At 46.4% G+C, this 57671-nt stretch carries 52 protein-coding genes, 5 tRNA genes and 2 rRNA genes (1 of these 59 running past the window's edge); 29 read left to right on the top strand and 30 right to left on the bottom strand.

Features of this window, described 5'->3' with window-relative positions; all coding sequences use genetic code 11:
- From rpoB to OJ16_RS08635, 12 genes are all read right to left on the bottom strand, one after another.
- Nucleotides 1–3170, bottom strand: partial view of a DNA-directed RNA polymerase subunit beta gene (rpoB, locus tag OJ16_RS08690; protein WP_040989463.1) — the 5' portion only. Its footprint begins 859 nt before the window's first position; the window shows 3170 of its 4029 coding nt (coding positions 1–3170); its start codon is at nucleotides 3168–3170; the stop codon falls past the left edge of the window.
- A 228-nt stretch (nucleotides 3171–3398) separates the two neighbouring features.
- Nucleotides 3399–3764, bottom strand: coding sequence for a 50S ribosomal protein L7/L12 (rplL, locus tag OJ16_RS08685; protein WP_040989461.1), 366 nt, complete (start codon nucleotides 3762–3764; stop codon nucleotides 3399–3401).
- 59 nt (nucleotides 3765–3823) lie between these two features.
- Nucleotides 3824–4318 (bottom strand): 50S ribosomal protein L10, encoded by a 495-nt coding sequence (rplJ, locus tag OJ16_RS08680; RefSeq protein ID WP_040989459.1) that lies wholly within the window; start codon nucleotides 4316–4318, stop codon nucleotides 3824–3826.
- A 294-nt stretch (nucleotides 4319–4612) separates the two neighbouring features.
- A complete protein-coding gene (gene rplA, locus OJ16_RS08675; protein WP_040989457.1) occupies nucleotides 4613–5314 on the bottom strand; it encodes a 50S ribosomal protein L1 in 702 nt (233 codons plus the stop codon).
- A 4-nt stretch (nucleotides 5315–5318) separates the two neighbouring features.
- Complete coding sequence (gene rplK / locus OJ16_RS08670; protein WP_005596690.1) at nucleotides 5319–5747, bottom strand: 50S ribosomal protein L11; 429 nt, start codon at nucleotides 5745–5747, stop codon at nucleotides 5319–5321.
- Between the two features lie 143 nt (nucleotides 5748–5890).
- The gene (gene nusG / locus OJ16_RS08665; protein WP_040989451.1) at nucleotides 5891–6439 is read right to left on the bottom strand and encodes a transcription termination/antitermination protein NusG; all 549 of its coding nucleotides are present in this window, start codon (nucleotides 6437–6439) and stop codon (nucleotides 5891–5893) included.
- Nucleotides 6440–6452: 13 nt separating this feature from the next.
- A complete protein-coding gene (gene secE, locus OJ16_RS08660; RefSeq protein WP_040989449.1) occupies nucleotides 6453–6833 on the bottom strand; it encodes a preprotein translocase subunit SecE in 381 nt (126 codons plus the stop codon).
- A 274-nt stretch (nucleotides 6834–7107) separates the two neighbouring features.
- On the bottom strand, nucleotides 7108–8292 hold the full coding sequence (gene tuf, locus OJ16_RS08655) for an elongation factor Tu (protein ID WP_040989447.1): 1185 nt from the start codon (nucleotides 8290–8292) through the stop codon (nucleotides 7108–7110).
- Nucleotides 8293–8394: 102 nt separating this feature from the next.
- A tRNA-Thr gene (locus OJ16_RS08650) sits at nucleotides 8395–8470 on the bottom strand.
- Between the two features lie 12 nt (nucleotides 8471–8482).
- Nucleotides 8483–8557 (bottom strand) — tRNA-Gly (locus OJ16_RS08645).
- Between the two features lie 34 nt (nucleotides 8558–8591).
- Nucleotides 8592–8676, bottom strand: a tRNA-Tyr gene (locus OJ16_RS08640).
- A 51-nt stretch (nucleotides 8677–8727) separates the two neighbouring features.
- Nucleotides 8728–8803: transfer RNA gene (locus tag OJ16_RS08635), tRNA-Thr, on the bottom strand.
- A 205-nt stretch (nucleotides 8804–9008) separates the two neighbouring features.
- Here OJ16_RS08635 and coaA point away from each other — a divergent pair.
- Nucleotides 9009–9938, top strand: coding sequence for a type I pantothenate kinase (gene coaA, locus OJ16_RS08630; RefSeq protein WP_040989445.1), 930 nt, complete (start codon nucleotides 9009–9011; stop codon nucleotides 9936–9938).
- Between the two features lie 97 nt (nucleotides 9939–10035).
- On the opposite strand, the gene OJ16_RS08625 is transcribed toward coaA, so the two are convergent.
- Both OJ16_RS08625 and OJ16_RS08620 read right to left on the bottom strand, forming a co-directional pair.
- Nucleotides 10036–10461 (bottom strand): DUF805 domain-containing protein, encoded by a 426-nt coding sequence (locus tag OJ16_RS08625; protein WP_040989443.1) that lies wholly within the window; start codon nucleotides 10459–10461, stop codon nucleotides 10036–10038.
- Nucleotides 10462–10508: 47 nt separating this feature from the next.
- Complete coding sequence (locus tag OJ16_RS08620; protein WP_040989441.1) at nucleotides 10509–10856, bottom strand: 5-carboxymethyl-2-hydroxymuconate Delta-isomerase; 348 nt, start codon at nucleotides 10854–10856, stop codon at nucleotides 10509–10511.
- A 268-nt stretch (nucleotides 10857–11124) separates the two neighbouring features.
- Here OJ16_RS08620 and tpiA point away from each other — a divergent pair, with 268 nt between their 5' ends.
- A complete protein-coding gene (tpiA, locus tag OJ16_RS08615; protein WP_040989439.1) occupies nucleotides 11125–11895 on the top strand; it encodes a triose-phosphate isomerase in 771 nt (256 codons plus the stop codon).
- Nucleotides 11896–12094: 199 nt separating this feature from the next.
- Complete coding sequence (locus tag OJ16_RS08610) at nucleotides 12095–13447, top strand: MATE family efflux transporter (RefSeq protein ID WP_040989437.1); 1353 nt, start codon at nucleotides 12095–12097, stop codon at nucleotides 13445–13447.
- A 65-nt stretch (nucleotides 13448–13512) separates the two neighbouring features.
- On the opposite strand, the gene rraA is transcribed toward OJ16_RS08610, so the two are convergent.
- The 3 genes from rraA to efp all read right to left on the bottom strand — a co-directional run bounded on the left by rraA (nucleotide 13513) and on the right by efp (nucleotide 15686).
- Nucleotides 13513–14022: a ribonuclease E activity regulator RraA gene (rraA, locus tag OJ16_RS08605; protein ID WP_040989436.1), complete on the bottom strand. Its 510-nt coding sequence runs from the start codon at nucleotides 14020–14022 to the stop codon at nucleotides 13513–13515.
- 75 nt (nucleotides 14023–14097) lie between these two features.
- On the bottom strand, nucleotides 14098–15015 hold the full coding sequence (locus OJ16_RS08600) for a 1,4-dihydroxy-2-naphthoate polyprenyltransferase (protein ID WP_040989434.1): 918 nt from the start codon (nucleotides 15013–15015) through the stop codon (nucleotides 14098–14100).
- 104 nt (nucleotides 15016–15119) lie between these two features.
- Entirely contained in the window at nucleotides 15120–15686 is a 567-nt protein-coding gene (gene efp, locus OJ16_RS08595; protein ID WP_040989432.1) for an elongation factor P, read from the bottom strand.
- A 33-nt stretch (nucleotides 15687–15719) separates the two neighbouring features.
- Here efp and epmB point away from each other — a divergent pair, with 33 nt between their 5' ends.
- Both epmB and OJ16_RS08585 read left to right on the top strand, forming a co-directional pair.
- Nucleotides 15720–16742 carry an EF-P beta-lysylation protein EpmB gene (gene epmB / locus OJ16_RS08590; RefSeq protein WP_040989430.1) on the top strand — a complete coding sequence of 341 codons (1023 nt, stop codon included), beginning with the start codon at nucleotides 15720–15722 and terminating at the stop codon, nucleotides 16740–16742.
- A gap of 77 nt (nucleotides 16743–16819) precedes the next feature.
- Nucleotides 16820–17314 (top strand): prepilin-type N-terminal cleavage/methylation domain-containing protein, encoded by a 495-nt coding sequence (locus OJ16_RS08585; RefSeq protein ID WP_040989428.1) that lies wholly within the window; start codon nucleotides 16820–16822, stop codon nucleotides 17312–17314.
- A 91-nt stretch (nucleotides 17315–17405) separates the two neighbouring features.
- Here OJ16_RS08585 and pfkA read toward each other — a convergent pair whose 3' ends face one another.
- From pfkA to OJ16_RS08570, 3 genes are all read right to left on the bottom strand, one after another.
- A complete protein-coding gene (gene pfkA, locus OJ16_RS08580; protein ID WP_040989426.1) occupies nucleotides 17406–18368 on the bottom strand; it encodes a 6-phosphofructokinase in 963 nt (320 codons plus the stop codon).
- 273 nt (nucleotides 18369–18641) lie between these two features.
- The gene (gene fieF, locus OJ16_RS08575; protein WP_040989424.1) at nucleotides 18642–19550 is read right to left on the bottom strand and encodes a CDF family cation-efflux transporter FieF; all 909 of its coding nucleotides are present in this window, start codon (nucleotides 19548–19550) and stop codon (nucleotides 18642–18644) included.
- Nucleotides 19551–19733: 183 nt separating this feature from the next.
- Nucleotides 19734–20219, bottom strand: a complete 486-nt coding sequence (locus OJ16_RS08570; RefSeq protein ID WP_040989422.1) for a CpxP family protein — start codon at nucleotides 20217–20219, stop codon at nucleotides 19734–19736.
- A 181-nt stretch (nucleotides 20220–20400) separates the two neighbouring features.
- Here OJ16_RS08570 and OJ16_RS08565 point away from each other — a divergent pair, with 181 nt between their 5' ends.
- From OJ16_RS08565 to trmL, 3 genes are all read left to right on the top strand, one after another.
- A complete protein-coding gene (locus OJ16_RS08565; protein WP_040989420.1) occupies nucleotides 20401–21087 on the top strand; it encodes a response regulator in 687 nt (228 codons plus the stop codon).
- Complete coding sequence (gene cpxA, locus OJ16_RS08560) at nucleotides 21087–22469, top strand: envelope stress sensor histidine kinase CpxA (RefSeq protein ID WP_040989417.1); 1383 nt, start codon at nucleotides 21087–21089, stop codon at nucleotides 22467–22469. Before OJ16_RS08565 ends, cpxA begins: the two co-directional genes overlap by 1 nt.
- 146 nt (nucleotides 22470–22615) lie before the next feature.
- Nucleotides 22616–23095 (top strand): tRNA (uridine(34)/cytosine(34)/5-carboxymethylaminomethyluridine(34)-2'-O)-methyltransferase TrmL, encoded by a 480-nt coding sequence (gene trmL, locus OJ16_RS08555; protein ID WP_040989415.1) that lies wholly within the window; start codon nucleotides 22616–22618, stop codon nucleotides 23093–23095.
- A gap of 57 nt (nucleotides 23096–23152) precedes the next feature.
- Here the strand turns inward: trmL and OJ16_RS08550 are convergent, their stop codons facing one another.
- Nucleotides 23153–23683 carry an FxsA family protein gene (locus tag OJ16_RS08550; protein ID WP_040989413.1) on the bottom strand — a complete coding sequence of 177 codons (531 nt, stop codon included), beginning with the start codon at nucleotides 23681–23683 and terminating at the stop codon, nucleotides 23153–23155.
- A 423-nt stretch (nucleotides 23684–24106) separates the two neighbouring features.
- Between OJ16_RS08550 and aspA the strand changes: the two genes are divergently transcribed.
- From aspA to OJ16_RS08510, 8 genes are all read left to right on the top strand, one after another.
- Nucleotides 24107–25555, top strand: a complete 1449-nt coding sequence (gene aspA / locus OJ16_RS08545) for an aspartate ammonia-lyase (protein ID WP_040989411.1) — start codon at nucleotides 24107–24109, stop codon at nucleotides 25553–25555.
- 161 nt (nucleotides 25556–25716) lie between these two features.
- Nucleotides 25717–27024: an anaerobic C4-dicarboxylate transporter gene (locus OJ16_RS08540; protein ID WP_040989409.1), complete on the top strand. Its 1308-nt coding sequence runs from the start codon at nucleotides 25717–25719 to the stop codon at nucleotides 27022–27024.
- 274 nt (nucleotides 27025–27298) lie between these two features.
- A complete protein-coding gene (locus OJ16_RS08535) occupies nucleotides 27299–29116 on the top strand; it encodes a protein-disulfide reductase DsbD (protein WP_040989407.1) in 1818 nt (605 codons plus the stop codon).
- A gap of 159 nt (nucleotides 29117–29275) precedes the next feature.
- Complete coding sequence (locus OJ16_RS08530) at nucleotides 29276–29911, top strand: response regulator transcription factor (RefSeq protein WP_040989404.1); 636 nt, start codon at nucleotides 29276–29278, stop codon at nucleotides 29909–29911.
- Nucleotides 29912–30068: 157 nt separating this feature from the next.
- On the top strand, nucleotides 30069–30695 hold the full coding sequence (locus OJ16_RS08525) for a MarC family protein (RefSeq protein WP_040989402.1): 627 nt from the start codon (nucleotides 30069–30071) through the stop codon (nucleotides 30693–30695).
- A gap of 217 nt (nucleotides 30696–30912) precedes the next feature.
- Complete coding sequence (locus OJ16_RS08520; RefSeq protein WP_040989401.1) at nucleotides 30913–31176, top strand: DUF4212 domain-containing protein; 264 nt, start codon at nucleotides 30913–30915, stop codon at nucleotides 31174–31176.
- Between the two features lie 12 nt (nucleotides 31177–31188).
- Entirely contained in the window at nucleotides 31189–32916 is a 1728-nt protein-coding gene (locus OJ16_RS08515; protein WP_040989399.1) for a sodium:solute symporter family protein, read from the top strand.
- A 229-nt stretch (nucleotides 32917–33145) separates the two neighbouring features.
- Nucleotides 33146–33634, top strand: coding sequence for a hypothetical protein (locus tag OJ16_RS08510; protein ID WP_040989397.1), 489 nt, complete (start codon nucleotides 33146–33148; stop codon nucleotides 33632–33634).
- Between the two features lie 24 nt (nucleotides 33635–33658).
- On the opposite strand, the gene OJ16_RS08505 is transcribed toward OJ16_RS08510, so the two are convergent.
- Together OJ16_RS08505 and OJ16_RS08500 are read right to left on the bottom strand one after the other, a co-directional pair.
- Nucleotides 33659–37090, bottom strand: a complete 3432-nt coding sequence (locus OJ16_RS08505; protein ID WP_040989395.1) for a hybrid sensor histidine kinase/response regulator — start codon at nucleotides 37088–37090, stop codon at nucleotides 33659–33661.
- Nucleotides 37091–37186: 96 nt separating this feature from the next.
- Entirely contained in the window at nucleotides 37187–38377 is a 1191-nt protein-coding gene (locus OJ16_RS08500) for a 3-phenylpropionate MFS transporter (RefSeq protein ID WP_040989393.1), read from the bottom strand.
- A 195-nt stretch (nucleotides 38378–38572) separates the two neighbouring features.
- Here OJ16_RS08500 and OJ16_RS08495 point away from each other — a divergent pair, with 195 nt between their 5' ends.
- The 9 genes from OJ16_RS08495 to fis all read left to right on the top strand — a co-directional run bounded on the left by OJ16_RS08495 (nucleotide 38573) and on the right by fis (nucleotide 48265).
- Entirely contained in the window at nucleotides 38573–40399 is a 1827-nt protein-coding gene (locus tag OJ16_RS08495; RefSeq protein ID WP_040989391.1) for a DUF294 nucleotidyltransferase-like domain-containing protein, read from the top strand.
- Between the two features lie 10 nt (nucleotides 40400–40409).
- On the top strand, nucleotides 40410–41042 hold the full coding sequence (locus OJ16_RS08490; RefSeq protein ID WP_040989389.1) for a 3'-5' exonuclease: 633 nt from the start codon (nucleotides 40410–40412) through the stop codon (nucleotides 41040–41042).
- Between the two features lie 233 nt (nucleotides 41043–41275).
- Entirely contained in the window at nucleotides 41276–43228 is a 1953-nt protein-coding gene (gene acs / locus OJ16_RS08485) for an acetate--CoA ligase (RefSeq protein WP_040989387.1), read from the top strand.
- A 291-nt stretch (nucleotides 43229–43519) separates the two neighbouring features.
- Nucleotides 43520–43969 (top strand): type II 3-dehydroquinate dehydratase, encoded by a 450-nt coding sequence (aroQ, locus tag OJ16_RS08480; RefSeq protein ID WP_040989386.1) that lies wholly within the window; start codon nucleotides 43520–43522, stop codon nucleotides 43967–43969.
- Nucleotides 43970–44028: 59 nt separating this feature from the next.
- The gene (gene accB / locus OJ16_RS08475; protein ID WP_040989384.1) at nucleotides 44029–44484 is read left to right on the top strand and encodes an acetyl-CoA carboxylase biotin carboxyl carrier protein; all 456 of its coding nucleotides are present in this window, start codon (nucleotides 44029–44031) and stop codon (nucleotides 44482–44484) included.
- Nucleotides 44485–44498: 14 nt separating this feature from the next.
- Nucleotides 44499–45842: an acetyl-CoA carboxylase biotin carboxylase subunit gene (gene accC, locus OJ16_RS08470; protein ID WP_040989382.1), complete on the top strand. Its 1344-nt coding sequence runs from the start codon at nucleotides 44499–44501 to the stop codon at nucleotides 45840–45842.
- 107 nt (nucleotides 45843–45949) lie between these two features.
- The gene (prmA, locus tag OJ16_RS08465) at nucleotides 45950–46837 is read left to right on the top strand and encodes a 50S ribosomal protein L11 methyltransferase (protein WP_040989381.1); all 888 of its coding nucleotides are present in this window, start codon (nucleotides 45950–45952) and stop codon (nucleotides 46835–46837) included.
- A gap of 139 nt (nucleotides 46838–46976) precedes the next feature.
- A complete protein-coding gene (gene dusB / locus OJ16_RS08460) occupies nucleotides 46977–47945 on the top strand; it encodes a tRNA dihydrouridine synthase DusB (protein ID WP_040989492.1) in 969 nt (322 codons plus the stop codon).
- A 23-nt stretch (nucleotides 47946–47968) separates the two neighbouring features.
- Entirely contained in the window at nucleotides 47969–48265 is a 297-nt protein-coding gene (gene fis, locus OJ16_RS08455; RefSeq protein WP_000462885.1) for a DNA-binding transcriptional regulator Fis, read from the top strand.
- Between the two features lie 90 nt (nucleotides 48266–48355).
- On the opposite strand, the gene zntR is transcribed toward fis, so the two are convergent.
- Nucleotides 48356–48787, bottom strand: coding sequence for a Zn(2+)-responsive transcriptional regulator (gene zntR, locus OJ16_RS08450; protein ID WP_040989206.1), 432 nt, complete (start codon nucleotides 48785–48787; stop codon nucleotides 48356–48358).
- Nucleotides 48788–49043: 256 nt separating this feature from the next.
- Between zntR and purH the strand changes: the two genes are divergently transcribed.
- On the top strand, nucleotides 49044–50633 hold the full coding sequence (gene purH / locus OJ16_RS08445; RefSeq protein ID WP_040989204.1) for a bifunctional phosphoribosylaminoimidazolecarboxamide formyltransferase/IMP cyclohydrolase: 1590 nt from the start codon (nucleotides 49044–49046) through the stop codon (nucleotides 50631–50633).
- A gap of 294 nt (nucleotides 50634–50927) precedes the next feature.
- Nucleotides 50928–52217 (top strand): phosphoribosylamine--glycine ligase, encoded by a 1290-nt coding sequence (gene purD, locus OJ16_RS08440; RefSeq protein ID WP_040989202.1) that lies wholly within the window; start codon nucleotides 50928–50930, stop codon nucleotides 52215–52217.
- Between the two features lie 52 nt (nucleotides 52218–52269).
- Here purD and OJ16_RS08435 read toward each other — a convergent pair whose 3' ends face one another.
- Nucleotides 52270–52965, bottom strand: coding sequence for a DUF1481 domain-containing protein (locus tag OJ16_RS08435; protein ID WP_040989201.1), 696 nt, complete (start codon nucleotides 52963–52965; stop codon nucleotides 52270–52272).
- A gap of 45 nt (nucleotides 52966–53010) precedes the next feature.
- The gene (gene hupA, locus OJ16_RS08430) at nucleotides 53011–53283 is read right to left on the bottom strand and encodes a nucleoid-associated protein HU-alpha (protein WP_040989200.1); all 273 of its coding nucleotides are present in this window, start codon (nucleotides 53281–53283) and stop codon (nucleotides 53011–53013) included.
- Between the two features lie 351 nt (nucleotides 53284–53634).
- Here hupA and OJ16_RS08425 point away from each other — a divergent pair, with 351 nt between their 5' ends.
- Nucleotides 53635–54741: a CNNM domain-containing protein gene (locus OJ16_RS08425; protein WP_040989198.1), complete on the top strand. Its 1107-nt coding sequence runs from the start codon at nucleotides 53635–53637 to the stop codon at nucleotides 54739–54741.
- A gap of 60 nt (nucleotides 54742–54801) precedes the next feature.
- On the opposite strand, the gene OJ16_RS08420 is transcribed toward OJ16_RS08425, so the two are convergent.
- The gene (locus tag OJ16_RS08420; protein ID WP_040989197.1) at nucleotides 54802–55389 is read right to left on the bottom strand and encodes a YjaG family protein; all 588 of its coding nucleotides are present in this window, start codon (nucleotides 55387–55389) and stop codon (nucleotides 54802–54804) included.
- 397 nt (nucleotides 55390–55786) lie between these two features.
- Between OJ16_RS08420 and OJ16_RS08415 the strand changes: the two genes are divergently transcribed.
- Entirely contained in the window at nucleotides 55787–56362 is a 576-nt protein-coding gene (locus tag OJ16_RS08415; RefSeq protein WP_040989196.1) for a uracil-DNA glycosylase family protein, read from the top strand.
- 162 nt (nucleotides 56363–56524) lie between these two features.
- Here the strand turns inward: OJ16_RS08415 and OJ16_RS08410 are convergent.
- The 3 genes from OJ16_RS08410 to OJ16_RS08400 all read right to left on the bottom strand — a co-directional run.
- A tRNA-Asp gene (locus OJ16_RS08410) sits at nucleotides 56525–56601 on the bottom strand.
- A gap of 70 nt (nucleotides 56602–56671) precedes the next feature.
- A 5S ribosomal RNA gene (gene rrf / locus OJ16_RS08405) occupies nucleotides 56672–56787 on the bottom strand.
- 91 nt (nucleotides 56788–56878) lie between these two features.
- A 23S ribosomal RNA gene (locus tag OJ16_RS08400) occupies nucleotides 56879–57671 on the bottom strand; the annotation flags it as partial.

Below are 57671 nucleotides of genomic sequence, written 5' to 3'. Positions count from 1 at the left end.
TTAACCGCAAGGTAAACCTTAACGATCTTCAGTACGCCAGGTGCTAGATCATCACCTTGTGTGATCTTACGACGCTTAGTTTCAAACTTCTTATCGAAGTCTGCACGTAGCTCGTCATACTGCTCTGCTAGTTGCTCAAGCTGAGTCTGTAGAGCATCATCTTCAAGCGTTAGCTCTAGCCACTTCTTACGATCAGTCGTGCCTAGTTTCGCTTCAGAGTAACCACCATCTAGCAATACAGAGCGAACGCGGTTAAGAAGGCCACCCTCAAGAATCTGGAATTCTTCAGTTAGGTCTTTCTTCGCTTCTTTCAGCTGCATTTGTTCAATTTCAAGCGCACGCTTGTCTTTCTCTACGCCATCGCGAGTGAAAACTTGAACATCGATGATCGTACCTGAAACTGAGTTTGGTACGCGTAGAGACGTATCTTTAACGTCTGACGCTTTCTCACCGAAGATTGCACGTAGTAGCTTCTCTTCAGGTGTTAGCTGAGTTTCACCTTTAGGCGTGACTTTACCTACAAGGATGTCACCGCCTTTCACTTCCGCACCGATGTAAACGATACCTGACTCGTCTAGTTTAGACAGAGCAGATTCACCTACGTTTGGAATGTCAGCTGTGATTTCTTCAGCACCAAGCTTAGTATCACGCGCCACACAAGATAGTTCTTGAATGTGGATTGTCGTGAAACGGTCTTCTTGAACTACGCGCTCAGATACTAAGATCGAGTCTTCGAAGTTGTAACCATTCCAAGGCATGAATGCGATACGCATGTTCTGACCAAGCGCTAGCTCACCAAGGTCTGTTGAAGGACCATCAGCAAGAACGTCGCCACGAGCAACCGGTTCGCCAGGCATTACACATGGGCGTTGGTTGATACACGTGTTTTGGTTAGAACGAGTGTATTTTGTTAGGTTGTAGATATCGATACCAGCTTCGCCAGGTACCAATTCTTCTTCGTTCACTTTAATAACGATACGAGAAGCATCTACAGACTGAACAGAACCACCACGTTTCGAAACAACAGTAACACCAGAGTCAACTGCGATGTTACGTTCAATACCAGTACCAACTAGCGGCTTATCAGCACGTAGAGTTGGAACCGCCTGACGTTGCATGTTCGCGCCCATCAAGGCACGGTTCGCATCATCGTGTTCTAGGAACGGGATAAGCGATGCCGCGATAGATACTACCTGGTTCGTTGCAACGTCCATGTACTGGGCGTGTTCACGAGGGTGAAGACCAGATTCACCTTTCTGACGAGCAGTGATTAGCTCATCATCAAATGTACCTTCTTCAGTCAATTTCGTGTTCGCCTGAGCGATAACGTATTGACCTTCTTCGATTGCAGATAGGTAATCTACTTCGTCAGTTACAACGCCATCTACTACGCGACGGTACGGAGTTTCTAGGAAACCGTATTCGTTACAACGCGCAAACGCAGATAGTGAGTTGATCAAACCGATGTTTGGACCTTCTGGCGTTTCGATCGGACATAGACGACCGTAGTGAGTTACGTGTACGTCACGTACTTCAAAGCCAGCGCGTTCACGAGTAAGACCGCCAGGACCCAATGCAGAAATACGACGTTTGTGCGTCACTTCTGATAACGGGTTGTTTTGGTCCATAAACTGTGAAAGCTGTGAAGAGCCAAAGAATTCTTTAACCGCTGCTGAAATAGGCTTAGCGTTGATTAGATCTTGAGGCATGATTGCATCAAGGTCACCAAGGCTTAGGCGCTCTTTCACTGCACGTTCAACACGTACAAGACCAACACGGAATTGGTTCTCAGCCATTTCGCCAACTGAACGGATACGACGGTTGCCAAGGTGGTCGATATCGTCCACTTCGCCTTTACCGTTACGAATCGAGATCAGCTTCTTCATCACTTCGATGATATCTAGCTCGTCTAGCGTACCTTGCTCGTCTGCGTCAGCACGACCAATTGAGCTGTTGAACTTCATACGGCCAACAGTCGATAGATCGTAGCGCTCTTCAGAGAAGAATAGGCTTTCGAACAAAGATTCAGCCGCTTCTTTCGTTGGCGGCTCGCCAGGGCGCATCATGCGGTAGATTTCTACCAGTGCAGAAATACGATCAACAGTGCTGTCAACGCGTACCGTTTCTGACATGAATGGGCCGTGGTCTAGATCGTTCGTGAATAGAACTTCTAGCGCTTTGTGGCCAGCTTGAGATAGGTTCGCTAACGCTTCAAGACTGATCTCTTGGTTAGCAGAAACGATCACTTCGCCAGTCGCTTCGTTTACGTAATCTTGTGCCGCAACTTTACCAACGATGTACTCAACAGGTACTTCGATGTGGTCAACGCCTTCTTTTTCAAGTTGACGAATATGACGCGCAGTTACGCGGCGACCTTGCTCGATGTAAACTTTGCCGTTTGCTTCAATATCAAATGAAGCCGTCTCACCACGTAGACGCTCTGGGATCAACTCCATTAATAGAGTTTGATCTTTCACTTGGAAGTTAACTTTCTCGAAGAATAGATCAAGGATCTCTTCGGTAGTCTTACCAAGTGCACGTAGGATGATTGACGCAGGTAGTTTACGACGACGGTCGATACGTACGTATAAGTTATCCTTAGGATCGAACTCAAAGTCTAACCATGAGCCACGGTAAGGAATGATACGTGCGTTGTATAAAACTTTGCCTGATGAGTGGGTCTTACCCTTATCGCTGTCGAAGAAAACGCCTGGGCTTCTATGCAGCTGGGATACGATAACCCTCTCGGTACCATTAATTACGAAGGTACCATTGTCTGTCATAAGCGGAATTTCGCCCATGTAGACTTCTTGTTCTTTAATGTCTTTTACAGTACCTGCTGGTGCGTCTCGATCAAAGATCACAAGGCGTAGTTTTACGCGTAGTGGCTTCGAATAAGTAACACCGCGAATTTGACATTCTTTAACATCAAAAACTGGCTCACCAAGACGATAGCTAACGTATTGCAGCTCGGAATTGCCGTTGTAGCTCTGAATTGGAAAAACAGAACGGAAAGCAGCTTCAAGACCGTATTGTCCTTCAGGATCCTGTTCGATAAATTTTTCGAACGAATCGAGCTGGATCGATAGAAGGTATGGAATGTCCAAAACTTGCGGACGAGTACCAAAGTCCTTACGGATGCGCTTTTTCTCGGTATAAGAGTAAACCATGGGGTTCCTCAGCTCGCTGATAAGTGACCCAAACTGTCCGCCTGACGGGTGGGACAGTGACTAACAACTGTTTACTGTAGTCTCACGTCATTCGATGAATATCATGAGTTTTGCTCGGATAAAGGTGCTTAAACAGCGGGAAAATTCACCTAGACCCTACAGCGCAAAAAGGCCGGTGGTTAATAAACCACCAGCCATTAGCCTTACGGCTATGAAATTAAGTAATAATTACTTGATTTCAACAGAAGCGCCAGCTTCTTCTAGCTGTGCTTTAAGAGCTTCAGCTTCAGCTTTCTCTACGCCTTCTTTAAGAGCAGCAGGAGCTGAGTCTACAAGACCTTTAGCTTCTTTAAGGCCTAGACCAGTTGCGCCACGTACAGCTTTGATAACTTGTACTTTGTTAGCGCCAGCAGCAGTTAGGATTACGTCGAATTCAGTTTGCTCTTCAACAGCTGCTGCTGCTGCGCCGCCCGCTACTACAGCAGCTGCTGCAGATACGCCGAATTTCTCTTCCATTGCTTCAATTAGTTCAACAACTTGCATTACAGACATTTCTGCAACTGCGTCTAGGATTTGCTCGTTAGTAATAGACATAACAATTCTCTTTTAAGTCAACAATAAGTTTATTTTGCAACCAGTAAAAAAAGCAAGGCTTACGCCGCAGCTTCTTCTTTTTGATCGCGGATAGCAGCGATAGTACGTACCAATTTCGCAGCAGAAGCTTCTTTCATGCACATCATTAGGCGTGCAATCGCTTCGTCGTAAGTTGGTAGTGTCGCTAGTAGTTCAGCGTCAGTTAGAGCGCCTTCAAATGCAGCAGCTTTGATCTCGAATTCTTTGTTCTCTTTAGCGAAGTCTTTAAAAAGACGCGCTGCAGCACCTGGGTGCTCGTTAGAGAACGCGATTAGAGTAGGACCAGTGAAAGTGTCAGTTAGACACTCGTACTGAGTACCTTCAACCGCACGACGTGCTAGAGTGTTACGAACAACTCGTACATAAACACCAGCTTCACGAGCCTGTTTACGTAGAGAAGTCATTGCACCCACAGCTACACCGCGAGAATCAGCTACAACTGCAGAAAGTGCACCACTGGCAGCTTCGTTGACTTCAGCAACAATTGCTTTTTTGTCTAGAAGGTTTAAAGCCATCTTGGATTTACTCCTGGTTGTTATTACACCACTCACTATTATCACAACAGTGAGAGCTATTTAGGTGCTTCCCAGAAGAAAGTAACTATTTACATAGAGCTTTCTGTCAGTTCGGGCACCATCTACGTAGGATGATTAAGTCAAGCTTTGCAAGCAAAGAAAGACACCTACGGTCTTGGACGGAGACTGGGTCATAATTCAGCAAAACCCGAAAGTTTTACGAACCAAAGTTCAGCCCCAACCACAAATATTAGGCGCAGAATTATACATTAATTTTGCGCCTAAGCAAATATATTACGCTTGAGTGTTCAGGCTAGCCTGTTCAACTGCAACGCCAGCACCCATTGTAGTAGAGATGCTAACTTTCTTCAGGAAAGCGCCTTTCGCTGAAGACGGCTTAGCTTTCTTAAGCGCAACTAGTAGAGCTTCTAGGTTCTCTTGTAGTTGGTTCGCTTCGAAAGAAACTTTGCCGATTGTAGTGTGGATGATACCGTTCTTGTCATTACGGTAACGAACCTGACCAGCTTTAGCGTTCTTAACCGCTTCAGCAACGTTAGGAGTTACAGTACCAACTTTCGGGTTTGGCATCAGACCACGTGGGCCTAGGATTGTACCTAGTTGACCAACAACGCGCATTGCATCTGGAGAAGCAACAACTACGTCGAAGTTCATTTCGCCCTTTTTAACTAGCTCAGCTAGATCTTCCATACCCACTAGGTCAGCGCCAGCTTCTTTAGCAGCTTCAGCGTTTGCACCTTGAGCGAATACAGCAACGCGGATATCACGACCAGTACCGTGTGGTAGCACAGTTGCGCCACGAACGTTTTGGTCAGATTTACGAGCGTCGATACCTAGGTTAACAGCAACGTCAACAGATTCTACGAATTTAGCAGTTGCTAGTTCTTTAAGAAGAGCTACAGCTTCGTTGATGTCGTACTCTTTAGTTACGTCAACTTTTTCGCGAATTACGCGCATGCGCTTAGTAAGTTTTGCCATGATCTTAACCCTCTACCACTAGGCCCATTGAACGAGCAGTACCCGCAATAGAACGTTTCATCGCTTCAATATCAGAACCAGTCATATCAGCAGCTTTAGTTTCTGCGATTTCTTGGATTTGAGCTTCAGTAATCGTGCCCACTTTTTCAGTGTTTGGACGACCAGAACCAGACTTAAGACCAGCTGCCTTCAGAAGAAGAGTTGCAGCAGGAGGAGTCTTAGTGATGAACGTGAAAGAACGGTCACTGTAAACTGTGATAACTACTGGAGTCGGCATGCCTTTCTCAAGAGATTCTGTTTTTGCGTTGAACGCTTTACAGAATTCCATGATGTTAACACCGTGTTGACCTAGAGCAGGACCAACTGGTGGACTTGGGTTTGCAGCGCCAGCAGCAACTTGTAGCTTGATATAAGCTTCAACTTTCTTAGCCATGATATTTCCTAAGTATGGGTTCAAACGCTAATCAACGGATCAGCTCCCCGTTATGTAAAAATCTTTTTGCTTCAACAGAAACAAAAAGGCGCGAAATTATAGTCATAATTCACGCCTTAAACAACCCTCTAAGAGTTGTTTTTTTAATCAAGCTTTTCTACTTGACCGAACTCAAGCTCAACTGGTGTTGCACGACCAAAGATCGATACAGACACCTTCACGCGGCTCTTGTCGTAATCTACTTCTTCAACCGTACCGTTGAAGTCAGCAAATGGACCATCGGTCACGCGAACCACTTCACCCGCTTCGTACATAGTACGTGGACGAGGTGCTTCACTCGCTTTTTCAAGACGATTAAGAATCGCGTCAGCTTCTTTATCAGTGATAGGAGCCGGACGATCAGAGGTACCACCAATGAAGCCCATGACACGCGGAACACTACGCACTAAGTGCCATGATTCATCGTTCATGATCATCTGAACTAACACGTAACCTGGGAAGAACTTACGCTCAGACTTACGACGTTGCCCAGCGCGGATTTCCACTACTTCTTCAGTAGGGACAAGTACTTCACCGAATAGCTCTTCCATGCTATGCATTTTGATATGCTCGCGAAGAGATTGAGCTACACGACCTTCAAAACCAGAGAAGGCTTGAACTACATACCAGCGTTTTTTTGGAGCTTCACTCATGAATAAAAACCCTCTATACCCCAGTCACAAATGCAACAAGACGAACCATAATGCCGTCAATGCCCCAAAGTGCTAGAGCCATTACAATACTTACAGCTAAAACGATCAGTGTCGTTTGCAGAGTTTCTTGACGCGTTGGCCAAACCACTTTACGAACTTCCATACGAGATTCTTTCGCAAACACGATCGAAGCTTTACCTTTAGTTGTTGTAGCCGCAACACCAAGTGCTGCTGCAATTAGTACAACAACGCCTGCAGCACGAATAACTACAGACATATCACCATACAGGTAATTACCCACAACAGCGGCAGTTAGCAGAACAAAAGTGATTACCCACTTAAAGATATCTGCGCCATTTGAGCTCTCAGGAGTTTCAGCATTATTTGCTTTCATAAAACCAACCTGTCACAAGTCTTAATATAGACGACAACAACCCCGCTGCTGCAGGGCAAATCCATGAAACGACCAATTTTCTAAAAAATTGACGTCCTCTTTTATTGACCAAAATTACTTTTTGCCAAAAAATTCCTGCTAATGCCTACATGAACAATAATTCAGCAAACATTATTTTTTGTGCAGAAAAAGGGCATCAAATGATGCCCTTTTTGCTACTGGTTCGTCAAATCTTATTCAAGATTTTCTGAAGTCTTCAGCTAATTCCTAAGAATTATTCGAAGATTTTAGCAACAACACCAGCACCTACAGTACGGCCACCTTCACGGATAGCGAAACGTAGGCCATCATCCATTGCGATTGGAGCGATTAGCTCAACGATCATTTGGATGTTGTCGCCTGGCATTACCATTTCTACGCCTTCTGGTAGAGAGATATCACCAGTTACGTCAGTTGTACGGAAGTAGAACTGTGGACGGTAGCCTTTGAAGAACGGAGTATGACGGCCGCCTTCATCTTTAGAAAGTACGTATACTTCTGACTCGAACTTAGTGTGTGGAGTGATTGAACCAGGCTTAGCAAGTACTTGGCCACGTTCAACGTCATCACGCTTAGTACCACGTAGAAGTGCACCAACGTTCTCACCTGCACGACCTTCGTCAAGCAGTTTACGGAACATTTCAACACCAGTACAAGTAGTAGTCGTAGTATCTTTGATACCGATGATTGCTACTTCGTCACCTACGTTTAGGATACCGCGCTCGATACGGCCAGTTACTACTGTACCACGACCTTGGATTGAGAATACGTCTTCGATTGGCATTAGGAATGGCATATCGATTGCACGCTCAGGTTCTGGAATGTAAGAATCTAGAGCTTCTGCAAGTTCAATGATCTTAGCTTCCCACTGCTCTTCGCCGTTTAGTGCGCCTAGTGCAGAACCTTGGATAACTGGTAGGTCATCACCTGGGAAATCGTACTCAGAAAGAAGTTCACGAACTTCCATTTCTACTAGTTCAAGTAGCTCTTCGTCATCTACCATGTCACATTTGTTCATGAATACGATGATGTAAGGGATACCAACCTGACGGCCTAGTAGGATGTGCTCACGAGTTTGAGGCATTGGACCATCAGTTGCAGCAACAACTAGGATACCGCCGTCCATTTGTGCAGCACCAGTGATCATGTTTTTAACATAATCCGCGTGTCCTGGACAGTCTACGTGTGCGTAGTGACGTGCTGGAGTATCGTACTCTACGTGAGAAGTAGAGATTGTGATGCCGCGCTCGCGCTCTTCAGGAGCGTTATCGATTGAAGCGAAGTCACGAGCAGAACCGCCGTATACTTTAGATAGAGTAGTACAGATAGCTGCAGTAAGAGTAGTTTTACCGTGGTCAACGTGGCCGATAGTACCAACGTTTACGTGCGGTTTTACACGTTCAAATTTTTCTTTAGACATGAATAGTCCCTCTAGGTACGGATTTAAGTGGCGCAAATGACCACGTAACCAAACTTATTGGTGATAAAGTATACATCAAAAGGAAAATTTTGCTTTGGGAGCTGGTGCTGATACCCAGAATCGAACTGGGGACCTCATCCTTACCAAGGATGCGCTCTACCGCCTGAGCTATATCAGCAACACTAGTGATTGGAGCGGGCAGCGGGAATCGAACCCGCATCATCAGCTTGGAAGGCTGAGGTAATAGCCATTATACGATGCCCGCACACGTAACTCTTCGAGCTATTTCCTAAAGAATATGGTGGAGGGGGACGGATTCGAACCATCGAAGGCAGTGCCGGCAGATTTACAGTCTGCTCCCTTTGGCCACTCGGGAACCCCTCCAAATTTTTACATTCCATTCTCACTACGGCGTTTCGAAGAAACAGGAGAGAATGGTGCCGACTACCGGAATCGAACTGGTGACCTACTGATTACAAGTCAGTTGCTCTACCTACTGAGCTAAGTCGGCATAAGTGGTGCGCATTCTATTGAATGATTTTCTACCTTGCAAGGGTAAATTTGAAAAAAGTATTTTTTTTATCAATTTTCTCTTCACTTGCCGATTTTTCATGCAATTATTATCGTAAAAAACAATTCTGGAGCGTCTGTCATTTTCTTTCTCTTTCGCTTGATGTATTTTCCCCCCTCAGTGCGATAAATCGATTAGGGAAACTATGACGCCATACCTCTCTTTTAATAGGCAGCAATGGGCTGAGCTCAGAAATTCAGTACCCATGACTTTGTCTGAACAAGACTTAAAAGAGCTGCAAGGTGTGAACGAAAGTCTAACCATGGAAGAATCTGTAGAGATTTACCTGCCTTTGGCTCGTTTGCTCAATCTTTATATCGCTGCTCGTCAAAATCGTAACTCGGTCTTGCAAAATTTTCTTGGTGATAAAGCGAAGGATAATGCGCCGCCGTTCATCATTGGCATCGCCGGCAGTGTGGCCGTGGGCAAAAGCACCACCGCTCGACTGCTTAAGGCGTTACTGTCTCGTTGGGATAACCACTCCAAGGTTGAGCTGGTGACCACGGATGGTTTTCTGTATCCAAAGAAGGTGCTGAATGAGCGCGGGATTATGCACCGAAAGGGCTTTCCTGAATCTTACGATATTAAACGCCTCGTCGAATTTGTCTCTGACATCAAATCCGGCAAACCTCATTTGCAGGTTCCGCAATATTCGCATTTGACCTATGACATTACCGATGACGTGAAAGTCATTGACCGCCCCGACGTTTTGATTATCGAAGGGCTCAACGTACTGCAAAGTGGCATGGATTACCCACACGATCCTCATCGTGTCTTTGTCTCTGACTTCCTTGATTTCACTTTGTATGTTGATGCCGATACGGATGTGATTGAAAGCTGGTATATCGCTCGCTTTCTTAAATTCCGTCAAGGTGCTTTTGCTGAGCCAGGATCCTATTTTAGCCACTACACACAGCTGAGTGAGCAAGAGGCCATCAACAAAGCAAAAGAGATTTGGCGCACCATTAACGGCGTTAACCTTCAAGAAAACGTGTTGCCCACAAAGGGGCGCGCACAATTAGTGCTTAAGAAGGGAAAGAATCATTTAGTGGAAGAGATTTTAATTCGTAAATAAACGACATTCCCCCACTCTCTATGTTTGTTTCGTAAAAAAGCCAGAGTTCATCGCTCTGGCTTTTTCTATTATGCGCTGTTGCTAGACTGGGCTTCGGCTATTTCGGCTCGGCGCCATACGAATTGTCGCCGTCTTCGCCTTTTAAGAATCCGCACTCCACCAAAATCCACATACCACACACCAAAGCAGCCAATGAGCTCACCATTTGCAGTGTGGTACTTTGTGCTAATTGGCTTGGATCGTTGGCAGGCACTGTCATGCGGCCAATAATCACTGGAATATTCAATAACAGCCACCAATTGGACTTACCTCGGTCATGCCAACGTTTGGCGGTAATCGCGAGATCGGGAATAAGCACAAAGACCAAAAATACCGGTAAAATCAAATGAGAGTACGCCGGGAATATCTGATTGATCCCCATTGAAAAACCCAAAATCAAGATGTAATAAACCGCATTCCAGATCCAATACACCTTACGTCCAATACGGCCTTGGAAAGAAAACAACAACTCTTTAATCGACATGTCTTTTACCTAAAAACTGAAAAATATATCACCACCGTTAACCACGGTTAATTGACCACTTTTTGAAAACTGTGTTTATCCATATCCCTAACATTGACCGTCAAGCTCGCAATATGCCCAGCTTGCGCTTGTAAAACCGTCATCAGCAGACGAGAAAGCTCTCGCTTTTGTTCCGGCGTCCGACCGTCTAACAATTCAAAGGTAATATGGACAAAATCAGCGCTGTCACCTTCATTGCCCACGATCCAGTTGTGGTAACGCAGCGATCTTGATTTTAATGACGGCGCATCAAACAAACCGGATTGTATCGCAGCATGATGCAGATCTTCTAACAGCCCTTGAACATTCACTCGTTCATCGACTGAATTTGAGTATTCCATAACTAAATGTGGCATATCGTTCCATGACCCCGCATTGTTCTTTGTTATTCGTTTAGCACTAATACCAATTAATGGCCGAAAAACCGAACGGATTGCTTATATTCTGTCTAGCAGATCACTGATAGCCTACCGCGAAGGCTAAGGGGAAGTGAAACGAATCAACTCTCTAATACGATTCTATTAAGAAATGATTCGGGTCATGATCTAGCGTCTTTATTCTGTTATATTCCTACGTAGATTATTTACATTAACACTTTTAATTAATTAATACGGAGATATTCCTATGCGTCGTCCTGTAGTGATGGGTAACTGGAAACTTAATGGTAGCAAAGCAATGGTAACTGAGTTGCTTACTGGTCTTAACGCTGAGCTTGAAGGTGTTGAAGGTGTTGACGTAGCGGTAGCGCCACCTGCGCTATACATTGACCTAGCTGAGCGTCTAATCGCAGAAGGCGGTAACAAGATCATTCTAGGTGCACAAAACACTGACCTAAACAACAGCGGTGCGTTCACTGGCGATATGTCTCCAGCAATGCTTAAAGATTTCGGTGCTACTCACATCATCATCGGTCACTCTGAGCGCCGTGAATACCACGCAGAATCAGACGAGTTCGTTGCGAAGAAATTTGCATTCCTAAAAGAAAATGGCCTAAAACCAGTTTTCTGTATCGGTGAGTCTGAAGCGCAAAACGAAGCTGGCGAAACTGAAGCAGTATGTGCACGTCAAATCAATGCAGTGATCGATGCATACGGCGTTGAAGCGCTAAACGGCGCAATCATCGCTTACGAACCAATCTGGGCAATCGGTACTGGCAAAGCGGCAACGGCAGAAGATGCACAACGCATCCACGCTTCTATCCGTGCAATGATCGCAGCAAAAGACGCTGCAGTTGCTGAGCAAGTAATCATCCAGTACGGCGGTTCTGTTAAGCCAGAAAACGCTGAAGCTTACTTCTCTCAACCAGACATCGACGGCGCTCTAGTTGGCGGCGCAGCACTTGACGCTAAAGGCTTCGCAGCAATCGCTCGCGCAGCAGCGGCAGCAAAAGCGTAATTATCTTGTTTAAGTGAATGCGGCCGTCTTATCTGCGGCATTCCATACAATGAAAATTTGCAAAAAAAGGTCAGCTTCGGCTGGCCTTTTTGTTAGGTGCCAATCGAGAAAAATGAGTTTGTAGCAAATTGCCGCCTTCGTCCTATCCCCACCCGCATGAATCAAGTATTCTACTCTTTTCCTTCCGTTCGATTGTTTTATGCATGATAAACATGGCCTGCTAAGCGACCCTATACCTCAAGTTCTGCGCCAGATGACCCTTCCGATGACGATGGGATTAATTGCGATCTTGATGTTTAACTTAGTCGATACGTTTTTCATTTCATTGCTTGGCACCGATGCCTTAGCCGCGGTCAGTTATACCTTCCCTGTCACCTTTGGCGTCAACTGCATCACCATGGGGATCGGCATTGGTTTATCTACCAATATTGGCCGACTCCTTGGCCAAGGCCAATCTCATGATGCCGCTCGAGTATCCACGCATGGGTTATTGCTGGCAGTGATATTAGTCACTCTCACCTCAGCTCTTGGATTGCTGACCATTGAACCTCTCTTTCTTGCTTTAGGGGCTGAAGCAAAACTCATCCCTTTGATTGCTGAATACATGCAAGTTTGGTACTTCACGATTCCCCTTCTCGTGATCCCAATAGCCGGCAACAGCGCGATTAGAGCCACCGGAGACACCGCAACGCCCGCGAAGATCATGGTGGTCGCCGGAGTCATTAATGGCGTGCTCGATCCGTTATTGATCTTTGGCTATGGTCCTTTCCCTGAATTAGGTATAAAAGGGGCCGCCATCGCCAGTGCGTTTAGTTGGCTAGGGGCGTTATTAGGCGCATTGTTTGTTTTAATTAAACGAGAAAAGTTACTCAGTCGACCGCAAGTACGCCATCTTATTGAAGATTGGAAAATGATTCTGAGCATCGGCACGCCCGCAGCCATGTCGAATGCCATGACCCCTCTTTCTGGTGCGCTACTGATGATGATCCTCTCAAGCCACGGAACCGCCGCCGTCGCCGCTTACGGTGCAGCACAGCGTATTGAATCAATCTTGATCTTAGTTTTGATGTCACTCACTTCGGCATTAACCCCCTTTATGGCACAAAATTTTGGGGCCGGTAATCCTAAACGCAGCTTTGATGGTCAGTTTCTCAGTATGCACTTTGCGCTGGTCTTCCAACTGCTCATGTTTCTTTTCATGGTGCCGTTGAGCATTCCACTGGCTGCGCTTTTTTCTCAAGAAGACAGTGTGCGCCACTTACTGTGGCAGTATCTACTCATTGTGCCATTCAGCTATGGCTTTCAGGGCATCATGATGATGTTGGTTTCTGGGCTAAACTCTCTCCACCAACCTCTTAAAGCGTTTCAATGGAGTGCCATGCGACTGTTTATCTTCACCCTACCAGCCGCTTGGTTTGGTGGCGCGTGGTATGGGATAGAAGGCGTCTTTATCGGTATTGCTCTGGGAAATATTCTTGGGGGAGGACTGGGGTATTGCTACGCATTACACATTCGAAAGCGCACCCTTAAGCAATCAGAGTGCTCACACTAACGCGCTCAGATTTTAGAAACGAAAAAGCCAGCATTACGCTGGCTTTTTACTATCAAAGAGATGGCTTACTCACCGTCTTCCTCGAGCTCTAAATCAATGTTGAGTGGCTCTTGCGACAAAATGATGCCGGTATTATCAGCATAGAGATAATCTTCCGGCAGGAAGGTCACGCCGCCGAAATTCACAGCGACATCGGTTTCACCCTCCGCTTTGCTGGTCGCGCCAACAGGAATAGAAGCTAAGGCTTGGATACCGATACTCATATCTTCCAATTCATCGACTTCACGTACACAACCGTAAACGACAATGCCTTCCCATTCATTTTCTTCTGCTAACGCCGCAATCTCTGCATCAACCAACGCTCGGCGTAGTGAACCACCGCCGTCGACTAACAAAACTCGACCAATGCCGTCTTGCTCCAGAATTTCACGAATGAGGCCGTTATCCTCAAAACACTTAACGGTCGTAACTTGGCCTGCAAACGAAGCACTGCCACCAAAGTTACTGAACATAGGTTCAACCACATCTACTTGTTCTAAGTAGATATCACATAGTGCTGAAGTATTGTATTCCATCGCGATTCATCTCATAGCATTGGTCTGTCAATCGAGTATATCCCCTCATCAAGCCATTGCAATGACAAACGCGGATCAACTTACCAGAGTTTGAGCTATAACAACCCCAGCAAACAGTAGGTTTGTTAACATCGAGCACTTCACCACAATCGGCATCATCGGGGCGATATCGACAGGGCGCTGCGCATTCCACACCGCAAGGCCATGTTTGTATAACACCACCATACTCAATAAAAATGGCAACATTAACCACGTAGGTGCGGGTTGCAGTAGCAAGTACGCCACAAAAGCAACCTCAGCGGCCCCGAGTAAAACAACGTGATATTGCTTCGCGCGATACTGCCCTAAACGAACGGCGACTGTGCGTTTCCCGCATAACGCATCATTGTCAATATCACGCATATTATTGATGTTCAGCACGGCAACGGCCAACAAACCACAACCAATCGCTGGTAGCGCAAGTGACGGATCGACAATACCCGTGTGTAGGAAGAACGTGCCCGCCACACCCAATAAACCAAAGAAGATGAAAACGGAAATATCACCCAGCCCAACATAACCGTAAGGTTTATTTCCCACGGTATAGGCAATCGCCGCCAAAATGGCCAAGAGCCCCAACCCTAAGAAAGCGAGAATACTTTCCCAGTTCGTTAACGCATGCAGCACAAGAATCAAACCGGCGACAACCGTAAATACGATGTTGATGATAATCGCTTGGCGCATGGTTTTTGGTGTCACCGCACCCGATTGAATGGCTCGAGTTGGCCCTAAGCGTGCTTCGTTATCCGTTCCCTTAACCGCATCACCGTAATCATTGGCTAAGTTCGACAATATCTGCAACAAGGTGGCGGTAATAAAGGCCAACAGAGCCACAGACAATGAAAAATGGTGGTGAGAAAAAGCCAATACACTGCCGGTTAAAATAGAAACCAAAGCGAGAGGCAAAGTTTTAGGGCGAGCGGCATCAAGCCAAATTTTCAGCGTTTCTTTCATGCTTATCAATATCGTCGAGAGCTAATAACTAAATTGTGTCATATCAACGTTAGCAGAAAAACAAAAAGGCCACCGAAGTGACCTTTTTAATTTTCCGCAATGAATTACTTCACACGACCTACATATTCTGCAGTACGAGTATCAACTTTGATTACTTCGCCAATCGTGATGAATAATGGAACGCGAACAACAGCACCAGTAGACAATGTTGCAGGTTTACCACCTGTACCTTGCGTATCACCTTTAAGGCCTGGATCTGTGTCAGCCACTTCTAATTCAACGAAGTTTGGTGGCGTTACAACGATTGGGTTACCGTTCCAAAGCGTTAGCATACAAGTGTTGTTTTCTACCAACCACTTAGCGCTCTCACCCACTGCTTTCTTGTCTGCAGCGATTTGATCGAACGTTTCGTTGTTCATGAAGTGATAGAATTCACCGTCGTTGTACAAGTAATCTAGATCGATTTCCATTACGTCAGCCACTTCTACAGTGTCGCCAGACTTGAATGTTTTCTCTAGAACTTTACCGGAAAGTAGCTTACGGATTCTTACGCGGCTAAATGCCTGACCTTTGCCTGGTTTGACAAACTCGTTTTCGAGAATGACACAAGGCTCGTTATCAAGCATAATTTTAAGACCGCCTTTGAATTCATTCGTGCTAACAGTAGCCATTTTTTCCTCTTACCATTCTTCGAGTTAAATTTAATGCCGCACATCATAACCCGAAATGCCGAATCTGTTGAGCAAAACTGGCTCAAACAACTGGCGAATGGGATCTCTGATCCTGCTAAACTTTTGCAACAGCTAGAGATCGATCCTTCACCTTGGCAACACGGATTTGAAGCAAGAACGCTTTTTGCGCAGCGTGTGCCGCAAAGTTTTGTCGATAGAATGGAAAAAGGCAATCCCTTTGATCCGCTTTTACGCCAAGTGTTACCGTTATCAGATGAATTTGCGGTACAAGAAGGCTATAGCAGCGATCCATTAGAAGAACAAAACAATGCGAACCCGGGACTTTTGCATAAATATCGCAATCGCGCCCTGATGATAGTCAAGGGAGGCTGCGCTATTAATTGCCGTTACTGCTTCCGTCGTCACTTTCCTTATCAAGACAACAAAGGCAGTAAAAGTGCTTGGCAACACAGCTTAGATTACATTGCTGCGCACCCAGAGCTGAATGAAGTGATCTTATCTGGCGGAGATCCGCTGATGGCCAAAGATGACGAACTCGCGTGGCTAATGGAAGGCATTGCCAATATTGGGCATATAAAACGACTGCGTATTCATAGCCGCTTACCGGTTGTAATTCCAAGCCGAGTGACCGAAGCCCTATTGACCTTATTTTCGCAAACGCGTCTGTCCGTGGTGCTTGTTACCCACATCAATCATGCGAATGAGATCAACGCAGAGTTCACGGCAAAAATGGAGCAATTAAAAGCCCATGGCGTCACGCTCCTTAACCAAGGCGTGCTACTAAAAGGCGTCAATGACACCGTCGAAGCGCAAGTGAATCTCAGTGAAGCGTTATTTGATGCGCATATCTTGCCTTACTATCTCCACGTACTAGATAAAGTCCAAGGAGCGGCGCACTTCTTTGTCGATGATCATCAAGCTCGAATGTTAATTCATGGTCTGATTGAGCGCGTCTCCGGCTATCTTGTTCCAAAGTTAACACGAGAAATTGGCGGTCGATCGAGTAAAACACCGTTAGATTTATATTTGGAATAAAATCAAACGGGTACCTCTCGTTTAAGCCAAAAACTTTGGTAGTATATTTTCACCATTCATTTACATGCCAGATCGCGATGAAACGACCCAATATTGGTTTTACTCTGATTGAGTTGGTGATTGTTATTGTGGTCATTGCCACTCTTGCCGTCACCGCAATACCGCGCTTGATTAATTTGCAAGTAGATGCGCGGATTGCGGCACTCAATGGCTTAAAGCGGGGCATGCAAAGCGCAAGTGACATGATCTACCCGCTTGCGATTCAACAAGGTTTGGCCGAAATGAGTAGCGCCACAATCACCATTGATAACGAAAAAATTAAGCTTGTCTACGGTTACCCAGAGGCCAATTCGAGTGAGGCTTGGAGCCACCTTATCAGCGGGACTTTTGAGAATAGCCAGTGGAATCCAGAACGCCCTGCCGATTGGTATTTTACCAATAATCCAAGCGAGAATTTTATTCGCTTTATGACTAAGTCACGTAAAAAGGCTGATGACAACTGCCTCTTGATCTATACCGAAGCGACGGAAACGACCTCACCGACTTTTGAATTGATCACAACCGGTTGCTAACCGAGTCACGAGCAGCCACGCTCAGACATAAAAAAACCACCTTAGTAGGTGGTTTTTTATATTCACTGGATCTTACTGGTCACATCATCGCTTAGAAAAGCTCTTCTGCTACCTTGTAAAGATCGTTACGCACTGGGCGTTTCATGTTCTCGATCGCATCGATGATATCGTGGTGAACAAGTTGTTCTTTTTGGATACCCACACAACGACCACCGTGACCTTCCATCAATAGGTGAACGGCGTAGTTACCCATGCGAGATGCAAGAACGCGGTCAAACGCCGTTGGACGACCACCACGTTGGATATGGCCAAGTACGGTCGCGCGAGTTTCACGACCCGTCGCCGCTTCAATCTCTTTTGCCAACTCGTTGGCATCCATCATCAGCTCAGTCAGCGCGATGATCGCGTGCTTTTTGCCTTTATCGATACCATCTTGAATGTTGCGAATTAGCTTCTCTTTATCAAGACCAGTTTCAGGAGTAATGATGTACTCACAACCGCCTGCAATTGCTGACATAAGAGTAAGATCACCACAGTGGCGACCCATGATTTCAACAATCGAAATACGTTGGTGAGAAGAAGAAGTATCACGTAGACGGTCAATTGCATCAATAACGGTATTCAGTGCCGTTAGGTAACCAATCGTGTAATCAGTACCTGCGATATCGTTGTCAATTGTGCCAGGCAGACCGATACATGGGTAGCCCATCTCAGTTAGCTTCTTGGCGCCCATGTAAGAGCCATCACCACCGATAACAACCAATGCGTCAATGCCGTGTTTTTTCAGGTTTTCGATTGCCTGTTCACGCACTTCTACTTCTTTAAACTCAGGAAAACGTGCTGAACCTAGGAATGTGCCACCTTTGTTGATGACATCAGAAACACTTGAACGATCTAGCGGTACAATACGGTCTTCATAAAGGCCCAAGTAGCCGTCTTGTACACCGTAAACTTCTAAACCTTCAGACAATGCTGTGCGCACTACACCGCGAACTGCTGCGTTCATACCAGGAGCGTCGCCGCCACTCGTTAAAACACCGATCTTCTTAATCATGCTCACCCTCAATTTTTTGGGAATCTTGTTTAATTTTTTACGCTAGAGGCTTATGAATCAAGCCGCTATCCAGATTCTTTTCGCTGTGCAACATGTTACCGTTCCCGATTAGGAATACTACCAATATTTGCACGAAACTTTGTAAGTTTTCTATTTGTGTAAGAGTATTACAGGTTTATCTATTCACTTTGTTGATACATGTCAGGATCACGTTTATTTATTTTTCTGCTAAAAATATAGACAATAAACCACTTACATTTCAAACTAATTTCATTACCAATCCGCTGATTTTTGCAGGCGTTCAGAAGTATAAACAACGGAATATGGGTCTTGGTGAATGAGGATATCTGCTTGCGGAAATGCAGCCAGTAAACTTCGTTCCACATTATCTGAAATGCGATGCGCTTCGATTAACTGGATATGATCTTCGAGCTCTAAGTGCAATTGGATAAAACGCACCGGCCCTGACATCCGAGTTCGCAATTGATGAACACCTAACACCCCCGGAACTTGCAAACATTCGTATTTGATTTGAGCTAATTCTTCTTCAGGAAGTTGGCGATCGAGCAAAGTTTGCGTCGCCTCTGTGACCATTCTGAATGCGCTGTACAAAATAAAGAAGCCAATACCCACAGCAAACACCGCATCCGCCTGGCCAATCCCCGCCCAGCTCAACCCTAGCGCGACCATAATCGCGGCATTCATATAAAGGTCGGTTTGATAGTGCAGCGAGTCAGCCGCAATCGCTTGGCTGCCCGTTTTGCGAACGACTTGTTTTTGAAAAAGCACTAAACCAAATGTCATCACCATCGCAAACAAGCTGACATAAACGCCCAGCTCTGGCGAATGAAGTTCGCTCGGGCGGAAAAAACGCTCTACGCCGTTTAGGATAAGGAATACCGCAGAACCGGAGATGAACATCGCTTGAGCAAGCGCGGCTAATGATTCCGCTTTGCCATGGCCAAACCGGTGCTCTTTATCTGCCGGTTGTAGCGAATAGCGGATAACCACAAGATTCACCACCGAGGCGGCAATATCTAACATGGAATCAATTAAAGAAGCGAGCAGACTAACCGAGCCGGTCACCCACCAAACCACCAATTTCACGATCAATAATAATGTTGCGACTATCGTTGCGGTCCATGCCGCTAACGTAACTAATTTTCCGTAATCTTGTTTCATCACTTTATATTCATCTTCAATGATGCGCTAATTATACCCAAGTGACCTTAAGATGCAGCCTTGATATGCGAATTAGGTTAACAAAACATCGCACTTTCCCACCCCTACACGATCAATAAACGCAACAAAGCAGCCCATCGGCTGCTTTGTTTTTCTTACGCTATGTCGATATCACGCAAATGATTAATGGTGATTTTTACGTTTCTCACCGCATTTTTCCATGCGTTCTTTGCTTAACTCGACAAACTTGGTTTTTTGTTCAGGTGTCAGTACGTTCAGCATTTGGTGCTGCTTCTCAAGCATCTTCACTTTACGCTCCGTTTGCTTCTCTACCATATTTTTTGCCAACGCATTTGCCGCTGCTTCATCGAAATTATCCGCGAGAACCAATTGTTGCACTTTCTCATGCTGCGCTTGGCGCTCAGCTTTACGAGTATCAGATGTCTCTGCGAATTTCGCTTTCATCTCTGCTTTGTTGGTTTCGCGCATCTCTTTAAGTTGCGTTTTTTGTGCATCCGTCAGGTCTAGTTTTTTGAAGATGCCGCGATCCATACCGCCCTGACAACCACCACGATGCTCACCTTTACCGCCGTAAGCAAACGCGCTTGCCGACGCAAATGCGAGAGGAATAACTGCTGCAGCTAGAACCAATTTTTTTACTGTTTTCATAATCATTACTCTTTTTGTGTTAGTCGGGCTGCATGAGCAGCGCATGAACATAGATTAGCCCACCCAAAGTAAAGCGACGTCTAGAGAGCGTAAAGATTCGTAAAGAGCGATATTTACGCTAATGATTAAGCATAATAATCAGTAAACTAAACTCATCAATACCAACCACTAGGGCTGCTTAATGGCACATATCTTATTAATTGATGACGACACTGAACTTACCGCTCTTCTTAAAGAGGTACTCAGCTTTGAGGGCTTTACCGTGTCTGAAGCCAATGATGGCAAGGCAGGCCTAGCAGCGCTCACCCCCGAAATAGATCTGATTCTGCTTGATGTAATGATGCCGGTATTAAACGGTACTGAAACCTTAAAACGCATTCGTGAAAACTGGGAAACCCCCGTTCTCATGCTGACCGCCAAGGGTGAGGAAATTGATCGAGTGATCGGTTTAGAGCTTGGCGCTGATGATTATTTGCCAAAACCATTCAGCGATCGTGAACTATTAGCCCGTATTCGAGCCATTTTACGTCGCACTCAATCCGCCATCACAACCAAGCCAAGCGATCGTTTGATCTATCAAGATATTGAAGTCATTCCCGGCAAACAAGAAGCCTATTGCCAAGCGCAACTGCTCGACTTAACCACGACTGAATTTGCCTTATTGAGTCACTTTATTGTCCATCCAGGGGAAACCATTACGAAAGAGGTGCTGAGTTTAGATGTATTAGGTAAACGTCTATCAGCCTTTGATCGTGCAATCGACATGCACGTTTCAAACTTACGTAAGAAACTGCCGGAACGAAATGATGGCAAACCGCGTATAAAAACACTGCGCGGCCGCGGCTACCTATTGGTGGAGGAAGACTAATGCGTCTACCGCGTATCACTAGCCTTTATGGGCGTATTTTTGCCATTTTTTGGCTGACGATGTTTTTGGTGGTGATTGCGGTATTGGCATTGCCACACCTTGATCCTCGTAAACCCCACTCCGTGCCACAAGCCAACCTGGCCAAGATGTCTCTCTTTGCCGAGCGTATTGAAAAGCACTATCAAGGGGTGACCACCCTCGCTCAAGTCTTGCGTGATATCGAAAAAGATCGCCCATCAAAGCGAGACCCGCGCCCACGCTACTTTATTACGGATCTTGAGGGCAATATTCTTACGCCTCAAAAACAACGCGACTTTAAAACACGAGGATTGCAAAACCTCATTTCAACCATCGAGTCACCTAACGATCCTCAACAACGTCTCTATGGGCACTACATGGTGGCGGGGCCGATTCCTATCACCCTCGCCAACCAGCCGTTGCACATGTTTTTGGCTTCTAAGTGGGATCAGCCTCCACCGTTTTTATTACGCATGTTCGATAGACCATTTCAATTGCTGTTTGCCGTGATGATCGCCAGTACGCCATTATTACTCTGGTTAGCTTGGGCATTGAGCCAACCCGCGCGTAAACTCGAACGCGCAGCAAGACGCGTTGCAAAAGGCGAATTTGTGGTTGATCCGAGCTTAGAAAAAGGCACGAGTGAATTTCGCCAAGCGGGCTCCGCATTTAACCAAATGGTGCAAGACGTCAATCAAATGATCTCCGGTCAGCAACGCTTGTTGTCTGATATTTCTCACGAACTTCGCTCACCACTCACCCGTTTAAGAATGGCGACGGCACTCGCAACCCGCAAGCAAGGCGAGAGCGCTGAGCTCACGCGGATAGACACCGAAGCACAGCGATTGGAGCAGATGATTTCAGAATTACTCGAACTCTCTCGCATGCAGTTAGATAGCCATACCGATCGTGAAATACAGCCACTTTCCAGTCTTTGGGAAGCGATATTAAGCGATGCACAATTTGAAGCCGAACAAATGGGCAAAATTCTTAATTACTCTGCCATCCCAGAGCAAAGCATTTCGGGCAAACCGAAACTGCTGATGAGCGCCCTAGACAATATTGTGCGAAATGCCATTCATTACAGCCTTGATACCATTGATGTGGCAATCACGGTCACTAAAGAACAGGTAACAGTCACCGTCGATGACAATGGCGATGGCGTACCGGAAGAAGAGCTGCAAGCCATCTTTAGACCTTTCTACCGCGTATCGACGGCGCGCGACCGCGTCAGTGGTGGGACAGGGTTAGGATTGGCCATTACCGAAAGTGCCGTGCGCCAACATAGTGGTACGATCGAAGCCTCCCGTAGCCCGCTCGGTGGGTTGAGAGTGATCATTTGTCTCCCTCTGGGATGGGATTGATCTTCGTTACGATCAAACCCATCCAAACATTCAAGTGTGGCCCATCAAAATAGGGCCATCACTGAATGTTCAAGACTATTAAGCTCCTGCTCATTCAAGCATCCTGTTATACTCATGCGCAGTTTTTACTCACACAGACTCAATGCATGTTTGATATCGCCCTTTATGAACCAGAAATCGCCCCAAATACGGGCAATATAATCCGTCTATGCGCCAACTGTGGTGCGAACTTACATCTCATTGAGCCGCTGGGTTTTGATTTGGAAGAGAAAAAAGTGCGCCGCGCGGGCTTGGATTACCATGATTTAGCGCGAGTTAAACGCCATAAAGATCTTCAAGCTTTTCTCGATTATCTCGAACATGAGCGTGCTGGTCAGTACCGTATTTTTGCATGCACGACGAAAACCACCGGTCATCACGTTGACGCGAAGTTCGCTGAAGGCGATGTACTGCTGTTTGGTCCTGAAACTCGTGGCTTGCCTGCGGAGTTAATTGAAAGCCTGCCAATGGAGCAGCGCCTTCGCATTCCGATGATGCCTGACGCTCGCAGTTTGAACCTGTCGAATGCCGTCGCGATTATTGCGTATGAAGCATGGCGTCAAATGGGCTTTAAAGGAGCACTCTAAGCCCCGCTTGAAACACAAAAAAAGGCGCCGAGGCGCCTTTTTCTATTGAGTCATTATTTAGTTCAGCTTATTGCGATCATTCTCGTCTTTACGCTCAAACTCACCTTCAAAGGTGTTGCCATCTTTCGATTGCTCAAACGGATTACGCTGAAATGGGTCTTGACCAAAACCATCTTGAGAGCCAAAACCACCTTGGTTAGTAAAACCGCCGTGGAAACCGCCACCGACCGATTTCACCACCATCTTACTCATCAAGTATTTAGCGATAGCAGCACGTGGCGCAGGCAATAACACCAACATACCCAATGCATCAGTCATAAAGCCCGGTGTCAGTAGTAACACACCAGCAACAGCCAACATCACACCTTCAAAAATTTGCTGCGCAGGCAGTTCACCTTGTTGTAAGCGATTTTGCACATTCATTAAGGTTTGCAAACCTTGGCTACGCACCAAAGACGCCCCAACAAATGCCGTAACCAAAACCAGCGCAATGGTTGGCCATAAACCAAGAAACCCGCCGACTTGGATAAATAAGCCGATTTCAATAATTGGAACGAATATAAACAGTAATAATAAGATAGGAAACACACGCCCTCCTTTGTTAAGCACACATTAGCGCTAACTCGCACCAGTCACAATATATTCAGCACGTGAAGTGTTAGAAATCGTGACAGGTAAAAAGATGAAAGCAGGTTACTTACATATTAGCAAACCATGAATCATTCGGATGACACAAGCGCTCATCGTTGTAACAAATCGCCCCTATCTACGCCCACCAAAAATAACAAATGAGAGCAAGATAAATGACCTAGCGCATATGAAAGCAAATATTTCATAGCTTTGGCCAAAATAGTGATCCACTTAATATTTTTATGAATTTAGTCCAGTATCATGTGCTACATATGTCAGGACGGATTTCCAGCCAAACACTCTGACGAATGGATTCTTAAGTAGCAGAATTGGCGGTTACAAAAAAATTTAATATCATAATAATTCTCTAAGGATCCACCTATGGCGACTCTATCAGAAGCTATCACAGCGAACTCAGCCACTCGTATCGAAGAAGATCTATTAGGTCAACGTCATGTTCCGGCTGATGCTTATTACGGCATCCACACTCTACGCGCAATTGAAAACTTCAATATCTCAAACATGACCATCTCTGATGTGCCTGAGTTTGTACGCGGCATGGTGATGACGAAAAAAGCAGCGACTCTTGCGAACAAAGAGCTTGGCGCAATTCCAAGAGATGTTGCAGATTACATTCTACAAGCGTGTGATTTGATCCTTGAAACAGGCAAGTGCATGGATCAGTTCCCATCAGACGTTTTCCAAGGTGGTGCTGGCACATCAGTCAACATGAACACCAACGAAGTTATTGCTAACGTTGCACTGGAATTGATGGGCAAAGAGAAAGGCCAATACCAATTCATTAACCCGAACGACCACGTTAACAAGAGCCAATCAACCAACTGTGCTTACCCAACCGGTTTCCGCGTAGCGGTGTACAACAGCGTACAAAAACTGATGGAAGCAATTGAATACTTGAAAGGTGCTTTTGAACTAAAAGCGCAAGAATTCAGCGGCATCCTAAAAATGGGCCGTACTCAGTTGCAAGATGCCGTGCCAATGACGGTTGGCCAAGAATTCCATGCTTGGGCAGTAACACTTAACGAAGAGATTCGTGCATTAGAGTACACCTCTAAACTGCTACTAGAAATCAACCTTGGCGCAACGGCAATCGGTACGGGTCTAAACGCACCTCAAGGTTACCAAGATCTTGCGGTTAAACACCTAGCAGAAGTGACTGGTCTAGACGTTGTTGCAGCAGAAGACTTGATTGAAGCAACATCTGACTGTGGTGCTTACGTAATGACGCACGGCGCGCTAAAACGCCTTGCGGTTAAACTGTCTAAAATCTGCAATGACTTACGTCTACTTTCTTCTGGTCCTCGTACTGGTTTCAATGAGCTGAACTTACCTGAGCTACAAGCGGGCTCTTCTATCATGCCAGCAAAAGTAAACCCAGTGATCCCAGAAGTCGTAAACCAAGTATGTTTCAAAGTACTGGGTAACGATAATACGGTATCTTTCGCAGCAGAAGGCGGTCAGCTACAGTTGAACGTAATGGAACCTGTGATTGCACAAAGCGTATTTGAATCAATCTCTCTACTGCAAAATGCCTGTGTGAACTTACGCGACAAGTGTATCGACGGCATCACAGTGAACAAAGAGACTTGTGAGAACTACGTTTACAACTCTATCGGTATCGTCACTTACCTAAACCCATACATCGGTCACCATGAAGGCGACATCGTAGGTAAAATCTGTGCTGAAACAGGTAAGAGCGTTCGTGAAGTGGTACTAGACCGCGGTTTATTAACCGCAGAAGAGCTAGACGAGATACTTTGCGTTGAAAACTTTATGCATCCAACGTATAAAGCAAAACGTTACGAGTAAGAACCACAAAAAGGGTCCCAAAAGGGGCCCTTTTTTAGCGCCCATTTTTGGCGTAATACACTGAGTGATGGTTATAACTACACTTACACCTACGCGTGCAATTTTGCCGATTGGGAAGCCACCACTATCAAATAAAACCATAATAATTAGAGGGTCTTTATATGGTAGCAGTCGAACTATTAATCGTTCTGCTCTTTATCTTTGTAGGAGCAAGAATTGGGGGCATCGGCATTGGTTTTGCCGGTGGCGCTGGGGTCATCGCTTTATCGTTAGGTCTTGGCGTACCCACCAGCCAAGCATTTATTCCTGTCGATGTTATTTTGATCATCATGTCTGTTATTACCGCGATTGCGGCAATGCAAGTCGCCGGTGGTATGGATTGGCTGGTGCAAATCGCCGAAGATTTTTTACGTAAAAATCCTAAGCGCATCACCTTCTACGCACCGATCGTGACTTACTTGATGACATTAATGGCGGGAACGGGCCATACGGCATTCTCAACATTGCCCGTCATTGCAGAAGTGGCCAAAGGCCAGGGTGTGCGCCCTTCTAGACCACTGTCTATTGCCGTCGTCGCATCACAGATCGCGATTACCGCCTCACCGATTTCAGCGGCAGTGGTGGCTTTTTCTGCCATGCTGGCTCCAGTTGGGGTTGATTACCTAACGCTCCTTGCGGTGTGCATTCCAACCTCTTTCCTTGCGTGTATGATTGGCGCATTCGTCGCCAACTTTATGGGCTGCGAACTGAAAGATGATCCCATTTACCAGCAACGTTTAGCGCAAGGTCTGATCAAACTGCCTGATACGCAACGACGTGAAATTCTGCCAACGGCAAAAACGGCGACCTATATTTTTCTGATCGCCATTGCTTTTGTTGTTTGTTACGCCGCGGCGATTTCAGACTCTATTGGCCTAATTGAAAACCCAACCCTAGGCCGCAACGAAGCGATTATGGCGGTAATGCTCGCCGCTGCCGCTGCGATCGTGATGTTCACTAAAATTGATGCGAACCAAATTGCAGCCGCGGCAACATTCCGCTCAGGTATGACCGCTTGTGTGTGTGTATTAGGTGTGGCTTGGCTAGGGGCAACCTTTGTGAATGCGCATGTGGATGGCATCAAAGAGTTCGCAGGAGAGCTCTTGGCGGATTACCCTTGGATGTTGGCATTGGTACTCTTCTTCGCCTCCATGCTGCTTTACTCACAAGGTGCAACCACTGTGGCGCTAATGCCAGCGGCTCTAGCTATTGGCGTGGCTCCATTAACGGCAGTCGCTTCATTCGCAGCCGTGAGTGCGCTATTTGTACTTCCAACCTACCCAACGCTACTTGCTGCGGTAGAGATGGATGACACAGGCTCAACGCGCATCGGTAAGTATGTCTTTAACCATGCTTTCTTTATTCCGGGTGTCGCAACGATCACCTCAGCGGTCGCATTAGGCTTTGCTTTTGGCGGGCTATTTATCTAGAGCGTTCGCCTAAAAAGTTAGGATGGTAATAAAAAGGAGCTTCGGCTCCTTTTTTGTTTTGTCGCGTTTGCGGTAATGACCCTGCATTTTTTATGCATGTCTTATCGATGATCGTCAGCATTCACCGTCAATTATCGCCATGATGAAACTAAATAGCTCTTTCCCCTGTCCTATTCTCTTCAGACCTCATGGCAGACAAAATTTCTCACTATGTAGAGAACATTCTCACCAATTGAGTATAAAATACCCTAAATTCTAATGAAGTGACTTTTTTATGCGTTTTGTTTTATCGCTTTTATTGTTGTCAGTTTCCGTCATCTCGATGCCGGCATTGGCACTATTCAACTCTGGTAACACCCTCAGCTTTGGCGAGGATAACAATCAATTTGTGCCCGTTGATCAAGCCTTTCAGTTCAATGCTTACCAGCAAGGTGATCGCGTCTTTATCGACTGGCAAATCAAACCTGATTACTATTTGTATCAAGAGCGAATCTCATTTAGCGGTGAAAATGTCACTCTAGGCGACGTCACGATGCGTCAAGGCCAACCACACAACGATGAATTTTTTGGTGACGTACACATCTACACCCAGCCATTATTCGTTGAAGTTCCCCTGCTAGATGGCAACACAGGGGGGCGTTTAATCGTCCAATATCAAGGTTGTGCAAAAGCCGGATTTTGTTATCCGCCAGAAACACGTGTTATCGAATTAGAAGCACTGACTCCTGCGCCCACCAGCACATCCGCCGCAAGTGCATCGACCACAAACTCAGTGGCGACCACCCAAGTCAGTAGCAATACAGCGAATGCCGATGGCGAACAAAACCGTGCACCACAATCAAAAGAAAGCAGCCTCGCAGACAATCTAGCCGACAACTGGTGGACCCCAGTGCTCTTTCTCGCCTTAGGGGTAGGACTTGCCTTTACGCCTTGCGTGCTGCCAATGTACCCAATTTTAACCAGTATTGTGCTCGGCAGCGGTAAGCTCTCCCACCGTCGCGCTCTTGGCCTCTCTTTCATTTACGTGCAAGGCATGGCGCTCACTTACACACTGCTAGGGTTAGTGGTTGCCTCCGCAGGCATGCAATTCCAAGCAGCGATGCAGCATCCTTACGTCCTCATTGGTTTGAGTGTTCTATTCGTGACTTTAGCACTGTCTATGTTTGGTGCTTATACATTGCAATTGCCATCCAGTGTACAGACTTGGCTCAGCGGCCTGAGCAACAAACAACAAGGTGGTAGCTCGCTTGGCGTGTTCGCGATGGGCGCAATTTCCGGTCTCGTTTGTTCGCCATGCACCACAGCACCACTGTCTGGCGCGCTATTGTATGTTGCACAAAGTGGTGACCTACTCACCGGAGCGGTCGCTCTTTATGCGCTCGCGATGGGGATGGGGATTCCATTGATGTTAGCCGCGGTATTCGGCAATAAACTGCTACCGAAGGCCGGTGGTTGGATGGATACCGTGAAGGTGTTCTTCGGCTTTATTCTGCTCGCTGCCCCGCTATTTTTACTTGAACGTATCTTGCCAGAATTATGGGCCACTGGTCTGTGGGCGCTGCTGGGTATCGTCGCGTTTGGTTGGCTGTATCACATCAAAAACCAACTGCCGTTTGGCGGGTGGAAGCAAAGCACCATCGGTATTATTGCCGTGCTAGGACTGTTCGCGTCAGCTCAACCATTACTGAATTATTGGTTTAACCCTCAGCACCAAACGGAGAGCCAAAATATTGAGTTTATTCGCGTCAGCAACACCAGTGAATTAGAGCAGCAATTGGCAGCAGCGAAGCTGGCTGGCAAACCCGTCATGCTTGATTTCTATGCCGACTGGTGCGTCGCCTGTAAAGAGTTTGAGAAATACACCTTCCACGATGCGCAAGTCGCCAATAAGCTGCAAAGCTTCGTCTTGCTGCAAGCGGATGTGACCAACAACCAAATGCAAGACATTGAACTATTGCAAAAAATGCAGGTGCTTGGCTTGCCGACGATTGAGTTTTGGAATGCCGAGGGTGTACACATCAACCAGGCTCGCGTGACGGGTTTTATGGCGGCCGAACCGTTTATCACGCATTTGGAAAACCATAAACTCTAAATACACCACCACTTCACATCGGTGTGTATACACCGGTGTGATTCTTTCAATTCCGCAGTAAAACCCGATTTAGTTCAGACTTTTAATGGATAAGCATTGTTCGCTAAGCGAATCGGCACAATAATTCCATTAACTAAATTACAATAAGTGATTAACGTCATGGACTCGACTTACACCATCCTTATCGCCGATGACCATCCGCTATTTCGCAACGCGCTATTTCAATCAATCCATATGGCGATCAGTGGGGCAAACCTTCTTGAAGCGGATTCTTTAGAAGCGTTACTCACTTTATTGGCAAAAGAACCTGATCCCGATTTATTGCTGCTCGACCTTAAAATGCCGGGCGCCAACGGTATGTCTGGCTTAATGCAATTGCGAGCAGAATACCCAGACCTACCCATTGTCGTCGTGTCTGCGAGTGAAGAACCAAGCGTGGTGACGCAAGTGAAAAGCCATGGCGCGTTTGGCTTTATTCCTAAATCGAGCGATATGCGTGAGCTGATCAGTGCACTTAACAAGGTACTCGATGGTGACCCCTTCTTTCCAGAGGGTTTGATCACCAATAATGCCGCCTGCAACGATCTGGCTGAAAAGATCTCAACCCTTACTCCGCAGCAATATAAGGTCTTGGGCATGCTGTCAGACGGCCTACTCAATAAGCAAATCGCTTATGAACTCAACGTTTCCGAAGCAACGATCAAAGCACATATGACCGCTATTTTCCGAAAGCTTGGCGTTAAAAACCGAACACAAGCCGTTATTCTGCTGCAGCAGTTAGAGTCTGAATCGTAATTAATCGGTTGTAATTAACCCAGCGTTAACTTGTTGCCTCATCAAGTTTGCTAGACTCAGGTTGGTCGAAAGTTTCGCCCTTTGACCATCCCTCTGTTAACGCCACCTAAACAATTCGAGTTTTGGTGGGAAGCACTCAACTCTGGGAGACACTGCGTTGCTTAGTATTATCATTACTCAATTCGTCGTACTTTGGGCGGTGATCGATCCTATCGGTTCCGTTCCTGTTTATTTATCTCAAACTCATCATCTCACCGCTAAACAGCGCCGCATCGTCGCCTTAAAGGCCGTCGCGATTGCAACCGGCATTCTGTTGTTCTTTCTTTTAGTCGGTCAATTATTACTGGAAGCCATGCAAATTCCGTTACCTGCTTTTCAAGCGGCGGGCGGCTTGGTTCTACTGCTGTTTGCCCTGACGATGATCTTTGGTGAAAGTAAGCCAGATCAAGAACAAAAGCTGACCCAAGATGTTAGCCATTCCGATCTCGCAGATTTGGCGGTTTACCCCCTAGCGATACCTTCGATTGCCTCACCAGGGGCGATGATGGCGATTGTGATGCTAACCGACAACCATCGCTACTCATTCATTGATCAAGTCATTACCGCGGGCGTCATGGTCGCAGTGCTCTTAATTACCTTGCTGTTTTTACTTGCTGGTAGCCATATACATAAAGTAATCGGTAACGTCGGAGCGGCCATTATTAGCCGAGTAATGGGCCTCATTCTGGCGGCCGTTGCGCTTAATAATTTGTTAATGGGCATTCGCGACTTCTATATTGTGTGATCCTGTTATCAAGACTTAGCCGATAGCATTATACTTTCGGCTAAGTTAACATGAAATTAACAATCACCCACACCCGCCAATAATCACAAACCTCTGAATTTATAAGCCTTTATCTAAAAACCCTACCGACTAAAGTTGAAGAGCACTCTCTTACGCTCGCTGCTATTGTACTTCTTGAAACATTTCATTAACAACGAACATGCGTAAGGAGACGGCAATGGCATTTGAAAGTCAGGAACGCGCCAAAGCTTACTGGCAAAAGAACGTAAGACTGATGATCGGCTTAATGGTCATTTGGTTTGTCGTATCTTTCGGCTGTGGGATTCTATTTGTTGATCAACTCAACCAATTTCAACTCGGTGGCTACAAACTGGGTTTCTGGTTTGCTCAGCAAGGATCTATTTACACCTTCCTAGCGATCATTTTCTACTACGCGTGGAAAATGCGAAGAATTGACAAAGAATTTGGTGTAGATGAGTAAGGAGCAACTCAGATGGATTTGAAAACAATCACTTACCTCGTAGTAGGATCGACATTTCTCCTCTACATTGGTATCGCTATTTGGGCTCGAGCTGGCTCAACTAAAGAGTTTTATGTCGCGGGCGGCGGCGTAAACCCAATCGCTAATGGCATGGCGACAGCCGCTGACTGGATGTCAGCAGCATCATTTATCTCAATGGCCGGTCTTATTGCCTTTATGGGGTACGGCGGTTCAGTCTTCCTCATGGGTTGGACTGGCGGCTATGTACTACTCGCTCTACTTCTTGCGCCTTACCTACGTAAATTCGGTAAATTTACCGTACCTGAGTTTATCGGTGAGCGCTTCTACTCAAAAACTGCGCGTATCGTGGCGGTTATTTGTTTAATCATCGCATCAACCACTTACGTTATCGGTCAAATGAAAGGCGTTGGCGTTGCATTTGGTCGCTTCCTTGAAGTGGATTACGCAACGGGTCTACTCATCGGTATGTGTATCGTGTTTATGTACGCCGTTATGGGCGGCATGAAAGGCATCACCTACACGCAGATTGCACAATATTGCGTACTCATTCTTGCTTACACTATTCCAGCAATCTTTATCTCTCTGCAACTGACTGGCCACCCACTACCGCAAATTGGCTTAGGGAGCACCATTTCCGGTACCGATGTTTATCTGCTCGACCGACTCGACCAAGTGGTAACCGAACTCGGCTTCAGTGAATACACCACCCATGTGCGCGGTGACACACTCAACATGTTCGTTTACACCATGTCTCTCATGATCGGTACGGCAGGTTTACCTCACGTGATTATTCGTTTCTTCACGGTACCGAAAGTGCGTGATGCTCGTACCTCGGCAGGCTACGCGCTACTGTTCATTGCCATTCTTTACACGACAGCACCTGCCGTCTCTGCAATGGCACGTCTAAACCTAATGGATACGGTCAATCCTGCTCCGGGCAAACACCTTGCCTACGATGAGCGTCCAGATTGGTTCAAGAACTGGGAAAAAACGGGCCTACTTGGCTTTGATGATAAGAACGGCGACGGCCTTATCGAATACACTTCAAGCCCAGAAACGAACGAGCTGAAAGTAGACCGTGACATCATGGTACTGGCTAACCCTGAAATTGCGAAACTACCAAACTGGGTTATCGCATTAGTGGCTGCCGGTGGTCTTGCTGCCGCGCTATCAACCGCCGCCGGGTTGCTATTGGCAATATCGTCCGCGATATCACATGACTTGATAAAAGGCGTGATTAATCCAAATATCTCTGAGAAGAAAGAACTGATGGCAAGTCGTATCGCGATGGCGGTCGCGATTGGGGTCGCCGGCTATCTCGGCCTCAATCCACCAGGCTTCGCAGCCGGTACGGTGGCTCTGGCATTTGGCCTTGCCGGGTCCTCGATCTTCCCTGCGTTGATGATGGGTATCTTTAGTAAGAGCATCAACAAGGAAGGCGCCATTGCCGGTATGATTGCAGGTATCACCATTACGCTATTCTATGTATTCCAACACAAAGGCATCCTATTTGTTGCTGATTGGACATACCTACAAAGCTGGGGTAGCAACTGGTTCTTCGGTATCGAACCCAATGCATTTGGTGCTATTGGCGCACTCTTCAACTTCATCGTGGCCTTCGCGGTATCACGTGTAACAGCAGAAACACCGCAAGAAGTGAAAGACTTGGTTGAACACGTACGTGTTCCGGCAGGCGCTGGCGACGCTGTTGACCACTAAAATCTAACCCAAACCACAAAAGCCCCTTCGGGGGCTTTTTTATTCAACTCACTCTGTTTATCTTGTATCAATCTGAATAAGTCGCGCTATCGAACCGGATAAGGGCAAGCAGTTAACACTCGCCCTCAATGCTTCATATTGTGTTGGTTGATTCCACCTTTGAAAGGCATAACGACTTAACCAAATTGGTATACATTTCGCCTTATATCGTAGCTGCAAGGAAGCCTCTATGTTTAAAAACAAGCACATCATCATTGCACTGTTGGTCGCCCCAATTCTCTCTATTCTTGCCTATTTAGGCACTGATCTCGCACTGAGCGAAAAACCGCACGCCGCTAAAGAAGGCCAAGATTATAAACTCGTCAGCAAATCAAACTGCCGTTATACCAGTGGTTTATGTGATATGGAAAATGGCGAGTTTAAAGTGAAATTTCGCTCAGAAAATCTCGCGAATAATGCGCTTGAGCTCTCATTAACCGCGAGCTTTCCACTCGAAGGCGTTAAGCTCTCGATGGTTGATAGTCAAGATGAAATGGGCACACCAGTGAGCATGCAATCAGCGGATAACACTGGCAAATTATGGTCAATTACCTTACCAGCCCCATCCTCACCAGAGAGTTGGTTACGTGTTGCGATTCAATCTGATGGCGTGCTCTATTACGGTGATACACAAATGGCTTTCGTCAAATATGAAACGCTACTGAGCGATTCAAATTAAATCGCTCGCTCATCATGCCCAACATTATGCAGAGCGGTTTAATATCGCCCGCAACTTTAATGGCTTAACCGGCTTCGGAATAAAGTTGAAGCCATTTGATTTTATGCCATCCAGCATATCCGCCGTTCTATCTGCACTGATGATCACACCAACGAAGCTATCGCCCAGTCGTAAACGGCACTGCTGCAGCACTTCCAATCCGGTACGACCATGGTCGAGTCGATAGTCTGACAAGATCACATCTGGGATCCAATCTTCATCGATGGCTTTTAAGCTACCGACAATATCGGTCGCCGTACGTACATGACATCCCCAGCGCGCTAACAATTGATCCATGCCGATCAAAATCTCGGGTTCATTATCGACACATAACACATTGAGATGACTGAGATCTGACACGGCTTGCGGCGAAACGACCGTCAACTGTGGAGCCACTGACTTTGCTCGTTTCAGTGTGATCGAAAAAACACTGCCTTTACCCGGCCATGATCGCATCGCGATCTGATGACCTAACACACTGGCAATCCCTTTAGAAATGGCCAGCCCTAGACCTAGCCCTTGATCCGAACGGACCTGACTGCCACGATTGAATTCTTCAAAGATCTCTTGTTGCTTATCTTCATCAATTCCGAATCCGTTATCCCATACTTCGATCCGCACACAATCACCTGCATGGCGAACACCGAGCAAGACTTTTCCTTTCGGGCTGTATCGAAATGCGTTGGTTAAAAAGTTTTGAATCACGCGACGCAGTAATTTAGGGTCCGATTGCACCAAATGCTGACTTGGGAGTAAGCTAAATTCAATCTGTTGCTGTTTGGCTAAAGCACTAAATTCCGCATTCAGATTCGACAAAACATCGTTAATCGCAAAGCCATACACATTGACATCCAACTTACCCGATTCCAAGCGAGAGATATCCAGTAAATCCCCGATCAAATCTTCTGCAGCTTCTAAAGCGCTTTCGATATGTGTCGCGAGTTGTTTGCTCTCGCTCTCCTTTGCCACTTCCGACAATGAAGAAGCAAACAGGCGCGCCGCATTGAGCGGCTGCATAAGATCATGACTGACCGCAGCTAAAAAGCGAGATTTCGATTTTGATTCGTGCTCTGAACGCTGAGTCGCAGACACCAATTGTTTATTCAGTTGCTCAAGCTCTTGAGTTCGTATGAGTACGCGCTCTTCTAACGTTTCATTCGCTTCTTTCAACGCACGCTCTGCATTACGGAACACGGTGATATCCGTAAAACTCATCACAAATCCGCCACCAGGCATCGGGTTACCCTGCACTTCAATCACACGACCATCAGCACGGATACGAGAAGAGGTATGCCGTGAACCTTGCTCTAGATGGTAAATACGGCGGCGCACGTGTTCTTCAGGATCACCCGGCCCACACAGCCCTTGCTGCGCATTATGGCGAATCACATCAGCAATCGGGCGACCAACTTGAATCAGCCCGACGGGAAACTCAAATTGTTCAAGATAACGTTGATTCCACGCCACCAAGCGCAATTGTTTATCCACCACCGCAATCCCTTGGCCAATGTGTTCAATTGCCCCTTGCAGTAAACCACGACTGAAATCGTATAACTCGGAAGCTTCATCAACGATGGTCGCGACTTCTTCAAGCTGCATGTTTCGCCCTTGCAAAGCGGAAGTAAGCACTAACTTGGCCGAGGATGCACCAAACACCCCAGCCAACACTCGCTCGGTATGACGAATCAGGCTAGAAGGCGCTTGCTGGTTGGGCATCAAGGTTTCACGCTGTTGCCCCCAAAATTGTTGGAAAGCGGAACGCACTCGAGTTCGGCCGACAAAACGCGAGGCCAACATTTCCAATTCACTCACCGTCACGCGGCTTTGATAAAGACTGATATTTTCACTTTCAGGTAGCGGCGTACCAATGAACGAGGCCGACTGTAAGCGTTCACTTAGACTTGCTCGGGTGATGGAAGAAACAAACACATAGCACAACGTATTCATCATCAAGCTGAGCACAATGCCCCAATCAGAGCTTTGAATACCAATATTGGCCAAGTATTGCGGAGGCTCGATGATCCATAGCAATAAATTACTGTGGCTGTCACCTGCCAACATATCCGTTGCGCCCATCAAGGTGATTAGCCACAAAGTAAATCCGAGTGACAGACCAACGTATACCCCCTTGCGATTGCCCTGGCGCCAATACATCCCGCCGAGCAACGCTGGAGCAAACTGACTAATGGCCGCAAACGAAAGGAAACCAATTGCAGAAAGTGAATGGATATTGCCCAACACTTGGTAAAAGCCCCATGCGCCAAGCAATAACAATAAAATTAAACCACGGCGAATCACCAGCAGTAACCCTGAAAACTGACGATGATCGCGCTGAGTCAATTTCATTCTGCGTAGTAATAACGGCATCACTAAATCATTAGAAACCATGATGGCCAAAGCGATAGTAGACACAATCACCATGCCACTGGCCGCCGATGTGCCCCCTAAAAAGGCCAATAGCGCCATATCGGTCGCACCGACAGACATCGGTAAACTAATCACATAGGTATCAGGGCTAACACCGCCTAATAAAGCTTGGCCAACCCAAGCGACTGGCAGCACAAAGAGTCCCATCAAGACTAAATAAAGGGGAAATAACCAACGCGCCGTATGCAGGTCTTGGGCTCGCTCATTTTCCACCACCATAGTATGAAACTGTCGAGGTAAACACAGAATGGCCATCATGGTCAGAAAAGTATGGATAACTAATGTGGCGATATTCGGCGACTGGTAGGTTTGCGCGGCGATATCCATTAAGGCGATATCATCTCGATTAAGCACCATAAACAAGATAAAACAGCCAACCACTAAGAAGGCCACCAGCTTAATCACAGATTCAAACGCAATCGCCATCATCATGCCGCGATGATGTTCGGTATTATCAATATGGCGCGTACCAAACAACATGGTGAAAGCGGCTAAGGCTATCACCACAAACCACGACACATCAAAAATGCCCCACTGAGCTTTGGCTTGCAACTCAGGCGCGATCACTTCCAATCCCATGGTGATACCACGCAATTGCAGCGCGATATAAGGCAAAATCCCCACGACGGCAATCAAGGTGATCACCACCGCTAAGCCTTGAGATTTACCATAACGAGCGGCAATAAAATCCGCGATAGAAGTAATATGCTCACGCTTGGCCACCAAAATGAGCCGAGCGAGCACTCGCCAACCAAAAGTAAAAACCAGAATGGGCGCCAAATAGATAGGCAGGAAAGACCATGGGTTATTACTGGCCTGTCCCACCGTGCCGTAGAAGGTCCAAGAAGTACAGTAAACGGCAATGGATAAGCTATAAATCCAGGGCCGCCACTTGGCGAGCCACTTATTCTGTTTATCGCCATACCAAGCGATCAAAAACAGCAACCCGAGATACATCAGTGATACGGGAATCACTAGCCATCCTTGCATGCGATATCCTTTGTTTATGAAAAACGCTTATAAAAAAACCTCTCCAGAGAGAGGTTTATTAAACAAACTGTATGATTAAATATCAATCAGTTGAAGTTAATTCTGTGCTTCCGGCTCATCTTTCATTGCCTGGCCGTCTTGGCTGTTACGTTCGCTTGGTTCAAGTTTGACAAATACCGCCACAATCCCCATCGCCGCCATTGCCCAGAAGACATTGGCTCCCCAGTTTTCATATCCCCAGCCACTTAGAGCAGTCATCAACGCAATAAAGGCCCCAAGCGGAATCGCATTGTAGAGCGCTTGCAATGCCACCATTTTACGTTGCTCTTGAGCTTGGATATATTGAATCGCGGCAATATGTGCCATCGCAAACGTCACGCCATGCAGCAATTGAATCGCAACCAACGCCAATAATACTGTCGTGGATGCCGTTAACCCCCAACGAAGGGTAACGCCAAGCGCAGCAACCACGAATAGCATCCGTAGTGACCATCCAGCAAACATGCGCTTACTTAATGCAAACACTGCCACTTCGGAAGCCACACCAAGGCTCCACAAATAACCAATGATCTCTTCAGAGTAACCGGCATCTTTCCAGTAGATGGTACTGAAACTGTAATAAGCAGCATGACTGCCTTGAATCAAGGCCACCAAAACCAAAAATTTCACCACCGCGCTATCACGCAATAATTCAGTCAGCTTAGGTCGTTCCGCTTGAGACTCCGACACGGTAACAGGCATTGGATTGGTATTGCGCATACCGATCACCAACGCAACAAAAATGCCGGCCAAAGCGGTATACAAAATCATATCGGTGCCATAACGCGCCACCAGCACACCCACAACAGTCGAGCCCGCAATAAACGCGAGTGAACCCCAAAGACGCGTTCGACCATAATCCAGCATCTTAAGACGTGAATAGTAGTTTGCCATCGCATCAGACAACGGAATGATCGGCCCAAGGCACGCATTGAATAACACGGTTGCTAGCGCCATTAGCCAGAAATTGCCGCCAGTAAAGAAATGAAAGCCAACAAACAGTAATGCCGCAAAGGTCAGCCAACGCAATGCTGGCATAAGGTGTTCCACTTTATGCAGACGAGGCGTGATCACCATATTGGCAACGCATCGCGTTGCGAAGCCGATACCAACTAACAAGCCGATATCGGTCGGCGATACACCCTGCTCTTCAAACCACAACGCCCAAAATGGCAAATAGACACCATATGCAAAGAAAAAGCCGATGAAATACTGGGATATCCAGCCATAAGGAGTGGGGGAAAACATGAAAACCTCAAAAATAACAATAGGATCTATTGCCATTATCCAATGAGCACCGGGGAATAAAAAGGGAAGATTATCTTTTCACCTTTTTCCGCATTGATCGTGCGGAGAGAATAGCGCTTCGACCAAAGTCGTCTGGTGAAAATGGTGAAACTTGTCACACTAAAGACTTCTTCTATTGTCATTGGAAGGTATCTCATGCCTGAGAAATTCAATATGCAATCGCCTCCGTTTGATCGGCTAACCGCCGTTCAGCAAAAAACGTTACGCGCCTCGCTTGACGTTGCCTATTTCAGAGCGCGCGAGATCATCTTACAAAGTGGCCATCAATGCACCCACCTACACATTGTCATCAAGGGCGCAGTTGAAGAACAATCAGCAGAAGACCGCACCATCTTTGCACATTATGCTAACGATGATCTCTTTGATGTGAGGGCATTACTAGACAATAAAATCCGCCACCATTATTTCGCACTCGAAGATACTCTTTGTTATTTATTGCCCAAGTCCGTATTTCTAGATTTATACGAGAACAATGGACAATTCGCGGCCTATTTCGATAATAATCTCGCCAAACGCCAAGCCTTGTTAGACGCCGCTCAGCAGCAAAAAAACCTCGCCGAATTTATCCTAACGAAAGTCGATAGCGACATTTATCACCCGCCAATGATCTTATCGCATGATTTACCGATCGATAAAGTCACGGAAATTCTCAAATCAAACGCTCTCGATGCTGCGCTAATTACCCTTTCCGATGATGATCAACGCCTTGCCAATACCAAGCCAGACATGCCTTATGGCATCATCACTCGAACCAATATGCTGCATGCGGTCATGATCGATCGCTTACCGCTCGATACACCGGTCGGTAACATTGCGACTTATCCAGTCCTTCACGTCGATGAACATGATTACTTATTTAATGCCATGATGACGATGACCCGCCATCGCTTAAAGCGCTTGATGGTGTGGGACGGCCAGCGCCCCATTGGCATGCTCGATATGATTGAGATCCTCAGCGCATTTTCGACTCACTCCCACGTATTAACACTGACGATTGCAAGGGCAAATAGTGTGGAAGAACTTGCGGTCGCCTCTAATCGCCAACGTCAGTTGGTCGAGAGCCTTTTAAGCCATGGGATTCGCACGCGATTTATCATGGAACTGATCTCTGCGATCAATGAACAAATCATTGAAAAAGCTTTTGAGCTGACCATCCCACCAGCACTGCATGATCATTGCTGCTTAATCGTTCTAGGATCAGAAGGGCGTGGTGAGCAGGTAGTGAAAACCGATCAAGATAACGCACTGATCCTGAGGGATGGACTCGAATGGCCACAATGCAATGTCATCATGAACAAGCTCACTCACACACTGCAGCGGTTAGGCTACCCACTCTGTCCAGGCAACGTCATGGTGAATAATCCGGATTGGGTAAAAAGCCAAACTGAATGGAAGCAAACCCTCTCTTCTTGGTCAAAAGCCGCCAGTGCAGCACAGGTGATGAAGCTCGCCATTATGGCCGACGCTCATGCTGTGGGCGGCAACAAAGACCTGCTTGGGCCGATAAGTGACCACTTACATCAAATCATGGTCAACAACATGCTCACCCTGCAAGACTTTACGCGTCCAGCCTTACAATTTTCATTGCCACTGACCTTATTTGGTAACGTCAAAAACGACAAACAAGGGCTCGACGTCAAAAGTGGCGGTATCTTTCCAATCGTCCATGGCATTCGCACCTTATCGCTCGAATACCACATTACCGATAAGAACACCTTTGCTCGCATCGAAGCATTAGCAAAGAAAAACATTCTGGAACCCGACACTGCCGACAATCTCACGGAAGCGCTCAAACTGTTTTTTAAACTGCGTCTCAACCAACAACTAGACAACCAGCACAGCCATAACCGACTCGACCTCAAACAACTCGAGCGTAGTGAACGAGATTTACTGCGCCACAGCTTCCATGTGGTGAAAAAGTTTAAACAATTCCTTGGTTATCATTATCAGATTAGGGATTAAGGAGAGCGCGATGAACGGGTTACTGCGCCGCTATTGGCACTACAAATTGAAAGACTCCCCTTTCCAACACTACTTTGGTGCTTTGGAAAAAGGAGAATATGTCTCACTTGATTGTGAAACCACCAGCCTTGATCCCAAGCGAGCAGAACTGGTTACGATCGCGGCGACTAAGATCATTGGCAATCGAATTATCACCAGCCAACCTTTTGAAGTCCGCTTGCGAGCACCACAATCGCTGGATTCGAGTTCCGTGCGCATTCACCGAATGCGCCATCAAGATCTTGAAGGGGGTCTGGATGAAAAGCAGGCCCTACTCCAATTACTGGAATTTATCGGCAACCGGCCATTAGTGGGCTATCACATCCGTTACGACAAAAAAATTCTCGATATCGCCTGCCGTAAGCAGCTCGGATTTCCTCTGCCCAATCCCTTAATTGAAGTGAGCCAGATCTACCATGACAAATTGGAGCAGCATTTACCGAATGCCTACTTCGACTTAAGTTTAGATGCAATTTGTAAGCACCTCGATCTTCCAATGCAAGACAAGCATGATGCTTTGCAAGATGCCATTTCTGCTGCCCTCGTGTTTGTGCGCTTAACCAGAGGCGATCTGCCCAGTCTAAACTTTCCTTATCAATCATAACCACTATAGATGCGGTACATCCCGCATCTTCTTCCCAGCCCCATCCCCTTTATCTCTTCCCCCTAATCCTAAAGTCTAATTGTGGAAATAGCCGTTGTGATTGAAAGTTAGGACATTGCTATTCGTTATCCGATTGGGCTCGTTGCCATCGTGACGACGAAATAGGGATGTAACCTCTGACCGTCACCCTAGAAAGGTCAAAGGAAGCATAGGAATTTACAAGGAGAGAAACAATGAGTGAAGCCCACATTTATCCGGTCAAAGAAAATATCAAAGCGAATACACATGCGGATAAAGAGACCTACTTGGCCATGTACCAACAGTCTGTTTCTGATCCTGAAGGTTTTTGGGGCGAACACGGCAAAATCGTAGATTGGATCAAACCATTCACCCAAGTAAAAAGCACTTCGTTTGACACCGGACATGTCGATATTCGTTGGTTTGAAGATGGCACGCTCAACGTTTCTGCTAACTGTATTGACCGTCATCTCGCCAAGCGCGGCGATGAAGTCGCGATTATCTGGGAAGGCGATGATCCTGCCGACGATAAAACGCTAACCTTTAACCAGCTGTACAAAGAAGTGTGCCAATTTTCGAATGCCCTGAAAGAACAAGGTGTACGTAAAGGTGACGTGGTTTGTCTTTACATGCCAATGGTGCCAGAAGCGGCAGTGGCAATGTTAGCGTGTACTCGTATCGGGGCGGTGCATACCGTGGTCTTCGGGGGGTTTTCACCTGAAGCACTTTCTGGACGAATTATTGATTCCGATGCAAAAATCGTGATCACGGCAGATGAAGGCGTGCGTGGCGGCCGAGCAGTACCATTGAAGAAAAATGTCGATGAAGCTCTCACGAACCCAGACGTCAAAACCATTTCAAAAGTCATCGTATTTCAACGCACAGGCGGTGATGTCGATTGGCATGAACATCGCGATGTTTGGTGGCACGAAGCGACAGCGAATGTTCCAGAGCATTGTCCACCAGAAGAGATGAAAGCCGAAGATCCACTGTTTATTCTTTACACGTCAGGATCGACCGGCAAACCAAAAGGCGTACTGCACACCACTGGTGGCTATCTTGTTTACGCCACCATGACGTTTAAATACGTGTTTGACTACCAAGAAGGCGAAACCTTCTGGTGTACCGCCGATGTAGGCTGGATTACCGGCCATACCTACCTGATTTATGGGCCACTGGCTAACGGTGCAAAAACCATTCTATTTGAAGGCGTACCAAACTACCCGAAAACCAATCGAATGAGTGAAGTGGTCGATAAGCACCAAGTCAATATTCTGTATACTGCACCAACTGCTATTCGTGCTCTGATGGCGAAAGGCACCGAAGCGGTTGATGGTACATCTCGCTCAAGTCTGCGCATCATGGGTTCGGTGGGTGAGCCGATCAACCCAGAAGCATGGGAGTGGTACTACAAGACCATCGGCAACGAAAGCTCACCGATTGTTGATACTTGGTGGCAAACCGAAACGGGCGGCATTCTGATTGCCCCACTACCTGGCGCGACCGATCTCAAACCGGGTTCTGCAACCTTACCGTTCTTTGGTGTACAACCTGCGCTGGTTGATAACATGGGGAACATCATTGAAGAAACGGCTGCAGAAGGTAACCTGGTTATTCTCGACTCATGGCCTGGTCAAATGCGGACCGTTTATGGTGATCATGAACGATTTGAGCAAACCTACTTCTCAACCTTCAAAGGCATGTACTTCACCAGTGACGGCGCTCGCCGTGACGAAGATGGTTACTACTGGATCACCGGTCGTGTTGATGACGTACTCAATGTATCTGGCCACCGCATGGGGACTGCGGAAGTTGAATCAGCATTAGTGGCGCATCATAAGATTGCCGAAGCCGCGATTGTCGGTATTCCACACGACATCAAAGGCCAAGCGATTTACGCTTACATCACCCTCAATGATGGTGAATACCCATCAGCAGAGTTACATAAAGAAGTAAAAGACTGGGTACGCAAAGAGATTGGCCCAATTGCGACACCGGATGTACTGCACTGGACCGACTCATTACCAAAAACGCGTTCAGGTAAGATCATGCGTCGAATTCTGCGTAAAATTGCCGCTGGCGATACCAGTAATCTCGGGGACACTTCAACTCTCGCCGATCCAGGCGTAGTAGAAAAACTTATCGCAGAAAAAGCCGAACTCGCTTAATCCTCAAAACATCATCAAGAACCGCCTATTTAGGCGGTTCTTTTTTTGTCTGGCTCTCATTAATCACGCCCATCTTTACTTATCAACACCGCATTTCTGTTACCTCAGTTGCAGTTTCAAAAGCTGAACATGAGTGATTAGACCAGTAAATTGCTGCTAATTGCTGTGAATTAGCTATAATCTTTGACGATTTTTTAAAAATCGCACGATTGATAATGAAAAGTCGTGATGATTTATCGTATATTTAGGAATATGTAATTTCCACTCACGATAAAGGAAGATGTCAGCACAATGTCAGCAAAGTCACGTATTCTACTTCTGAATGGCCCAAACCTTAACCTTTTGGGGTTGCGCGAGCCTGGCCACTATGGCTCACAGACACTTGAGCAAATCGTTACGACCTTGGCTGAGCAAGCTAAGCAAGCCGATATTGAGTTTGAACATCTCCAAACTAATCGTGAGTATGAGTTAATCGAAGCGATCCACGCCGCTTATAATCACGTGGATTTTATTCTGATTAATCCCGCGGCATTCACGCACACTAGCGTCGCATTGCGCGATGCACTATTAGGTGTCTCGATCCCGTTTATAGAAATACATTTGTCCAATGTGCATGCTCGAGAACCATTCCGCCATCACTCTTACTTGTCCGATAAAGCACAAGGGGTAATTTGCGGTTTAGGCGCACAAGGCTACGAATTCGCTCTGTCGGCAGCGATTAAACACCTGCAGGCAAAGTAACCTAACACTCTGCGACCCTAACGGGTTGTCTTACTCACAAGATAAAGAGAAAGATAAAGATGGATATCCGTAAAATTAAGAAACTGATTGAACTAGTTGAAGAGTCTGGTATTGCTGAACTAGAAATCTCTGAAGGTGAAGAGTCAGTACGCATCAGTCGCCACGGCGCAGCACCTGTACACGCACCAATCCACTATGCAGCACCTGCGCCAGTAGCAGCGCCTGCACCAGTAGCAGCACCGGTTGCTGTGGCAGAAGTAGCAGCACCGGCAGCCCCTGCAGGTCACCAAGTTCTTTCGCCAATGGTTGGTACATTTTACCGCTCACCAAGCCCTGAATCTAAGTCATTCATCGAAGTAGGCCAAAGCGTGAACGCTGGCGACACGATTTGTATCGTTGAAGCGATGAAAATGATGAACCAAATCGAAGCAGACAAGTCTGGTGTTATTACGGCAATCCTAGTTGAAGACGGCCAAACGGTTGAATTTGACCAGCCACTAGTTGTAATCGAATAATCGAGGCTGAAGCTATGCTAGATAAATTAGTCATCGCGAACCGAGGCGAGATCGCACTTCGCATCCTTCGTGCATGTAAAGAGCTCGGCATCAAAACCGTCGCGGTACACTCTACTGCTGACCGTGATCTTAAGCATGTCTTGCTAGCAGATGAATCTATCTGTATTGGTCCTGCTCGCGGTATTGATAGCTACCTAAATATCCCACGCATCATTTCAGCGGCTGAAGTGACGGGTGCTGTAGCAATCCACCCAGGGTACGGCTTCCTTTCTGAGAACGCAGACTTCGCAGAACAAGTTGAACGTAGTGGCTTTATCTTCGTTGGCCCTAAAGCGGATACCATTCGCATGATGGGTGACAAGGTGTCAGCGATCAACGCAATGAAAAAAGCGGGCGTACCTTGTGTTCCAGGTTCTGATGGCCCACTTGATAACGATGAAGTGAAGAACAAAGCTCACGCGAAACGCATTGGTTACCCAGTCATCATCAAAGCGTCTGGCGGCGGCGGCGGTCGTGGTATGCGTGTGGTTCGTAGCGAAGCGGAACTAGCACAATCTATCGCGATGACGCGTGCAGAAGCAAAAGCGGCGTTCAACAATGATGTGGTTTACATGGAGAAATTCCTAGAAAACCCACGTCACGTTGAAGTTCAGATCATTGCTGATGGCCAAGGCGGCGCAATCCACCTAGGTGAACGTGATTGTTCTATGCAGCGTCGTCACCAGAAAGTGGTGGAAGAAGCACCAGCACCAGGCATTACTGAAGAAATGCGTAAGTACATCGGTGAGCGTTGTACACGCGCTTGTCTTGAGATTGGTTACCGCGGTGCAGGTACGTTCGAATTCCTATACGAAAACGGCGAATTCTACTTCATCGAAATGAATACTCGTATTCAAGTAGAACACCCAGTCACTGAAATGGTAACTGGCGTTGATTTGATCAAAGAGCAGCTTCGTGTTGCCGCTGGCCAACCATTATCATTTACTCAAGATGATATTAAGATCCGTGGCCACGCGATCGAATGCCGTATCAACGCAGAAGATCCAGTGCGATTCCTACCGTCACCAGGTAAGATCGAGCGCTTCCATGCGCCTGGCGGTATGGGTGTTCGTTGGGAATCTCACATCTACACGGGCTACACAGTGCCGCCTCACTACGATTCAATGATTGGTAAGCTGATCACGTATGGCGAAAACCGTGATGTGGCGATTGCACGTATGAAAAATGCACTTGGCGAGATGATCGTTGAAGGCATTAAAACCAACGTACCGCTACAAATCTCAATCATGAACGACGAAAACTTCCAACACGGTGGCGCTAACATCCACTACCTTGAGAAGAAGCTCGGCTTGCAATAATTCGTTCGCCAAATTGAGCAAAATGCCCACATTACGTGGGCATTTCTATTTCTGGCTGCTACACTCTGCGCCATTATTCGATTCACCCACGTTAAGAGTACCGACTCATGCCTTGGATTCAAATCAAACTCAATGCGACCAAAGAAAACGCCGAAATGGTCAGCGACATGCTTATGGAAGAGACTGGCGCACTATCTGTTACCTTCTTAGATGCGAAAGATACGCCGATCTTTGAACCTCTTCCTGGCGAAACTCGCTTATGGGGTGATATTGATATCCTCGCACTGTACGACGCAGAAGCGGACACTCAATTTATTGTGAGTCAAATTAAAGCAAGTGGCATGCTTGCTGAAGGTTTTGCACACAAAGTAGAACAACTTGAAGATAAAGACTGGGAACGTGAATGGATGGATAACTTCCACCCAATGCAGTTCGGTGAACGTCTGTGGATTTGCCCAAGCTGGCGTGATGTGCCAGATCCTGAAGCGGTGAACGTTCTGCTTGATCCAGGTCTTGCATTCGGCACGGGAACTCACCCAACGACTGCGCTTTGCTTAGAGTGGCTAGAAAGCATCGATCTTGCAGGTAAAACTGTGATCGATTTCGGTTGTGGTTCAGGCATCCTTGCGATCGCAGCGATCAAACTAGGCGCAGAAAAAGTGATTGGGATCGACATTGATCCTCAAGCTCTCGTTGCATCTAAAGACAACGCCGAACGTAATGGCGTTGCTGACCAACTGCATGTCTACCTTCCACAAGATCAACCTGAAAACATGATTGCTGACGTTGTTGTTGCCAACATTTTGGCTGCCCCACTGCGTGAGCTATCGCCAATCATTAAAGGTCTGGTTAAGCCAAACGGCTTATTAGCGATGTCCGGTGTTTTAGACACTCAAGCAGAAGATGTGGCTAACTATTACCGTGACGAGCTTCACATCGATCCAATAAAAGCCCAAACAGAGTGGTGTCGCATCTCTGGTCGCAAGCAAGGCTAGATAAGGTTTTTAACCTTAATTGTTTGAATTTTATACGAATTAACAAAACAATTTGGTAATGCTCAAATAATAGTCTTTTCACGCAGTGAAAAAATGCGTAAAATGCGCGCCCTTGCTGGTACAGAACTGTGAAGATGTTTTGAAAATAGGTAATTATCAACTCAAGAACAAACTAATCGTCGCTCCTATGGCGGGCGTTACGGATAGACCTTTTCGTGAGTTGTGTCTCCGCTATGGTGCGGGAATGGCTGTCAGTGAAATGATGTCCTCTAATCCAAAGCTATGGAATACGGCCAAATCAAAACAGCGAATGGTACATGAAGGCGAATCGGGCATTCGATCGGTACAAATCGCAGGCTCTGATCCCCAGTTAATGGCTGAAGCAGCTCAATTCAGTGTTGAGAACGGTGCGCAAATCATCGATATCAATATGGGCTGCCCAGCAAAAAAAGTGAATAAGAAGCTAGCCGGCTCTGCACTACTTCAGCATCCAGAGATCATTAAAGATATTCTGAAAGCGGTAGTAGGCGCGGTCGACGTACCTGTAACGTTGAAAACCCGTACTGGCTGGGACACAGAAAACAGAAACTGTGTCTACATCGCTAAATTAGCCGAAGACTGCGGCATTCAAGCTCTTGCACTGCATGGCAGAACAAAAGCGTGTATGTACAAAGGAGAGGCCGAATACGACAGCATCAAAGCGGTAAAACAAGCAATCTCTATTCCGGTTATCGCTAACGGTGACATCGATAGCCCAGAGAAAGCGAAATTTGTGCTGGATTATACCGGCGCAGACGCTTTGATGATTGGACGCCCTGCCCAGGGTCGTCCTTGGATTTTCCAGGAAATCCAACACTATTTGGAAAACGGCACCGAGATGCCACAGCTTCCAATTACGGAAGTAAAAGGCATTTTGCTTGGTCATGTGCATGCTCTACATGAGTTTTATGGAGAGTACTTAGGCCCTCGCATCGCTCGTAAGCATGTGGGTTGGTACCTGAAAGAACATGAACAAGCTGTCGAGTTTCGCCGTACCTTCAATGCTATTGATATTGCTCCAGCGCAAATCGATGCACTAGAAGGTTATTTTGATAACGTTGCACCATAATTACGAGAAGAGCTAGACCGAATATGTTCGAACAAAATCTAACTTCAGAAGCATTAACAGTAACTACAGTAACTTCACAAGATCAAATCACGCAAAAGCCACTACGTGATTCTGTTAAAGCGTCTCTTAAAAACTATCTTGCTCAATTAAACGGCCAAGAAGTTACAGAACTATACGAATTAGTTCTAGCTGAAGTAGAACAGCCACTACTAGACACCATCATGCAGTACACTCGCGGCAACCAAACTCGCGCAGCAACTATGATGGGCATCAACCGCGGTACTCTTCGTAAGAAACTGAAAAAATACGGCATGAACTAATCTTTGATTAGTTTAGCGATTAAGAGGCCATGCTACTTGTTAGCATGGCCTTTTCTTTTTTATCCGCAATTTAAAAGCCCCCTACCACGGTTATTTATTCATTTGGCAGCAACTCGCCTCCTCACTCGCCAATGCTCCTAGAATCGAACAATGACTTGCATCATCATCAATGTGCCCACAACACGCATCATTGATTTTTTTTAGCGCACGACGAATACGCTTTAATTCTGAAATTTTCTGCTCTATCACCGCTAATTTTGCCGTCGTAATGGCTTTCACTTCTGCACAGCTATGCTCTGTCGCTTCCAGTTTTATATCCAGCAACTCTTTAATTTCATCCAAACTCAGACCAAGCTCTTTCGCCTTCAAAATAAAAGTCACTTGTTTTTGGTTATCTTCATTATACAAACGGTAGCCCGACTCACTGCGCCCTGCTGGCTTGATCAGCGTATTCTTTTCATAAAAACGCAGCGTATCGGCACTCACACCGCATCGTTTTGCTAATTCACCGATCTGAAACATGACTTTCCTTATTAACCTTCTCACTGCATTTATGGCTAAAAGCAGTGATATTTACAATTATTTTGAGATGCCAAACGATTGCGCGAGCTTTTGTAGAATAAATTGGTTAGAATGTGCGCCATCAAATTCGAAGTCTTATTGACTGTCGATAGGGAAAAGGTTTTTACCAAAGCTGGCCAATATTTTACCTAAAGGTAAAAACAAGTTCATCTTTGGCAAACATCTTTTAATTCGTGAATTTGAGGAAAATGGAAGCATGACTAACCGTCCTATTCGCCGCGCGCTGATCAGCGTATCAGACAAAACAGGTATTGTTGAGTTTGCACAAGCTCTCGCTGAGCGTGGTGTCGATATCCTTTCAACAGGTGGTACTGCTCGTCTACTGGCTGAGCAAGGCATTTCAGTAACCGAAGTTTCTGATTACACCGGATTCCCAGAAATGATGAATGGTCGTGTAAAGACCCTGCATCCAAAAGTTCACGGTGGTGTACTTGGTCGTCGCGGCCAAGATGATGACATAATGACCAAACACGGTATCAACCCTATTGATATGGTGGTGGTAAACCTATACCCATTCGCAGAAACGGTCGCTAAAGAAGGCTGTACCCTTGCTGACGCTGTTGAGAACATCGACATCGGCGGTCCAACAATGGTTCGCTCTGCCGCGAAAAACCACCGAGACGTGACTATTGTTGTCAACGCGCAGGATTACAAACGCGTTGTCGCTGAAATGGACGCGAACGAAAAATCTTTAACGCTAGAGACTCGCTTCGATCTCGCTATCGCAGCATTCGAGCACACCGCTTCTTACGATGGCATGATTGCTAACTACTTCGGTACCATGGTTCCTTCTTATGGAGAGAACAAAGAAGGTGACGACGAAAGTAAATTCCCTCGCACATTCAATCAACAGTTCGAGAAAAAGCAAGACATGCGCTACGGTGAGAACAGCCACCAAGCAGCCGCATTCTACGTTGAAGCAAACCCAGAAGAAGCATCCGTTTCAACGGCTCGACAAATTCAAGGTAAAGCCCTTTCTTACAACAACATCGCTGACACTGACGCCGCACTTGAGTGTGTGAAAGAGTTCGACCAGCCAGCATGTGTGATCGTTAAGCACGCTAACCCATGTGGTGTTGCACTAGGTAAAGACATCCTAGAAGCTTACGACCGCGCATTCAAAACAGACCCAACGTCTGCATTTGGCGGCATCATTGCTTTCAACCGTGAGCTAGACGCTGCAACCGCAACGGCTATCACTGAGCGCCAATTCGTTGAAGTGATCATTGCACCATCCGTTTCTGCTGAAGCAGTAGAAATCATCGCAGCTAAAAAAAACCTTCGTCTACTGGAATGTGGTGAGTGGACAACGAAGACGACTGGCTTTGACGTGAAACGCGTTAACGGTGGCTTACTCGTTCAAGACCGCGACCAAGGCATGGTGTCTGAAGATGACCTTAAAGTGGTTTCGAAGCGCCAACCTACAGCTGAAGAGCTAAAAGATGCCCTATTCTGCTGGAAAGTAGCGAAATACGTTAAATCTAACGCTATCGTCTACTCGAAAGGCGACATGACGATTGGTGTAGGCGCAGGCCAAATGAGCCGCGTTTACTCTGCGAAGATCGCAGGCATCAAAGCGGCCGATGAAGGTCTACAGGTTGAAGGCTGTGTAATGGCATCTGACGCGTTCTTCCCGTTCCGTGATGGTATCGACGCAGCAGCAGAAGCTGGCATCAAGTGTGTTATCCAACCGGGCGGCTCTATGCGTGATGACGAAGTTATCGCAGCAGCAGACGAACACGGCATGGCGATGATCTTTACGGGCATGCGTCACTTCCGCCACTAATATCCTCTTCGTATTTGGCACTGTGGCGTCGTTAGCTGCTTTCGCCCACCCCGGTCACATGGCCCGCTATGTGACCGGGGTGGGCTCAATCGCTGCCTAGCCACATCACCAACGACTTTGAGCAAGACTTATTTAATTTAGCTAATTTGAAATACTCTTAGTTTTAGAAATTTTTCATTTTAGAGCAAAGCCATATTGATAAGGTCAAGGAGAGCTCGCGGAGTTTATAACTATAAATGAGCAAGCTCGACGCAGAGATTAACAATATGGCGCAGCTATCAAAGGATAAATAAAATGAATGTACTTATTATCGGTGCTGGCGGTCGTGAGCATGCACTGGGCTGGAAAGTGGCACAAAACCCAAATGTAGAGACCGTATTCATCGCACCGGGTAACGCAGGCACTGCACTGGAACCTAAACTTGAGAACGTAAACATCGGGGTTGAAGACATCGCTGATTTAGTTGCGTTTGCTCAAGAGAAAAAAATTGAATTGACCATCGTTGGCCCAGAAGCTCCGCTTGTGATTGGTGTTGTCGATGCGTTCCAAGCGGCTGACCTACCTATCTTTGGTCCAACTCAAGCTGCGGCGCAACTTGAAGGTTCAAAAGCGTTTACGAAAGACTTCTTAGCTCGTCATGATATTCCAACCGGTGCTTACGCAAACTTCACTGAAATTGAACCCGCTTTAGCGTATGTGCGCGAACAAGGTGCACCAATCGTCGTCAAAGCCGATGGTCTTGCGGCAGGCAAAGGTGTCATCGTTGCGATGACACTAACTGAAGCTGAAGACGCAATCAAAGACATGCTCGCAGGCAATGCCTTCGGTGAAGCCGGTAGTCGTGTCGTTATTGAAGAATTCTTAGATGGCGAAGAAGCTAGCTTCATTGTCATGGTCGATGGTGAAAACGTACTGCCAATGGCAACCAGTCAAGACCACAAACGCGTAGGCGACAACGATACCGGTCCAAATACAGGTGGTATGGGCGCCTATTCTCCAGCGCCGGTGGTTACGCAAGAGATTCACGATCGCATTATGCAGGAAGTTATCTATCCAACCGTACGTGGTATGGCTGCCGAGGGTAACCCTTACTCTGGTTTTTTATATGCAGGCTTAATGATTGATAGCAATGGCACGCCAAAGGTAATTGAATACAACTGCCGATTCGGCGATCCAGAGACGCAACCAATCATGATGCGTATGCAATCTGATATGGTTGACCTGTGCCTTGCTGCTATCGATAAAAAACTAGATCAAGTGGAATCAAAGTGGGACCCACGAGCGGCTATCGGTATCGTACTTGCGGCGGGAGGCTATCCTGTCGATTACGATAAAGGCGATGTCATTTCAGGTCTCCCACAATTTGAAATTGAGGGAGAGAAAATCTTCCATGCCGGCACAACAAACTGTGAGGGTGATATCGTCACAAACGGCGGTCGTGTACTTTGTGCGACTGCTCTTGGTAATAGTGTCTCAGAAGCGCAGCAACGCGCGTATGAGCTAGCAAAACAAGTTAGTTGGAAAGGTGTATTCTTCCGCAGCGACATCGGTTACAGGGCGATTGAGCGCGAAAATAGAGCATAAGCCTCATTGGCTTATATTGAAATAATAAAAAGGCGCTGATATCAGCGCCTTTTTATTTATCGAGTAGTTGGGGTTTTTCTACACATTCTTGATTGTCATCTGTCAGCATTAATAATTGCTCAACAATCAAACCATCCCCTTTACGATCCCCAACAAAAGCCACATAGCTATCAATGTCTGCTAATCGGTTTACAACGAAATTCGGCAGTGTTTGATTAAACTCAAGCACGTCATAACTTTGGCCGCTACACGTTTCAAATTCTTGTCCATCCCAATACCCTTGAATGAGATGATTGCCTGATTTGTTCTGCGCTTTGGTGACATCTGCAACATTGACCGCTTCGGCTTTCACTTGCTCCAGCATCTCTCTGTTCATTGGCAGCACTTTCCCATTAATGCGATATTGCTGATAGACCGCATCACCATCTGGGTTAAAACGCACATGAATAGAATAAGGCACTAGGCCTATATTATCTTTTAACTGTTCGCCTTCACGAATTAACTCTCGTACCTGGCCATCTTCCCATCGATAGTTGCTTTGATACCAACCGTAATCGCCGGCCAGTACATAATCCGCAGCTTGAATCGGTACAGCAAGACGCTCTGTAAACCAATATAAGCTCGTTGCATCTCCCATATTCTGGCCGCCAGAATGCTGTTGAGACGTATCTAAAGCTGGATTGGTCACGCTGGAAGAGCAAGCGGAAAGGAGAGAAATAATTAATGAAGGTAGAATGATTTTTTTCATAGAGATGAGTATACGCCAAGGCGCGATACCTTGGCGTAAATTATATTATTTCACTGCGTCTTTAAGTGCTTTACCAGCAACAAATGCAGGAACATTCGCAGCAGCGATTTGAATCTCAGCACCCGTTTTAGGGTTACGGCCAGTGCGAGCTGCGCGGTGGTTCACTTTGAACGTACCAAAACCAATTAGTTGGACTTGGTCACCCTCTTTTAGTGCACCAGTCACACCTTCAAGAGTAGCTTCAAGAGCAGCTTTAGCTTGCGCTTTAGATAGGTCTGCTTTCTCTGCGATAAAGTCGATTAATTGGGTCTTGTTCATTAGGTTTCCCTTCTCATGTGTTATCGAATTCAACTCACTCTAAAACATAAATGCCCCATCTGGCAAAGGTTTGTAGGCATTCTTTGGCTTTCATGCCGGACTTTTAACCATAATATGAGTATTAACTCACAATTTGTTACGACCTGAGTCATAATGGAGACTTGTTTTTCAACCAATTTAACCTTATTTATAAAACGCTCTAGTGACGTGAAGCCTGATATTACGGGGCTTAGAGCGAATATAAAATACACACACCGATAATGCCCAGGCATAGCAAAAGTCACACAATAGCAACCCAGTGGTGATTTTCGCAGCAAAATTAGGTTGTGGTAAAACTTACATAGGAACAATATGTTGCTGCTAACTATATACGTCTCTGTTGCCATTGGCGTATCTTTTGTCTGTTCGGTCCTTGAAGCGGTCCTACTGAGTATTACCCCAAGCTATTTAGCTCAGATGCGACAACAGGGCCATCCCGCGGAAGAAAAACTATCGGCTTTAAAAAAGGACATTGACCGTCCTTTAGCCTCGATCTTGACGCTCAATACCATTGCTCACACCATTGGTGCTGCAACGGCGGGTGCACAAGCTGCGGTTGTATTCGGCAGTGAATGGCTAGGTGTATTCTCAGGCGTATTAACGCTAGGTATTTTGGTCCTTTCTGAAATCGTTCCTAAAACAATTGGAGCGACATACTGGCGCCAACTTGCGCCATCAGCGGCAAATATTCTTCGTTGGATGGTGTGGAGCTTAACGCCATTCGTCTGGTTCTCTGAACAGATCACTAAACGTCTCGCGAGTGGGCATGTCGCACCAAAAATGCGTGATGAATTGTCAGCGATGGCATTGTTAGCAAGAGAAAGTGGTGAGTTTGCAGAAGGTGAATCAAAGATTCTAAGCAATTTATTAGGAATACAAGATGTACCGGTCACTCAAGTGATGACACCGCGCCCTGTAGTTTTCCGTGTTGATGCAGAACTCACAGTAAAAGAGTTTCTAACTGAGCACCGAGATACGCCATTCTCACGCCCATTAGTTTATAGCCAAGCCAGTGATAACATTGTTGGCTTTGTCCACCGCCTAGAGCTATACAAGCTTAAACTAGCAGGATCTGGGGACAAGCAACTGGGGGCTGTCATGCGCCCTGTTCACGTGATTCTCAACAACATGTCATTACCAAAAGCTTTCGACCAGATGCTCTCTAAACGCTTGCAGCTAGCGCTTGTCGTGGATGAATACGGTACGGTACAAGGCTTACTGACACTAGAAGATATCTTTGAACATCTTATCGGTGAAGAAATCGTCGATGAAGCAGATAGCACAACGGACATGCAGGAACTCGCATTCGAACGCTGGGAAAAATGGAAGAAGCAGCACGGTGTTATTGAAAGCCGTGATGACGATGAAGATGAGCTTAATAACAGAGCGGAAACTGATTCAGGCGATAGAAAGAAATAACAACGCCAAATAGCAAAAAGGGAGCGAATGCTCCCTTTTTTAATACGCTTCAATCAGCCACTATAGTGCGACACCAATATTACTAACACCTTCTTCTTTTAGCTCAGAACGAAGATCTTTAATCAATTCTATATCGCGCTCTTCAGCGTCTTTTAATGGTCGGAAGATCGCCCACTGAACATCCCACTCAGCACAAACTGCTTCATTATCTTTTTGGTTCTCATTAGTGATCTCAATCTCTAATTGTGCACCCTCTAATTGAGCAACCGTCATCACCGATTGTTGACTGACTTTCTGCATACTTTCAAAAAGATCATCACGATCTAATAAGCCGTGAATTAACGTCGATAACGAGAAACATGCGTCAATAGCAGGGTAAACACCATAAAAGTCGAAGTCTTCAGAGCTTGGGATAATTTCTTCTAATTTTTCCAGTTGGCGCTCAAAGTTTACTTTTGCTGTTTTAACAGTTAATTGTTCCCAAATGCTGTCCAAAATATCGCGATACACACGAGCTGAAGCAAACTGAGTACTATCACAGAACATCGCATAGTTTGGGTACATGCGCTCACATAAGCACGCCATAAAGGTAATTTGTTTCCAAGGTTCTAACTTCTCGAGACGAAGTTGAAGCGGGTTCTGTAACATAATGACTCGTTGATTGAATAAAAAGACATCGGCAGTTTACTTGATAAGCGACAGGGAAAGAAGCAAAGCCTATGGACTATTAAACAAAAACAGCCCCCTAGCCACTCGTAGCGATAAAACTGACTAAAAATTAATTACGCTAACCTTGCAACCCGATTCAATCGCGCTGCCTTCTGCACATAAAAATGGCTCCGATACCATAAATCGATCCGTTCGATCTATGTGATCATCACGTTTGAATAAGTATAGTTGATAGAATAAAAGTGCTATTAGGGTAATCATCGATATCCACTCACGACTTATTATGATGTCATCATGAAAGGCTACATGCCCAATCATAGAGTCAGAATCATAGAGTAAGAGAGACGGCATCGCATTGATTTAAAGAGAGAGTTTCATGTTAGAAAATCTACTGATAAAAATAAGGCAATGCCAGCAGTGCGAACCTAGCCTCGCGCGAGGAGCAAACCCCATAATACAAGCTCACCAAGATGCACGAATTCTGATCATTGGCCAAGCTCCGGGATTAAGGGCTCATGACAAATCAATACCCTGGGATGATCCAAGCGGTGATAGGCTTCGAGCTTGGCTAGATATCGACAAAGAGGTATTCTACGATCAACGTCAGATTGCTATTGTGCCAATGGGGCTCTGTTATCCGGGAAAAGGCAAGAGTGGTGACTTACCACCGAGAAAGGAGTGTGCGCCGTTGTGGCATCAGTCGGTATTAGGTCTACTGCCAAATATTGAAATGACATTATTAATTGGTCAGTATGCACAAAATTACTATCTAGAACAAAAACCTAACACACTCACTGAAACCGTAAAGATATGGAAGAATTGGGCGCCTCATTACTTCCCTTTACCCCACCCCTCTCCGCGTAACACACTGTGGCTCAAACGAAACCCTTGGTTCGAGAGTGACGCAGTGCCATACATACGCCAATACGTACATACCATATTAAATCGATAAAAGGCCTAGTACATTCATTTTCAGGATTAAGATGGGCAACAAGTCTTGAGAAAAAAGGGGGGGATTGTCAAAATGGAAAGGAGAGACATTGAACGGTAGGTAATTCAATTTTCGACAGACGTAAAAAAGCCCTGCTATTACTAGCAGGGCTTCTTCAAATAGTGGCGGAGTGGACGGGACTCGAACCCGCGACCCCCGGCGTGACAGGCCGGTATTCTAACCAACTGAACTACCACTCCGCAGTGGCAAACTTACCATAGTAAGCGTCCATTTTGTTTCTAGATAGTCTATCTAAAAACGAAATTTAAAGCCTGGCGATGTCCTACTCTCACATGGGGAAACCCCACACTACCATCGGCGCTATTGCGTTTCACTTCTGAGTTCGGCATGGAATCAGGTGGGTCCGCAACGCTATGGTCGCCAAGCAAATTCTTTAATTCGGAAAGCTGTCTTATGTTCTCACACACATTCAATCATGTTCTTGCATTGAGTCCTACAAAACCCCTTGGGTGTTGTATGGTTAAGCCTCACGGGCAATTAGTACAGGTTAGCTCAACGCCTCACAGCGCTTACACACCCTGCCTATCAACGTTCTAGTCTCGAACAACCCTTTAGGGCACTTAAAGTGCCAGGGAAAACTCATCTCAAGGCTCGCTTCGCGCTTAGATGCTTTCAGCGCTTATCGATTCCGAACTTAGCTACCGGGCAATGCCACTGGCGTGACAACCCGAACACCAGAGGTTCGTCCACTCCGGTCCTCTCGTACTAGGAGCAGCCCCTTTCAATTTTCCAACGCCCACGGCAGATAGGGACCGAACTGTCTCACGACGTTCTAAACCCAGCTCGCGTACCACTTTAAATGGCGAACAGCCATACCCTTGGGACCGACTTCAGCCCCAGGATGTGATGAGCCGACATCGAGGTGCCAAACACCGCCGTCGATATGAACTCTTGGGCGGTATCAGCCTGTTATCCCCGGAGTACCTTTTATCCGTTGAGCGATGGCCCTTCCATACAGAACCACCGGATCACTATGACCTACTTTCGTACCTGCTCGAACCGTCATTCTCGCAGTTAAGCGGGCTTATGCCATTGCACTAACCACACGATGTCCAACCGTGTTTAGCCCACCTTCGTGCTCCTCCGTTACTCTTTGGGAGGAGACCGCCCCAGTCAAACTACCCACCAGGCACTGTCCGTAACCCCGATAAGGGGCCAACGTTAGAACATCAAGCATACAAGGGTGGTATTTCAAGATTGCCTCCACAAATACTGGCGTACTTGCTTCAAAGGCTCCCACCTATCCTAC

This window comes from Vibrio renipiscarius (genome assembly GCF_000827885.1).
Classification (GTDB): Bacteria; Pseudomonadota; Gammaproteobacteria; order Enterobacterales; family Vibrionaceae; genus Vibrio; species Vibrio renipiscarius.
This window is presented reverse-complemented; position numbering and strand designations above follow the sequence as displayed.

What these genes read in the sequence shown, in the direction of transcription:
- tuf (WP_040989447.1), bottom strand. Translation starts at nt 8,292, where the DNA reads ATGTCTAAAGAAAAATTTGAACGTGTAAAACCGCACGTAAACGTTGGT.
- zntR (WP_040989206.1), bottom strand. Translation starts at nt 48,787, where the DNA reads ATGTTTCAGATCGGTGAATTAGCAAAACGATGCGGTGTGAGTGCCGAT.
- purH (WP_040989204.1), top strand. Translation starts at nt 49,044, where the DNA reads ATGACTAACCGTCCTATTCGCCGCGCGCTGATCAGCGTATCAGACAAA.
- OJ16_RS08530 (WP_040989404.1), top strand. Translation starts at nt 29,276, where the DNA reads ATGGACTCGACTTACACCATCCTTATCGCCGATGACCATCCGCTATTT.
- OJ16_RS08520 (WP_040989401.1), top strand. Translation starts at nt 30,913, where the DNA reads ATGGCATTTGAAAGTCAGGAACGCGCCAAAGCTTACTGGCAAAAGAAC.
- fis (WP_000462885.1), top strand. Translation starts at nt 47,969, where the DNA reads ATGTTCGAACAAAATCTAACTTCAGAAGCATTAACAGTAACTACAGTA.
- accB (WP_040989384.1), top strand. Translation starts at nt 44,029, where the DNA reads ATGGATATCCGTAAAATTAAGAAACTGATTGAACTAGTTGAAGAGTCT.
- rplA (WP_040989457.1), bottom strand. Translation starts at nt 5,314, where the DNA reads ATGGCAAAACTTACTAAGCGCATGCGCGTAATTCGCGAAAAAGTTGAC.
- rplL (WP_040989461.1), bottom strand. Translation starts at nt 3,764, where the DNA reads ATGTCTATTACTAACGAGCAAATCCTAGACGCAGTTGCAGAAATGTCT.
- cpxA (WP_040989417.1), top strand. Translation starts at nt 21,087, where the DNA reads ATGCGTCTACCGCGTATCACTAGCCTTTATGGGCGTATTTTTGCCATT.
- epmB (WP_040989430.1), top strand. Translation starts at nt 15,720, where the DNA reads ATGCCGCACATCATAACCCGAAATGCCGAATCTGTTGAGCAAAACTGG.
- rraA (WP_040989436.1), bottom strand. Translation starts at nt 14,022, where the DNA reads ATGGAATACAATACTTCAGCACTATGTGATATCTACTTAGAACAAGTA.
- OJ16_RS08585 (WP_040989428.1), top strand. Translation starts at nt 16,820, where the DNA reads ATGAAACGACCCAATATTGGTTTTACTCTGATTGAGTTGGTGATTGTT.
- OJ16_RS08565 (WP_040989420.1), top strand. Translation starts at nt 20,401, where the DNA reads ATGGCACATATCTTATTAATTGATGACGACACTGAACTTACCGCTCTT.
- trmL (WP_040989415.1), top strand. Translation starts at nt 22,616, where the DNA reads ATGTTTGATATCGCCCTTTATGAACCAGAAATCGCCCCAAATACGGGC.
- OJ16_RS08500 (WP_040989393.1), bottom strand. Translation starts at nt 38,377, where the DNA reads ATGTTTTCCCCCACTCCTTATGGCTGGATATCCCAGTATTTCATCGGC.
- OJ16_RS08415 (WP_040989196.1), top strand. Translation starts at nt 55,787, where the DNA reads ATGTTAGAAAATCTACTGATAAAAATAAGGCAATGCCAGCAGTGCGAA.
- pfkA (WP_040989426.1), bottom strand. Translation starts at nt 18,368, where the DNA reads ATGATTAAGAAGATCGGTGTTTTAACGAGTGGCGGCGACGCTCCTGGT.
- nusG (WP_040989451.1), bottom strand. Translation starts at nt 6,439, where the DNA reads ATGAGTGAAGCTCCAAAAAAACGCTGGTATGTAGTTCAAGCCTTCTCT.
- OJ16_RS08515 (WP_040989399.1), top strand. Translation starts at nt 31,189, where the DNA reads ATGGATTTGAAAACAATCACTTACCTCGTAGTAGGATCGACATTTCTC.
- tpiA (WP_040989439.1), top strand. Translation starts at nt 11,125, where the DNA reads ATGCGTCGTCCTGTAGTGATGGGTAACTGGAAACTTAATGGTAGCAAA.
- efp (WP_040989432.1), bottom strand. Translation starts at nt 15,686, where the DNA reads ATGGCTACTGTTAGCACGAATGAATTCAAAGGCGGTCTTAAAATTATG.
- rplK (WP_005596690.1), bottom strand. Translation starts at nt 5,747, where the DNA reads ATGGCTAAGAAAGTTGAAGCTTATATCAAGCTACAAGTTGCTGCTGGC.
- OJ16_RS08600 (WP_040989434.1), bottom strand. Translation starts at nt 15,015, where the DNA reads ATGAAAGAAACGCTGAAAATTTGGCTTGATGCCGCTCGCCCTAAAACT.
- OJ16_RS08435 (WP_040989201.1), bottom strand. Translation starts at nt 52,965, where the DNA reads ATGAAAAAAATCATTCTACCTTCATTAATTATTTCTCTCCTTTCCGCT.
- OJ16_RS08510 (WP_040989397.1), top strand. Translation starts at nt 33,146, where the DNA reads ATGTTTAAAAACAAGCACATCATCATTGCACTGTTGGTCGCCCCAATT.
- coaA (WP_040989445.1), top strand. Translation starts at nt 9,009, where the DNA reads ATGACGCCATACCTCTCTTTTAATAGGCAGCAATGGGCTGAGCTCAGA.
- purD (WP_040989202.1), top strand. Translation starts at nt 50,928, where the DNA reads ATGAATGTACTTATTATCGGTGCTGGCGGTCGTGAGCATGCACTGGGC.
- accC (WP_040989382.1), top strand. Translation starts at nt 44,499, where the DNA reads ATGCTAGATAAATTAGTCATCGCGAACCGAGGCGAGATCGCACTTCGC.
- OJ16_RS08570 (WP_040989422.1), bottom strand. Translation starts at nt 20,219, where the DNA reads ATGAAAACAGTAAAAAAATTGGTTCTAGCTGCAGCAGTTATTCCTCTC.
- prmA (WP_040989381.1), top strand. Translation starts at nt 45,950, where the DNA reads ATGCCTTGGATTCAAATCAAACTCAATGCGACCAAAGAAAACGCCGAA.
- secE (WP_040989449.1), bottom strand. Translation starts at nt 6,833, where the DNA reads ATGAAAGCAAATAATGCTGAAACTCCTGAGAGCTCAAATGGCGCAGAT.
- OJ16_RS08625 (WP_040989443.1), bottom strand. Translation starts at nt 10,461, where the DNA reads ATGTCGATTAAAGAGTTGTTGTTTTCTTTCCAAGGCCGTATTGGACGT.
- OJ16_RS08535 (WP_040989407.1), top strand. Translation starts at nt 27,299, where the DNA reads ATGCGTTTTGTTTTATCGCTTTTATTGTTGTCAGTTTCCGTCATCTCG.
- aroQ (WP_040989386.1), top strand. Translation starts at nt 43,520, where the DNA reads ATGTCAGCAAAGTCACGTATTCTACTTCTGAATGGCCCAAACCTTAAC.
- OJ16_RS08425 (WP_040989198.1), top strand. Translation starts at nt 53,635, where the DNA reads ATGTTGCTGCTAACTATATACGTCTCTGTTGCCATTGGCGTATCTTTT.
- rplJ (WP_040989459.1), bottom strand. Translation starts at nt 4,318, where the DNA reads ATGGCTTTAAACCTTCTAGACAAAAAAGCAATTGTTGCTGAAGTCAAC.
- OJ16_RS08505 (WP_040989395.1), bottom strand. Translation starts at nt 37,090, where the DNA reads ATGCAAGGATGGCTAGTGATTCCCGTATCACTGATGTATCTCGGGTTG.
- OJ16_RS08495 (WP_040989391.1), top strand. Translation starts at nt 38,573, where the DNA reads ATGCCTGAGAAATTCAATATGCAATCGCCTCCGTTTGATCGGCTAACC.
- hupA (WP_040989200.1), bottom strand. Translation starts at nt 53,283, where the DNA reads ATGAACAAGACCCAATTAATCGACTTTATCGCAGAGAAAGCAGACCTA.
- OJ16_RS08540 (WP_040989409.1), top strand. Translation starts at nt 25,717, where the DNA reads ATGGTAGCAGTCGAACTATTAATCGTTCTGCTCTTTATCTTTGTAGGA.
- fieF (WP_040989424.1), bottom strand. Translation starts at nt 19,550, where the DNA reads ATGAAACAAGATTACGGAAAATTAGTTACGTTAGCGGCATGGACCGCA.
- acs (WP_040989387.1), top strand. Translation starts at nt 41,276, where the DNA reads ATGAGTGAAGCCCACATTTATCCGGTCAAAGAAAATATCAAAGCGAAT.
- aspA (WP_040989411.1), top strand. Translation starts at nt 24,107, where the DNA reads ATGGCGACTCTATCAGAAGCTATCACAGCGAACTCAGCCACTCGTATC.
- OJ16_RS08490 (WP_040989389.1), top strand. Translation starts at nt 40,410, where the DNA reads ATGAACGGGTTACTGCGCCGCTATTGGCACTACAAATTGAAAGACTCC.
- OJ16_RS08420 (WP_040989197.1), bottom strand. Translation starts at nt 55,389, where the DNA reads ATGTTACAGAACCCGCTTCAACTTCGTCTCGAGAAGTTAGAACCTTGG.
- OJ16_RS08620 (WP_040989441.1), bottom strand. Translation starts at nt 10,856, where the DNA reads ATGCCACATTTAGTTATGGAATACTCAAATTCAGTCGATGAACGAGTG.
- OJ16_RS08610 (WP_040989437.1), top strand. Translation starts at nt 12,095, where the DNA reads ATGCATGATAAACATGGCCTGCTAAGCGACCCTATACCTCAAGTTCTG.